We start from the raw sequence: 57,671 nt of genomic DNA, 5'->3' as shown, positions 1-57,671 counted from the left end.
TGCGGTACGGTGAATGACGTTGCCGTTAGTGGTGCAGTCCCTAAATATCTATCTTGCGGGTTTATTTTAGAGGAAGGCTTTCCATTAGCCGAGCTCGCCACCATCGTCGAATCAATGGCAGCAACGGCTGCAGCGGCTGGGGTGCAGATTGTCACGGGGGACACCAAAGTGGTGCAGCGTGGTGCTGCGGACAAAGTGTTTATCAACACAGCAGGTATCGGGGTTATCCCAAGCGAAATTCAGTGGGGAGCTCAGCAAATTCAAGCAGGTGACAAAGTGATCGTCAGTGGTACGTTAGGTGATCACGGTGCGACCATTTTAAACCTGCGCGAGCAGCTTGGTTTAGAGGCACAACTCAGTAGCGATTGCGCGGTATTGACGCCATTAATTGAGCCACTGCGTAATATTGAGGGCGTACGTGCATTACGGGATGCCACTCGGGGCGGTGTGACGGCGATTTTGCATGAGTTTGCGCAGGCAAGCGGCTGCGGAATGGCGATTAACGAGGCTGACTTACCCGTTGCCTCAGCGGTTAGGGGCGTATGTGAATTGCTCGGCCTTGAACCACTGAATTTTGCCAATGAAGGTAAACTAGTGATTGTGGTAAAACCTGAAGCGGAAAGCGCAGTGTTAGCCGCATTGCACAGCCATCCTCTAGGCCAAAATGCCGCAACCATTGGCTGTGTGACAGAGCAAAAACAAGTCAAATTAGTTGGGATCTTCGGGACATCAAGGCTATTAGATTTACCTCACAGCGAGCCTTTACCACGCATTTGCTAATCATTTGCTTTAATATCAGGAATGCTAAGCCGCATTCCTGATATAAAAAGTTAATTCAAACTTGCAATGAGTTTGTTTCTAATCGATGACGTACTTTGCGGGGTATTAAAAAGGCAGAGCTCTAGCCATGCTTCGATTTCTTGGTAAGTGGCATTTGTCAGGCAGTTTTGCCATTTTTGCCTTAAATCAACGGGTAATTTGAGAAACTGCTGGCGGTCTAAGCGGTGGCTTAACTGGGTTGAACCCGCAAGAAACAGTGTGACTTGATGAAAACGTTTTTCAGGGGCAAGCACATCAGGGGGAACACTTCTATCAGGGTTACGGTTAACACGTTGAGCTAACGCCATAATGTGTGGGTCTAGCTCAGGCTCGGTAAAATCACATAAATGCAGCTCCCCTTTAATCAGCATGGCGGCAATAATGTATTCAAGGCAAAAACGTGCTTCGATACCATTTTCTGGCACCCTGATATTGGCTGCAATATCTCCCCCCAATGGGAAAGCGATATCGATACGTTGAAGGTTATCGAGAAGAGCGGTTAATGGCTTTCCGCTACTTAACCAGCGTTCACGTAACACCTGAGTCACTGCGACAGCTGAGTGCGTACCTGCACACGTTGGATAAGGCTTAAATTCAAGCCCCGGTGACTCAATACGCCAAGGGTTTCCCCAATCTTTGATAAGCAGTTCAGGCATGGCTTGTCGCTGGCTCATTGCTTCTAAAAAAGCATCAATCACACCATGTGGGCGGGAAGAAAAACCGCTCGACGCTAATTGAAATGAGATGACCGCGGATTGTGCAGCCAGCCCCGCATGAAGTGGCTTTACCGCAGAACCAAATTGGGCACGCAATGCGGTTGATTGTGTCGCGGCAAGGCCGAGTGCGCAGGTAGTGGTTTCTAAATCGGCGGCAAATAAATAACATAGCGCCGCGGTGGCGGCGATGGCACCTAAACTTCCTGTTGAGTGAAAACCAAGTTGGTAATGCTGATTCGTGATGGCTAGCCCTAATCGACCCGCAACTTCGACACCAACACAGTAAGCATTTAAGAACCGTATGTTATCAAGCTCATTTTGCTGCGGTGTTAAAGCGAATAGTGCGGGTAAAATAACCGTTGATGGGTGGCCGCGAAAATTAGCGTGAAAATCGTCAAAGTCGAGAGCATGCCCTGCATACCCGAGTAATAGCGCGACACTGCGGGGATCGCGCTCAGGCCAAAGAGCGCTCAGTTGTTGCCACCCCGCATCATTAATATGGCCTTCCGTCACGGAGAGTGTGACGGCGAGGTAATCCTTAATGCCGTTTTTTGCGGCGAGCTGGGCTGAAGGAGGCGGAGAGGCCCCAAGGATTTTCTCCGCCAAACTCGTGGTTAGTTCGCTAATCATTGCGCCTTACCATGATATTCATTGAGTACTGTTTCCGCTAATTGAGCGAGGTAACGTGCGGTTGGGTATAAGGCTTTATCATCGACACGGAATTTTGGATGATGTAAAGCATAGGGGCCACCTGAGCCAATCATCATAAATGCGCCTGGTATTTTTTGTTGGTAGAAAGCAAAGTCTTCACCAATCGGGCTTGCTTCGACTCTGATAGCCTCAAAACCAGATTTTTCAGCTTGGATCAGGGCTAAATCGACCCATTCCCCAGTGTTAACCACCGAAGGTGGGCCAGGATGCCATATTAATTCGATTTGTGCATTAAATGTGGCGGCGATCCCAGCGATAATTTGGCGTAATCGCTGTTCAATTTGCTCTCGGGTGGCTTGTTTGAAGGTACGCACCGTGCCTTCTAAATAAGCGGTATCAGGGATCACATTCCATGTACTGCCACTGTGAACTTGTGTAATCGACACCACGGCGTTTTGATCAGAAGAAACATTTCTACTGATAATGGATTGCGTCGCATTGATAATCTGAGCAATGATAATTAGTGGGTCATTGCCTTCATGTGGCTTCGCAGCATGAGCCCCTTTCGCGGCAATTTTAATTTCGAAGCGATCAACCCCAGCGGTAAGCGCGCCTTCTTTACTGCCTATTACACCGACTGGCAAAGTAGGGTCATTATGAATACCAAATATCGCCAGAGCACCATCTAATGCCCCTGTAGCAAGTAGATCTGGTGCACCTTGGCCAGTTTCTTCTGCGGCTTGGAAGAGAACTCGCACGGTACCTTTTAAATTGGCGCTATTTTGTTGCAGCAAAATCGCGGCACCCAGTGCGGCGGAAGCATGAAAATCATGACCACAAGCGTGCATTACCCCTTTGTTTTCAGAGACAAAATCAACACCAGACTCCTCTTCAATAGGTAGCGCATCAATATCGGAACGTAACACGATTAAGGGGCCGTCTTGTTGGCCTTTAATCTCTGCGACTAACCCAGTTGCTAACGGAAGGGGTAAAATAGTAATCCCAGCTTCCGTTAACGCATCGCGAATACGCTGCGTTGTTTGGTGTTCTTGATTCGATAATTCAGGAAAACGGTGCATTTCGTGGCGAAATGCTTGAATTTTATCTGCAAGTGCTTGCTCATGGCTGCTAATGTTCATTAAGTTTCTCCCCATTAAGGCGCAGGTGCCTACGGATTTTTTTGGTTATATATTGAATTCGTCGATTGGCTCGATATTAGTCAATTGACGTAAAAAACGGCGTGTTTGTGGGTTTTCAGAGAAGCGAATAACTTGCTCTGCGGGGCCTTGTTCAACAATCTGTCCATCCGCCATAAAAATCACGCGGTCAGCCACTTCTTTGGCAAATTCCATTTCATGGGTCACTATCACCATGGTGGTTTTTTGCTGAGCAAGGGATTTAATCACCTGAAGCACCTCAAATACTCTTTCTGGGTCGAGAGCCGAGGTTGGCTCATCAAATAAAATGGCTAAAGGGTTGACGGCAAGGGCACGGGCGATACTCACTCGCTGTTGTTGCCCGCCCGATAACGTGACTGGGTATTTGTGGCTATGTTCAGCTAGGCCGACAGTATCCAACAGCGCTAAACCGATTTTATCGGCTTCGCTTTTCGCCATTTTTTTAACGGTGATTAATCCTTCCGTCACATTTTCAAGTGCTGTTTTATTTTTAAACAGGTTGTAATTTTGAAACACCATGGCGGTTTGACGGCGTAATGCATAGGCATCATTTACGCTATGTTTATGCGTATCTAAGGTGACATCGCCGATTTGTATAATGCCAGATTCAGGGTGTTCTAACAGGTTTAGGCAGCGTAATAAGGTGGACTTCCCAGAGCCAGAAGGGCCGATAATGGCGACCACTTCCCCTTCTTGGATATCGAGGGAAATATTATTTAAAACCGTATTGGTGCCAAAGCTTTTATTCAGTTGCGATACACGGATCATCATCATTCCTTACCGTTGTAATGATTGGCTTAAGCGTTTTTCTAGCACCGTTTGTAAACGGCTATAGATAAGCACGGTGAGCCAGTAAATGAGCCCAACAACAATGAATGTTTCGAAGTAACGTAATGATTCAGCGGCGATCATTTTGCCTTCTGCGAACAGTTCTGTGACACCAAGTGCAAAGGCCACAGAGGTATCTTTAATCAATGAAATAAAGGTATTACCCGTTGCAGGCAGTGTGTTCAGCATTGCTTGAGGCAAAATAATGCGACGGTAAATTTGGCGCTTTTGCATACCAATCGATAAGCCTGCTTCCATCTGCCCAAAGTCGACGGAGGTCAATCCAGCACGATAAATTTCGGCCATATAGGCAGAGTTTTTCAGGCTAAAGCCAATAATTGCCGCTGTAAACGCATCCATCCCATTAAAAATGGGAAAGGCTTGAGGTAAGCCGAAATAAATAATAAACAGCTGTACCAGCGTTGGAATTCCACGAAATAGGGAGACGTATAAATCGACGATTTTAACAACCGCCTTGATACCCGTAATCCGCAGTAGTGCAAGCGTCAACCCTAATGTCATCGCACAAACCATTGAAACAATAGCAAGAAATAGCGTGACAGGTAGGTAGCTTAAAATTTGCGGAAAGATCCGCACAATATAGTCGAAATCTAAATTCATCATTCATGCCTTACAATATTGGCCGGCCTGAGTTCCCAAAGGCCGGTCAGCGCCTAGACTAATTAGTTGGCTGCTTTAGCGGTGATATCTTCACCAAAGTATTTTTCTGACAGTGCTTTTAAACGGCCATCTTGGCGTAATACCTCTAGCTCTTTATCAAATGCCGCCTTCAGTTCTTTCCCTTTTTCATCTTTTTGGAAAGGGAAACCGACGGCTTCAATCACTAAAGGCTCCCCGACCAGTTTTAATGGCAGGTTGTTCTCTTTGATTTCGGCTAATAAGATAGGGCGCGAGTTGACGTAAGCTTGAACGCGGTTGTTAATCGCATCATTCATAGCTGCGTCACGACTTTCATAGGTGCGGATCGTGACACCATTGTCACCAAAGGCTTTTTTCAAGTTTACAAGGTGGTTAGAACCTAAAACCCCAGCGATCGTTTTCCCCTTTAAATCATCGACAGTGTTAATGTCTTCATTTGATTTATTGGTCACGAGCTGGCTGCCGTAATAACTATAAGGTGCGGTGAAGTCGTATTTTTCTTGGCGAGCAGGTGTAATTGACACTACATTCGCGACAGTATCGAGCTTTTTCGCCTCAAGTTGACCCATTAAGCCGCTAAAGTCAGAGGTGACCCAAACAATGTTATAATTGAGATCTTTCGCAATGGTTTCTGCCAGTTCAACGTCAAAACCCGTGAGCTTACCATCCTTTTTATAGGCACTGGGGAAGCTGAGCCCCGTGGCACCAATACGTAGTTCTTGGCTAGATTGTGTTTCAGACGTTTTTTCTGTTTTGTTATCACAAGCGGTCAGCAAAGTCGTTGCCGCGACGAGACCTGCGATCAGCGTAATATATTTTTTCATCGTGTTTTCTCCGGTTGATTAGAAATTGCTAACCATTGTGTATAACGTTGTTGATCAATGATTTTTCGCATAAAAATAGTGATGTGGCCTTTGCCTAAGTCCCTTTTTTCAACAGTCTGAAAGCCTAAAGATTGGTAGTAATCCACTAACCACGGGTGGCTTTGTGCCGTACCCAGTGAATAAGCTGGCGCACGCAGTTGTTGTGATAAAATGTTATCTTCAAACCAAGCCAATATTTTTTTACCCAGTTGTTGGCCTCGATGTGTTGGTGCGGTTGCAAACCAGCCAATATGAGGTAAACCAAATGGGCCGGGTTGCTTGCTCCATGGGTAACGCAAGGTGACGGAGGCAATTAAAATACCGTCTTCAAACATCCCATAAACGGCGTGGTTATTGAGGTGTTGAGTCATCGCGGCTAAATCAGCGGTCGCCGCATCAAAACGAATACCCAAATGCTTAATTTCTGCGTAAGCATGATGAAGTAATTGGTAAAACGCAGTTGCATCGGTAGCCAGTAATTGACGGTATTGGTACATAACGACCTCGTTCTTAATCCGCTAATAAACCGAGTGTTTTCGCGTGGGCAATCACTTGGTCAACCTTTTGAGGTGCTGAACCCAAATAGTTAATCGGGTCTAACCATGCATCGAGTTCTTGCTCAGAAATGAATCCAGCTAGCTGCTCATTGGCCTGTAATACGTCTTTAAATGTACGTTGCTCTTCATAGGCTTGCATCGCGCACTCATACACAATGTGGTGTGCGGTTTGTTTACCAATTTTGGTGCCTAATTCGAACATCACTTTTTCCGACAGTAATAAGCCACCTTGTAGGTCAAGGTTACGGCGCATTTGCTTTTCGTTGACGGTGACACCTTCAATAACCGCAAGGGCATTTTTCAACTGAGCGGAGAGGTAGATACAAATTTCAGGTAAGGCTATCCACTCAGCGCGCCAGCTCATGGCATCTCTTTCATGTTCAACATGCATGGATTCATAAATAAGTGACACACTCTTGAGTAGCGGGTGTGTCAAACTCGCCAAGCCTTCCAATGCTGCTGGATTACGCTTATGAGGCATGGTAGTAGAACCAATTTTCCCCGCAGAGAATGGCTCTTCAATTTCATTAATTTCAGTACGCATTAGGTTGTATAGTTCGTTCCCGATTTTCCCTAAAGTGCCGCTGATTAAGGCACAAACAGAGGCAAACTCACTGAACCTGTCGCGCGCAGATTGCCACCCGATAGTCGGGGTGCTTAGCCCTAAAATATCCAATGTGCGTTTTTCGACAGCGGGGCCTGTTTCGCCAAATGCGGCATAAGTACAAATAGCGCCGCTAATATTTCCGGTTAATACGCGTGATTTAATTTCATTTAGGCGTTGGTGATGGCGTAAAAATTCATCTAACCAAACGGCAACTTTAAAACCAAAAGTTGTTGGAAGTGCTTGCATACCATGGGTTCTGCCAACCATCGGCGTGTTTTGGTAGCGTTTGGCGCTATTGGCTAGAGCGGTAACGAGTGCTTTTGCATCACGTTCGATGATATTAAATGCGCTCTTTAGCTGTAGCATGGTGGCGGTATCCACAATATCTTGCGTGGTTGCACCATAATGAATGTACTCACCCGCCTCACCACATTGTTTTTGCAGCGCGATCAATGTTGGCATTAAGGAATGCTTCATTTGCGCGCCTTGGCTCGCAATTTCTTCAATATTTAGTTTATCTGCATCTGCGTGTTGTTCGATATATTGCGCCGCCTCTGTAGGGATCAAACCGAGTTCGCCTTCGGCTTTCGCCAGTGCCACTTCAACCGCTACTTGGCTTTTTAATCGGTTATGTTCCGACCAAACATGACGCATTTCTTCAGTGCCAAAGTTATTACCAATTAATATAAAGTCGATAAGATGTGAGGCCATTTTGTTCTGCCTTATAACTAAATTTATTTAACAAGATGATTTTTTCATAAAATATCACCGTGGTTATAAAACGATAAGAATTAAAAAATATAAGTTATATTGAAAGTGTGAATGTTAATTGAGGTAATATAATTCATTGAGGGTTGTTGAATCTTTATAAAATATAAAAATGTTTACTTATCAATTTGTTGCTTTGGGTTTATTGTTGATTGATAATTTCTTCTGGTTATGGGGGAATAGACGTTTAAAATAGAAAATACAAATTTAATCAATGATGAAAATGATATATAACTATTTTTAGTTAACTATAATTAATGGATATAAGTTGAGTTTACATGATTTTATTGTATTAAATGAGTTTTTGATTGTAATTAATTAGGTCGGTTTTTTAATTGCCTTATAATTAAAATAAATAACTCAGTTTTTTTTATTCTTTCTCTCTTTAAATTCCTATTCATAGAGTAGAGCTAACGCAATTTATGCGGCGACCATTTGAAAAGGAATAAAGGATGAGTAAACGACATACCTATTTTGAAAAAAACAATGCCAATATTTTAACAACGGCCACCGTTGCACTGAGTCTATTGGCAGCACCTTTAAGTTTTGCCGCAGCAGAAACCCCCGTCAGTGGTGGAACGCTAACCGTGGGCTTAGGCAGTGATACTCCAATTATTGATCCATCATTGACAGCGTATTCAGTTGCCGCTGTGGTGTCACGAAATGTGCTAGATTCATTAGTGGGCCAAGCAGAGGACAACCGCTTTACACCGTGGCTAGCGGACAGCTGGGAAATCAACGATAACAATAAAGAATATGTATTCCATTTACGCAAAGATGTCACGTTTAGTGATGGCACGCCGTTTAATGCAGAGGCGGTTAAGTACAATTTTGAGCGTATTTTAGACCCTAAAACAATTTCCCATTATTCAAAATCATTATTAGGTCCCATTACTTCCATTACTACCCCCGATGAGTATACGGTGGTGATTCGCTATGACGAACCATTTGCACCGTTACTACAAGGCTTAAGCTTACCGTACCTTGGCATTCAATCGCCGACATATTTGAAGAATACCCCAAATACCAGTTTCACTTTGGTGGGCTCGGGGCCATTCCTTTTAGATTCATTTGTGAAGGGGAGCGGCAGCAAGTTAACCAAGCGTGCTGACTATAATTGGGGGCCCGGTTATGCGACCCATCAAGGCCCCGCGTATTTAGATCACATTGAATTTAAATATTTGCCAGAAGCCTCGGTTCGTTTGGGTGCGCTAAACAGCGGTCAAATTCAAGCCATTGATGCGGTTCCTCCGGTGAATTTTAAGCAAGTTAAAAATAACCCCAAACTGAATGTGATCACTTATGAAAATCCTGGTGTTAACCGCGTATTGTATTTGAATACAGGTAAGGGCGTATTTTCAGATGTGAAATTACGTAAGGCATTCCAAAGTGCTATTGACCCTTCTGTCGCGGTGAATGCGGCCTTTTTTGGTTCATTGCGTGCCGCCGATAATGTGTTAGGGCCAGCAACGCTGTATTACGACCCATCTGTACGTAACTTATGGGGTTATGACCCAGAAAAAGCAGGGCGCTTATTAGATGAAGCGGGTTGGAGCCAGCGAGATAAAGAGGGCTATCGCACGAAAGATGGCCAACAGCTTCTTGTGCGCTTTACCTATGTACCCACTAACGTAGAAGCCGCAGACGTCACCTTATTCCAAGCGGTGCAGCAGCAGGCCAAAAAAGCGGGTTTTAACCTGCAATTTGACCCTGTTGATGCGGGGGTATTCAATGAGCGCACGGCGACGAGTAATTATGATATTGCATCAAACTTCTTTGTTCGCCCTGAACCCGATATTTTGCGTACCGCATTCCACTCTGCGTTTACGCCACCACAAGGTAACAACCACGCTCGTGTGAATACATTGGATAAGCAATTATCTGAGGCGGTAGGAACGAATGATGCAGAGCGGGAGCGTCTATATCATGAAATCCAACGTGAAATTATTGACCAAGCTTATGTTGTACCACTTTATATCCCAGCTTATCAGCTTGGTGTCTCTAAACAAGTTCAGGGTATTAACTGGGCGACTAATGCGAAGCCGAATTTCTATGATGCATGGATTAAACCATAAGTTCCGGTTAGTTAGCTATCGCTTATTGATGATTATTGCCGTGCTTTGGGGCGCGGCAACACTCTCTTTTGCGGTGGTTAAATTTATACCGGGTGACCCAGTTAGTGTCATAACGGGTAGCGAAGGGGTAGTTGATGAAACCGTCAGAGCGGAGATTATTCATCAATTTGGTTTAGACAAGCCCTTGTGGCAGCAATACATAAGTTATTCAGGGCATGCATTGATAGGGGATTTAGGTCAGAGTTATTTATACCGTCAACCTGTTATTTCAGTGATTGGTAATGGGTTAAAAGAGACCTTGCCTTTAGCATTGGGCGGATTAGGTTTTGCGTTATTGGTTTCGATTATTAATGCCGTTTTAACCGCAGGACGTCGGCATCAAGCGAAAGACCTGATTGTTGGTTTAGAACTCATTTTACTGAGTACCCCAGTGTATTGGATTGGTATTTTACTGCTCAGTATTTTTAGTTTTTCATTGCAGTGGTTTCCTGTCACCGGCAATCAAGGGGTGATATCACTGGTATTGCCAGTGATTACGTTGAGTCTACCGTTAATTGCTGTGTTAAGTCAGGTACTGCGTGATGGTATGGAAGAAGCATTAGCTCAGCCTTTTGCCACGACGGTTAGGATGCGGGGAGTCAGTGAACTTATGCTACGGGCTCGTCATGTCTTGCGCCATGCGGCATTGGCTATATCAACCTTAACCGGCACATTGCTAGCGTCGGTACTGGGAGGTTCTGTATTAACGGAGACGGTTTTTGGGCGAGCGGGCATTGGTCAAATTATGTTAGGCGCCATCGAAAACCGGGATATGCCGTTGGTACTTGGGCTCGTTATGTTTTCTGCTTTTTTATTTGTTGTGATTAATTTATTGATTGATGGCCTTTATTTGTTAATCGACCCTCGCTTACGTAAACAGGAGGCTATCTGATGAGTAGTGATGTATATGGAATCAATGTGGCGCGGCCGCGGGTGCTCTCCCAATTTGTCATGAAATATCGTGGCCTATTGTTACCAAGTATGGTGTTGACGATATTGTTGCTCGCGATGTTTTTCCCAGCTTGGTTTACTCATTATGCACCGGATGAGGTTGATTTAACGGCTATTTTGCAACCTCCGAGTACTGAACACTGGTTTGGCACAGACCAATTAGGCCGAGATGTTTATACACGGGTGGTTTATGGTACTTCGCTATCACTCAGTATTGGTTTAGGTGCCACATTAATTGCATGTTTAGGCGGCATCTTACTAGGCAATGCGGCTGTATTGACCCCGAGGTTTATCCGTACACCACTGGTGCGTTTACTCGATATCATGTTGGCTTTTCCAGATTTATTGCTGGCGTTATTAGTGATAGCGGTATTAGGGCGTGGGCCCGAAAATACATTGCTGGCGGTTGGGATTGCGGCAATTGCAGGCTATGCGCGCCTAGTCCGTTCGCAAGTCTTACTGGTGAAATCCTCTGGTTATGTTGAGCATGCTGTTGCACTCGGAATGCCAGCAAACCGTATTATTTTTCGACATATTATTCCCAATACACTGCGCCCGTTACTCATATTAGCCACCATTGGTGTTGGTCATGCGGTGTTAGCCGCTTCGGCATTGAGTTTCTTAGGGTTGGGAGTTACCCCGCCAACCGCAGAATGGGGGGCTTTACTTGCGGATGGCCGAAACTATTTAGACAGTGCGCCATGGATAAGTTTAATGCCAGCAACGGTGATTGCATTATCAGTGATCACCATTACATTGATGGGAAGACGCATACAGCGATTGATTGCGCGAGGTGAATTTTAATGAATCCTAACATCACGGAACAAGGCCGAGCGGTTTTGCAGGTTGAAGACTTGCATGTGCGTTTTTTATCGCAAAATGAAAATTTTCACGCAGTTTCTGGGGTCTCTTTTACATTACATGCGGGGGAAATTATTGCATTAGTTGGGGAATCGGGCTCAGGAAAATCCGTAACAGCTCGCACGTTAGTCGGCCTTACGGGGGATAACGCAGAGGTCTCTGCTAAACGCTTAGCACTGCTTCACACTGACCCTCAAGGGGCAAGCCACGAAATTGATTTACGCCATCAAAGCCAATCTAATTGGCGAAAGATACGCGGACGAGAAATTGGTTTTGTGTTACAAGATGCTCTGACGTCTTTAGATCCCTTACGCAAAATAGGTCAAGAAATTGCAGAGCCACTACTGGCTCATCGATTAGCGTCACGTAGCGAAATCCCCCAAAAAGTTAACGCCTTACTCGAGATGGTTGGAATACCTGACCCCCTTAATCGGTCACAAATGTACCCCCATGAATTATCGGGTGGGTTGCGTCAAAGGGCGCTAATCGCATCTGCATTGGCGGGACAACCGCGGGTATTAATTGCGGATGAACCGACGACTGCGTTGGATGCCACTATTCAAAAGCAAATATTGGAAGAGTTTAAATCATTAGCGCAGTTAGGGATTGGCATTTTATTAATCACTCACGATTTATCGGTCGTCGCCGATATCGCCGACCGAGTGATAGTGATGCAGCATGGGCGGCCGCGAGAAAGTGGGGATGTTCACCAGGTGCTTAAATCTCCCCAGGACCCTTACACAATAAAATTATTGTCATCTGTGCCTACCCGGCATTCACGAGGAACTTGGCTGACAGGGCGTGATCCTCTAGCAAATTGGTCAGAACCCGCGACCTCATCATCAGTGGGGGCAGAACCTGATACGGTGTTATCCGTTGAGCAGGTCTCTCGTGCTTTTCGATTACCAAATGGGCAAAAATTACAGGCGGTTGATAATATTTCCTTGACCCTTAAAAGGGGGGAAACACTCGGTATTGTTGGCGAATCAGGTTCAGGCAAAACGACATTAGGCAAACTGATTTTAGCATTGCAAACACCGAATAATGGCCGTATTGAGTTACTTAACCAGCCGTGGAGTACGCTAAAAGAGCGTCAGCGTAGAGCGCTTCGTCCGCGAATTCAAACGATTGTGCAAGACCCATTAAGTTCTTTTGATCCGCAACATACGGTGGAGCAAGTGCTGTTGCAGCCGCTTGAACTGCATTCGACACTCACCGCTGTGCAGAAACAACAGCGAATAAATGAACTGTTATCTTTAGTTTCGCTCGATAGTCAGCTATTGAAACGTAGGCCCGCCTCATTGTCTGGCGGGCAACGGCAACGTATCTCAATTGCCCAAGCATTGGCCTGTGAACCCGATATCCTCGTTTGTGATGAGCCTGTCTCGGCCCTTGATGTGACGACGCAAGCTCAAGTGTTGGACTTGTTGTCTTCGTTACAGCAAAAGCTGGGGTTGGCGATGGTGTTTATCTCCCATGACTTGGGGGTGGTACAGCATATTAGCCACCGGATTGTGATACTGAAGTCAGGAAAAATTGTGGAAATGGGCAGCGTTGATGCGATTTTTACGCAACCAAAGCACCCTTATACTCAATTGCTGTTATCGTCAGTATATTGACTTGTTTTGCTCAAAAGGAAGGTGTCAGCGTGCGTGGTTATTTATGTGTTTTTTCGTGCACTCAGTTTAACAGTTGTATGCCTAGTCTATATTGCTAACTCGAATTAGTTTATACTTAAATTTATTTATAAATGATTATAGCGAACTTATGGCAAAAACTGTTGAGCAAATTGCGAACGATTTAAACCTATCAGTGACGACGGTTCGGTTAGTTTTAAGTCAAAAAGCGGAGCAATACCGTATTAGCAAAGCGACCCAAGAACGGATTCAGTCTTATGTTGAAACCCATGGACTGGTGGTTAATTACGCGGCTCGCAGTTTGAAACTAAACAAAACTGACACGCTTGCTCTTGTTGTTCCTCGGTTATCGAATTTATTTTTCTCAACTTTAGCTGAAAAACTTGAAACCTGTTGTCAAAAAGCAGGATATCAGCTGATTATTGCTTGTTCTTATAGTGACCCTAAACACGAAAAAGAAGTCGTTCGGAGCTTGTTAGAACGCAATGTTGATGGGTTATTTATTGTCCCTTCTTCTTTAGAAACTCAGCTACATCATCGAAAATTAGCCCGTAAGCGGCCTATTATATTTTTAGACCGAGACTTCGGCGAAATGGACGTTCCTTTGGTGCTAAGTGACAACTATAGCGGTAGTAAAACATTAGTTCAGTCCATTAAAAAGGCCGTCAACGTTGAGCCTTTATTTTTTATTGCGGGTGATACCCAACAACCGTCAATTCAGAGCCGTTTACAAGGTTATTTAAATGAAATGCCAGAGCGGCAGAGCTGGGTTTTAACTGCGCGCCATAATCGTAAAGAAGATGGGCAACATTTAATGCATGAATTCTTAAAGAAAAATAAGCAACCACCCTCCGCTTTCATTACTTCGTCATTGCCTATCTTAGAAGGGACATTGAGCGCACTCCGTCAGGTTTATGGGTTTATTCCTCAGGAAATTCCGATAGGTACTTTTGATGAAAGCGACATGCTCGGTTTTTTACCAAATGCGGTTTGGTCCATGGGGCAGAATGAAGATGCATGGGCACAACATGCCTTTCATCTAATGCAAAATAAGCTTCAAGGTGATAAGAGCAATGTGAAAATAACAGTGCCAATGACGTTAATTTATCGGCCTTTATCGGTCGCTAGGAATATCTAAGGGAGACTGAGCCCCGAGAATAAGGGCTCATTGATTCACTAGATTAAGGCACGTGCTGCGTGGATATATTCTTGTAAACGGGAATTCAAGCTATCGAGTGCTTGTTTTTGTTGTACATTCAGTGGGATAAACGGTTCTCTTACAGGGCCTAAATAGTCGAGCTCTAGTCCTGCCAAGTATTTTGTTGATTGAAAAATACCGTTATTGACCATGGTTTCAACGACATCGTTGATTTGATGCTGCAGTTTTTGTGCAGTGAAAAAATCCCCTTTAGCAAAACAGTGGCGAACCGCGAGAAAAAGTTCAGGCTGAATATTCACGGTTGTCCCCACTGTTGCCGTGGTCCCTGCCGCCAAACTGGAAAGAAAAATTTCATCAAAACCATTAAAGAAAACTTTTTCAGGGTGCTTATCCACCATACGTTCTAAGGCGTAAAGGTTGTGAGAGGTATGCTTCACCCCCAATGTTTGTTCATTGCTAAATAACGTCTTTGCCATTTCAAGGTCTAGCTCGACCCCTGTAAACTGAGGAATGTTATACAAAATAACTGGCAGCGATGTTTCATCTAAAATACGTTGGTAATACCGAATGATCGCTTCATTACTGTATTTATAATAGTAAGGAGGGACTAAAGAAACGGCACTCGCCCCCACACTTTGCGCGTGTTTTGCTAATTCGACGGCATCTTGAGTTCTCGGGGCTCCAATGTGGCTAATGACAGGCACTTTTCCCTTACTACTAGTGATAATGGTTTCAAGGACTTGTTTTCGTTCATCTAAATGTAACAGTGGACCTTCACCAGATGACCCGCAGCAATAAAACCCTTCAACACCACGGGCGATTTGGTGCTCCACAAGCATGGCTAATGCTGTCGTATTTATATCTTCGTTGTCATGCATTGGGGTCACAATGGCAGACATAATCCCGCGAAATTTAGCCCATTTGTCTTGCTGTTGATTTACCATGCTGTCCAGCCTCCATCAATAACAAGGTTTGCGCCAGTCATATAGCAAGATGCGTTAGAAAGCATAAAGACAATAGCACCATTAAATTCATCGGGATTAGCCATGCGACCAATTGGAATGCGGTCAGTGTAATTTTTTTGGAATCGTGGATCTTGATCCTGCCGAGCAACGCCAGAAAGCGTTAATGTATTCACTCGAATACCTTCTTTCCCCCAATAAGTTGCACAATAACGGGTAAAATTATAGATACCTGATTTTGCGGCTGCATAGGCAACAGGCTTAATAAAAGGAATACCCGTATCCTCCTTTTTATAGCTATAGATATCTTGAACAGGTGACACAACACCATAAATCGAACCAATATTGACGATGGACCCAGTTTTTTGTGCCTTTCTCATGCGTTTTCCGACTTGCTGGGTCATCAAAAAGGTTCCGACGAGATTTACATCAACTACTTCACGGAAAACCTCTTCTGGAAAATCTTCAAATGGGCCTGATACTTCAGGTGGCGCGCTTGGTTGGGTATCGATACCTGCATTATTCACTAAACCATCAGGTGTTCCCCATGAAGATTCAATGCGATCTAATACGCCATTAATACTTGATTTATCTGTAATATTAACTTCATAGCATGCGATGCGAGGAGAGTCTTTCAATGAGCCTAATACCTGAGTCAGACGCACTTGTGTAACGTGGGTTGCTAATACAGCAACCTTGGCTCCACGCTCATGCAGGGCTTTGACGTACTGTACGCCAAGTTGCCCTAATCCACCGGTGACAATAATTATTTTATCTTGTAGTGAGAAAAGAGGGTCAGTCATAACATGTTCCTTATTTTTTTATTTATTGATGGATAAAATATCGACGGGCATCCCCAGCAATCAACACATGAATATTTTGCGTCATCGCTTGTGCTGCAAAGGCTTGGACTACGCTACCTAAAACGTCCTCATCAACATAGGCAATCGACAGGTGGTTACTTTGATGCCCCGCCATTAATGAATCACGGGAAACACCATCAAGTACAGCATTTAATAATGGCCATTCATAGTTTGTTGCTAAGCGGCGGCGTTCAAATTCGGCATCTGGAAGTTCAACGGCGGTACCAGTCCCAATATGCATAACCACTTGGAGCCCTTCATAGTGGGCACGAGCCCAGATAAAGCGGCCTTTTTTCCCTTGCCCTGCGATTGTGGAACCGCCAAAAGGGAAGAACATTGGCGGCTGACGATAACCTGTTGCCCCAGCAATACCGCCTTTTAGGTGTGCAAATGGAACTGCGCCTGAAATTTCAAAATCCCAATAGAAAGTGCCTTCATACTCGCTTCCCCAACGAATGTCATGTAATGTTGTTTCACTAGCAATATTTAATGATTGCAATAGCTTAGCCATAATGACTTGCGGAATAGCGCTACCCATATCCACTTCATTAATACAGGTGATAGGCAAGTTTGGAGCAATGATTTCACCGTTTTCATCGGGAATAGGGAAGCGTGCAGAGTTACCGATAGCGCCTTCTGCAAAGTCAGAAGCAGCACAACTATCTTTCAAGCCTTGTTGGTATTGCACCCCAACAGCGCTTAAACCAAATCTTTTTGTGAACCGAGCCATCGCAATCATCATGGCACACTGTTCTAATACTTGATCACGGGTTAATTCGTTGCTGTGGTTTGTGCCAAATTTAAATGTCATTCCTTGGGATTGATACCATGCCAAACATGCTTCTCGTAGGGATTGTGGTACTTTTTGCATTTCTACTAGCAAGGCGGATTGAGATAAGGATTCAATCGGCATTCCAATATCAATCATTGATTTTTGTGGGAAAACACCATTAATCATCCCCATGCAAAAACTATCAAATAAACCAATAATAGCTTTATCACGCAACATGGCTTGGCCCATTTCACGGCCGATTTTGCCCTCAGGGGTTCCCATAACGGCATCAGTTGCTTTTAGCGGGTATAAATAATCCAATTTATGATTGAGAAAACCATCATCAAGCCACGTCTGTAATCCTTTCATAAAGAATTCATCAGTGAATGTTTCAGACCACAACCGTGAATAATGGCAGCCTAAACTTGTTAAACAACCCGCCATACACAGCATACCAACTAGCCCTGGCCATGTGCCATCAAAGTTGGCTAACAATAAAATTGGGCCGCGATGATGGACTAATGAAGGGGCAATATGGTGTGAATATTGCCATGCCGTTAATAACACAATAACGGGGGCATCAGGTGCTATTTGCGCAAAAATATCACTTCCTTCTCGCTGGTTACTGATGAACCCATGTCCTCTTTCTTTATCCACGGGGTGCGCCCGTTTGACTTGGTAGCCAAGGGTGTTTAGCGCATCGGCTAAGCGCTGTTCATACAGAGACTGCGTGGGCCAACAGGTCACATTCGCAGGTTCGCGTAAGTCAGCATTTGTCACCAATAATACTTCATTGGGTTGAGTTGTTATTAATTTTGGACGGTTAGGGGGAGTAAAAGTCAACATAGGAAGCTCTCCTGATGATAAATGCTGAGTGTGTCAAGTGTGCTAATTCGAGTTAGCAAAATATTATTATTGGTTGTGTAACACAATTTGTTTAAACTAAATATGTGATGAACATCATGGTTGGTTTTTTAACTAATTGTAATTAAAGTGTTTATTTTTATATCTATTATTTTTCGAAGAGCTTGGTTTTATTTTGACATCTTTAGAATGTTAATGATTTGTTTAATTTTCTTCTATTGTGTTCGTTTGAGTTGTTGGACTGAGTTTGCTCACCTTCAATTTTTTGTATGAAATCAGTGAAAATATAATGCTATATTAATGAATAAAATATTTTTGATTTATAAATCAAAGCAGTATAAGAGATTAAAAGATCGTCATCACAAAATTATAAATAATAACTTTGAGCAATCATATCCTTTGCTATTATCAGCTAACTCGAGTTAGCAAACAACAAAATATTTACATAATATAACGAATGCAAGCACACCGATAATCACCGTGTAGAGGATTTGAAAATGACACTACTAACACCCACGACAAGTACAGCTCAGGTACATGAAGAAAGTGAACAAGAAAAAAAGCAGCAACGTAAGCTTGTTACCGTTCTTGGCTCAGGACTAGCAGGAACAACCATTGAGTTTTATGACTTTTTTATTTATGGCACAGCAGCGGCATTAGTTTTTCCAACACTATTTTTCCCAAATTTATCGCCGTTAATGGCATTGATCGTTTCGTTTTTAACGTTGTCTATCACGTTTGTGAGTCGTCCTATTGGTGCCATCGTTTTTGGTCACTATGGAGACAAAATAGGCCGTAAAAAATCGTTGGTGATTTCGTTGATGATTATGGGAATATCCACTTTTTGCATTGGATTAATCCCTTCTTATGAATCGATAGGAAATGCGGCTCCGTTACTCTTAATCTTTCTACGTCTTTGCCAAGGTTTTGCCATCGGAGGTGAGTGGGGAGGTGCGACAACACTAATTACGGAATATGCGCCACGTCATCGTCGAGGTTTTTTTGGTACCTTTGTTCAATTAGGGAATGTATTAGGGTTGTTTATTGCAACGGGAGTTTTTGCTTTAGTTGTCATGTTGCCAGAGGATGATTTAATGTCCTGGGGTTGGAGAATGCCTTTCTTAGTGAGTATTTTGTTATTATTTATTGGGTTATATATCCGAGCAAATATTGAAGAAACCCCAGTGTTTAAAGAAAACCAACGCCAACAAGAAACAACCCAAACAAAAGAACAAAAATACCCAGTATTAACAGTATTAAAGCATTACCGTAAATCTGTATTTCTAGCCATGGGCATGCGCATGGGGGAAATTGTGTTAGGGTGGCTAACTGTGGCATTTTTCATGTCGTATGTGACTCGTGAGTTAGATTTCACTCGTGAAACAGCATTAAACGGTTTATTGCTAGCGAGTTTTTGTGGCATTTTTACCTTCCCATTCTTTGGTTGGTTATCGGATAAAATCGGGCGTCGGCCTGTTTATTTAGCGGGTGCCACAATTACTTTTATCTTTGCTTTTCCTTTATTTTGGATGATTGATAGCGGCTCCGTTAAAATGTTTATGTTCGCCACCTCATTCTGTTATTCGGTCGGATTAGGAATGATGTTTAGTGTACAACCCGCATTTTTCTCTGAGTTGTTTGATACAAAAGTCAGGTATACCGGTGTGTCTTTAGGTTTCCAACTCGCAAATGTTGTGGGTGGACTTACTCCAATGATTGCAACGCTTTTACTGGTATGGTCGGGGGGGAATTCATGGCCTATCTCTGCATTTTTAGCGTGCATGGCTTTAGTGACAATAGCTTGCGTCTGTGCTACGAAAGAAACCTATAGTGATGATTTAACAGAAAAAGTTAAAAATTAATATCAGCAATAAGTTGATTTCCCATAAAATAAACGTGCAGTGGTCAATAAAATTTGGCCACTGTTTTCGAGTTTTTCCAAAATAGTCGTTCAGATTTATTGGGCGTGAATCCATTACTCTATTGATGAGGCCTGACTCGGTTGTAATATGCGATCATATATCCGGTTATTAGCTTCTGAGCTTCATTGACATCCTCCCCAGCCTGAACGACAGGGCTTTACGGTGTGTTTGGTAAACCTCTCACCGGTACCCATTCTGTTTTACTGAATCAGGTATAGCATGAAGTGAATATGGATAAAAACCACAGAAAATCAGGCTAGATAAGCCTATTCTCTGTGGCGAAAGCGATTAACGCCTTAACATGCCTTTATCGATAATAAACTCGATAATGGTTTCTAAGCCGACTTGTTTCTTTAAATTCGTGAAAACATACGGTTTCACTGGGCGCATTCTGGCGGTATCGGCTTCCATCACTTCCAATGACGCGCCAACATAGGGAGCGAGGTCAATCTTATTGATCACTAATAAGTCGGAATGGGTGATCCCTGGGCCGCCTTTACGTGGGATTTTTTCGCCTTCTGCGACGTCGATAACATAAATGGTTAAGTCCGCCAGCTCTGGGCTGAATGTGGCGCTCAGATTATCGCCGCCACTTTCCACAAATACAATATCCAGATTTTTGTGGCGCATTGCCAGCTCTTCAACGGCCGCAAGGTTCATGGAGGCATCTTCACGGATCGCGGTGTGCGGGCAGCCGCCTGTTTCCACACCAATAATGCGGTCGGCGTCTAATGCTTCGGCACGGGTAAGGATCTTGGCATCTTCTTGGGTATAGATATCATTAGTCACGACGGCAATTTGGTAAGTATCGCGCATCGCTTTACATAAAACTTCTAATAGGGCGGTTTTCCCTGAACCAACAGGGCCACCGACACCAATTCGCAGGGGTTGGTTATATTCTTGCATTGTGTGTTTTCTCATGAACGAAAAAGTCGAGTGTATTGGGTTTCATGCCGACTGCTGGCAATGATTTGTGCAGGGGTAAAACTGCCGATATCATCAACCGTCCATGTGGCAGATTGCGCCACAATTTCAGGGATACGTTCGGCAAGGGTAAACAAAATATGTTGCCCCGCGCTTTGACCCAGTGGAATTAATTTCACGCCAGACATCACGGTGTTTTCCAGCCAGCCCCACGTGTAGGCGGTGCACAGCTTTTCAACGTCAATGTTCCAATGCGTGGCGGCAAGGGCAAAGGCCATTAATTGTGTTTTTTTCACGCACGCTAATGCCGTGGCATCAAGCTCAATCGCCAGTTGGGGGAGCAAGCGGGCAAAGGCAATGCCTCGCTGGCGCTCTTCTTGGCGAAGCTCTTTGGTTTCACGGCTGGCAATAATAAAGTCACACCAATAAGTCACTTGCTGCCAATCAGAGCGTGAAAGATTGGCGTGAATTTGCCGCAGAACAGGGAGTTCCAATGTCGCGATTGCGTGAGTCATTTGTGCTGTTAGCCAACTGGCGAGGGTGTCTGGCGTTGTCACCCAGCCTTTTTCAATCGCCCATTCTAGCCCTTGGGAATAGGTAAATGACCCCACAGGTAAGGACGGGCTGACTAATTGGTATAAACGCAAATCCGCTAGCATCGATACACTCCCTGAATCTGATTAGTGGTGGTGATGGTGATCATCGTGGTCATGATGATGGTGATGATGACCACCCGATGAACCGCCATAAGCCCCTGGTTCTGGTTGGTATTTTTCCAGACCCACACTGACCGTTGCACCTAATCCACGCGCCATATCGTCTAAAACATGGTCGTGAAAATAACGGCACCAGCCTGCTTCAATTTGCAGAGGAACATGGCGGTTACCTAAGTGGTAACAAACCCGTGCCAGTAACAGAGGGTCATCGCTGTAAACGGTAGAAACTTGCTCTTTTGCCGCGATAATGGCGACCTGTTCACCGTCTTCTGTCGCTAAAATATCCCCTTCTTTTAAAATGGTGCCACGGGGTAAAAATAACCCCGCATCTTGCCCATCACTTAAGGTGACTTTTAAGCGGCTTTTGGTGCGTTCATCCATGGTTAAGCATAGGGACAATTCAGTGTTTGTCTGTTGTTCTGGTGGAACGACTTTAATAAATTTTTTCATTTTCTGGCTCTTAATCAGGGGTCAGAATAAAAAGTAACGTTGTGCCATTGGCAACTCAGTGGCTGGCTCACACACCAGCGGTACGCCATCGGCTTTAACAATATAGGTTTGAGGGTCTAGCTCAATATGCGGCACATAGCTGTTGTGCACCATGGAGGCCTTGCTGATATTGCGGCAACCCTCAACACGGCCGATTAAGCTTTGTAAGCCAAGCTTTTCGGGGACGCCCGCCTCAATCCCCGCTTTTGACATAAAAATCATCGAGGTTTGGTACTTCGCTTTACCGAGAGCGCCATACATTGGGCGGTAATGCACAGGTTGCGGCGTTGGAATGGCGGCGTTGATATCCCCCATTGGCGCATACGCCACAAGGCCACCTTTCATGATAAGCGCAGGTTTGACGCCAAAAAATGCGGGGTCCCATAGGATGATATCGGCTAATTTGCCTTTCTCTATCGACCCGACTTCATGAGCAATACCATGGGCTAACGCAGGGTTGATCGTGTATTTCGCCACGTAGCGCTTAATACGGTTGTTATCGCTGTCTGGGGTATCGCCTTCCATCGTGCCGCGTTGCAATTTCATTTTGTGGGCACATTGCCACGTGCGCATAATCACTTCACCTACGCGCCCCATGGCTTGGGAGTCCGAGGACATCACGGAAATCGCGCCCATATCATGCAAAATATCTTCTGCGGCAATGGTTTCACGGCGAATACGTGACTCAGCAAAGGCCACATCTTCAGGAATTGACGGGTCAAGGTGATGGCACACCATCAACATATCCAGATGTTCGTCCACTGTATTGATGGTGTACGGCATGGTTGGGTTGGTCGAGGCGGGCAAAATATTTGGCTCCCCAACGGATTTGATCACGTCAGGGGCATGACCGCCCCCTGCGCCTTCTGTATGGAACACGTGGATCACGCGCCCACCGATGGCTTTTACTGTTTCTTCGTAGAAGCCGCCTTCGTTTAAGGTGTCGGAGTGAATTGCCACTTGCACGTCCATTTCATCGGCGACATTCAAGCAGTTGTGGATTGCCATCGGGGTTGCGCCCCAGTCTTCGTGAATTTTCAGGCCAATTGCGCCTGCGGTCACTTGCTCACGAATGGCTTCGGGTTGACTTACGCAGCCTTTACCAAATAGCCCCACGTTAATTGGCAGCTCATCTACGGCCTCTAACATGCGGTACATATTCCAAATGCCCGGTGTGACCGTTGTGGCGTTAGTGCCTGCGACAGGGCCTGTTCCACCACCAATAAAGGTGGTGACACCAGAAACTAAGCCTTCTTCGGCTTGCTGCGGGCAAATAAAATGAATGTGGGTATCGACGCCGCCTGCGGTGACAATTTTGCCTTCACCCGCGACCACTTCTGTACCAGGACCAACCACGATATCCACATTCGGCTGTACATCAGGGTTACCCGCTTTACCAATACCTGCAATACGGCCATTTTTGATGCCGATATCGGCTTTAACGATGCCCCAATGGTCTAAAATAATGGCGTTGGTGATCAGCACATCGACACATTTATCGCTAGTGACTTGGCTTTGCCCCATACCATCACGAATGACTTTACCGCCACCAAATTTGACTTCTTCCCCATAGGTGGTGAAGTCTTTTTCTATTTCTAAAAACAGTTCTGTATCTGCTAAGCGTACACGGTCGCCTTGGGTTGGCCCAAACATATCCGCATACGCTTGCCGTGAGATGGTTTTCATGGTTATTTCTCACTCTCTAATTTACCCATGACTTTGCCATGGAAGCCGTAAATTTCTCGTTTACCGCTAAATGCCACCAATTCCACCGTGCGGCTTTGGCCAGGTTCAAAACGCACCGCCATACCCGCAGGGATGTTTAAACGAAAACCGAGCGTGCCGTCTCGTTCAAATTTCAAAAAATCATTCACTTCATAAAAGTGGTAATGAGAGCCGACTTGAATCGGTCTATCACCATGATTTGCCACTTGAATGGTTTTGGTTTCACGACCCGCATTCAGTTCGATGTCGCCTAAAGCCTGATTCACTTTAATTTCACCGGGGATCATATTGCCACCTATACAATTGGGTCGTGAATGGACACAAGTTTTGTGCCGTCAGGGAATGTGCATTCCACTTGAATGTCTTTGATCATTTCAGGCACGCCTTCCATGACTTGCTCCGCACTGAGCACCGTTCTGCCTTCGCTCATTAGTTGGGCGACCGTTTTTCCGTCACGTGCGCCTTCCATAATGGCGCAGCTTATTAGGGCAACGGCTTCTGGGTAATTCAGTTTTAACCCACGGGCTAAGCGCCTTTCAGCGACAAGGCCTGCGGTAAAAAGCAATAACTTATCTTTTTCTCTTGGGGTGAGTTCCATTTTTGCTCCTAAAACGAAAAATTTATGTTGCCCAAATACGGGGAGGTTCAGGGCAATAACCTAGCCAATACTGCCGCGTGGTTTGCCAAATATGGGCAAAACAGGCCATCATCGGCTCAGTTTGCGTGCCTAATAATCGTAAAACTAAAATGCCATCCACATCCGTTAGCCCATACTCAATGGGGCTATCCGTTGGGGATAAAAAATCACCTAAATGTTGTTGGATTTTTTCTTTTAATTCATCACTGGCAGGGTAAATGTACATCGACCCCATCATGGGAAACTCACGCATGACAGCAGACTGTTTTTGTGTGCCATCGATAAACAGGGATTCAGTCAGCGTGAGGGTGTCATCAATGTAAAAATTAAAGCGCCCACGCACATCGCCATTTTCAAACCATTCCCCCAAAACAGGGCGGCCTAAACATTGGATTTCCCAGCCGATAAATTTTGATGATGCAGCGACGTGTATATGGGTTTCGAGCCTAACCTGTGCATCAGGGAAAAAAATATTTTCCTGCGGTAGCCACTCTAAAAAGCCCTCAGCGGCAACCGTTAAATTCTGTACTTGTCGGGCAATACCGCCTGCGCTGCGATAAAATTTGGTCGCACCTGGGGTGGTCAGCAGTGAATGGGCATACGGCTGCACGTCAATATTAATCAGGAGTTTATCTCCACCCACCACACCACCAGGGGGATGAAGTAAATAGGTGTGGGCAACCCTTGGTTCGGGGTAAAATGGCCTTTGCACCATTAAAGGGCCGATATGTTGTTTATCGGTCAGGCGTGTTGTACCCCGTTTGAGTTCATAGCGTAAAAAAATCTCAGCTAACCAACCTGATCCTGAAAACTCAGACATACTTTCTCCTGCAAATCAGGTAATGAACAATACGCGAACATGTTTAGTTATACCCCTCACCGAATGGTTTGGGCTTTAGGGGCTGTTTATCTTTGATGGTCAATTTTTATTCGAATTAAAGCCATTTTAGGCAAGAGTCTCTCAACGTCGCATCAAATGAGTGAAACGTGCTTTAATCGAACCCGTAGGGCAGTATTTATGCACAATACTTAACTCAAATAATAAGTCAGCTTGATTGACACACTTTTATCTATTTTTTGAATTGTTTTTTTTGACCTTTTTTAGCTGTAAAAATCAGCAGCAAAGATAAACAGCCCCTAAGTGGTATAAGCCAATGCAAGTAGGGTAGGATGTGAATGAACACGAAAAATAATTATCTATAATGATGCGTTATAGGCTCGTATTCATCTGACGCGCGATTTTACACCTTCTATCGAAAATTGCCTTTCAATTAAATAGCAATTTATTTAGAAAAATGCACAATGCATAAAATAACAGTAAAAAATGAGCGGATCTCTATATTGCGATTTTTACTTAACAGGACTATATTCTGAGCCGCATTCTAGCAAGGTAGCGGAAGCCATTAACTAGCGTAATTATTTGCTATTTATCTGAATGGCTGTATTTCTGTCTGCCCATCAAGCTGCTTTTTCTAGCAGATGATTTCTGACTTTGACCAAAGTTTATTGAGATTATGGAATATAAATATTTTCTTTCATCAAGCCAAATGGTGTTAAAAGCGTTTTATATTGAAAGCGCGATGATAGCCATGCTGCAAGGAGCGAAAGGGAATGTGGTGATTAATGGTCAATCTATTGATGTTCAGTCTAATTTGACGCTCATTATTCCAAAATACAGCCAAGTCTCCTGCAATATGGAGTGCGCATCTAATCAATCGATTGAGCTGCACACACTGTCGATTGCGGACTCAGAGTTAGAATCGGTCTTTTTATTATTAAAGACCTTAATGAAGTCAGGCGCGCCGCTAACGAGCCACGTTCCCACGTTTCAGGTATTAACCCCTGAAACGGTCAGTGATAATTTCAGTTTGCTCAAGCAATGTTTACCATTAAAACAACAAAGCCAATCTCAAGAAGCGTTGTTAATGAAGCAAAGCCTGTACTTTATTTTACTGGCGATATACCAAGCGGGCGTCGATATTCTCAACATTTTCCGCTTTAATTATGATGAGCCGAAAAACCAAGCCATTACCCATTTAATTACCCAAGAACCGCAGAAAAAATGGCACTTAGAGGATGTTGCTAAGGTCTTATTTACCACACCATCGACGTTGCGTAGGCACCTTAATCGAGAAGGGGTATCATTCCGCCAATTATTATTGGATGTGCGAATGGGAATGGCATTAAATTATTTAACCTTCTCAAATTATTCGGTATTTCAAATTAGCCATCGATGTGGGTTTGGTAGCAATGCCTATTTTTGTGATGTATTTAAGAAAAAATACGCCATGACGCCATCGCAATTTCGGTTGCAATCAAGGCAGTCTAATGACCGGTCTTTTATAACTGATTTATCGTTAAACTCCACGCCTATTGAATTTGATAAAGACGTGGAAGCGTAAATTTTACTTTTTGATTTATTAAGGTAAATCAAAAAGGGGCTGAGTTTTTACGAATTATTCATTAAATTCGAAGTTCTATTGATATAGAACGTAGAAAGCGTGGTTTAAAATTTAATATAACTAAACATTGTTACTCTACGCACAGTGAATATCTCACCAATAGCGGCAATTAATGGTTACCAATATCATTAACTGCCTGATGATGTTTCATTTTTATTTAGTGATAAAAATAAAACCAAACTATCGAGGGATGTATGATTAAAAATATCGTTGCGGCTATGTGTTTAATGGGGCTGACGCTGCCATCACAGGCCGCAGAACCAGCTCATTCACAAACATTACGTTTAGCGATTGGCGCAGAACCGACTGAAGGTTTTGACCCAATGCTCGGGTGGAGCCACGGCAGCTACCTTCTGTTACACAGCCCATTACTCAAACAAAAAGCCGACCTTTCATGGCACAGCTATATGCTGGAAAACTACCAACACAATGCCGATGGGAAAGAGTGGACATTAACGCTAAAAAAAGGATTGAAATTTTCAGATGGTTCGCCATTAACTGCAAAAGATGTAGTATTTACCTACAATAATGCCGCTGCGAGCGGCGGCAAAGTGGATATGGGTAACTTTGCAAAAGCTGAGGAAATTGACCCATTAACCGTCAAAATCACCTTATCTTCTCCACAAAGTACTTTTATCAATGTATTAGGCTCCCTTGGGATTGTTTGTGCTGATAAATACGATGCAAAAACCTATGCGCATAACCCAATTGGCGCAGGACCATACCGTTTAGTGGCGTTCCAGCCAGGGCAGCAATTAATTGTTGAGCAAAACCCGTACTACGCTGGGCCAAAAAATGATTTCAATAAAATGGTTTTCGTCTTCCTTGATGAAGATGCGGCCTTTGCTGCGGCACAAAGTAACCAGCTGGAAATTGTCCGTATTCCCGCAGCGGTGGCTGCCAATGCTAATAACGTCAAAAACATGAAGTTAGTGGAGCGCTATAGTGTGGAAAACCGTGGTATTTCCTTCCCAATTCCACCAGCAGGTGGAAAAGATGCACAGGGTAACCCTGTGGGGAATGATATTACCTCTGATGTTGCGGTGCGTAAGGCGATTAACTACGCTTTTGACCGTAAATTATTAGCCGCATCTGTCCTCGAAGGTTTTGCTGTTCCCGCTTATACAGGTGTGGCAGGACTACCGTGGAATAGCCCTGATTCCGCCTTTAAAGATGGCGACACCGAAAAAGCCAAATCTATTTTAGAAGAGGCGGGCTGGAAGCTGAATAAAGATGGCCTGCGTGAAAAAGACGGCAAAGTGGCAAAACTGACACTCTGGTATGCCAGCGGTGATACCACACGCCGTGATTTAGCCCAGGCTATCCGCTCAAGCTTAAAACCTATCGGCATCGAAATGGATTTAAAATCGGGAAGTTGGGAAACCGTTGAGCGCAATATGCACGCCAACCCAACCTTGTTCGGTTGGGGCAGCTTAGACCCAATGGAAATTGTCCATAACTACAGTAGTAAAGCCGCAGGCGTTGGTTTCTATAATCCAGGTTATTATAAAAATGCAGCGGTTGATGAGTTAATTGAAGAAGCACTGCGCCAACCAGACCAAAATGCGGCTATCCCGTTATGGCAAAAAGTGGATTGGAATGGCACAACGGGCGTGGGCATTAAAGGGGATGCCGCATGGGCTTGGTTGATGAACTTACAACATATTTATTTGCTGAATAATTGTGTGGATTTAGGCACCAGTGCGCCTGAAATTCACGGCTCTTGGTCAGTGTTAAATAACGTTGATGAATGGGCATGGACTTGCCAGTAATGCGAACGACTCTTGGGCTTTTATTGCGTTTTATCTGTTTGTTGACTGTGACAGCGGCAGGGATCTTTATCCTGTTAAGCTATTCGCCTATCGACCCAATAAAAGCCTATATCGGTAATGATTTATTGCATGTCCCCCCCGAGCAATACGCCTTAATTGCGGCTCGCTGGGGGCTTGACCAGCCGCTATGGGTGCAATTTTGGCGCTGGTTTTCACAAATGTTACAAGGGGATATGGGCTATTCCATGTTGTACAACACCCCCGTTGTGCAAGTGATAGCGGATCGCCTTGTTCCCTCGTTAGCACTGCTTATCTGTGCTTGGCTTTTTTCGGGTATTGTTGGATTTGTGTTGGGCTTAGTCGCAGGGCGTTATCTCAACAGCTGGCCAGATAAGCTGATTTCAACCCTTAGTTACCTATTAGCATCTATCCCTGTATTTTGGGTCGGATTATTACTGCTTTCGCTGTTTGCGGTGTCATTGCAGTGGGCGCCGATTTGCTGTGCATGGCCGATTGGTTTAGATGAAGAAACGGCGACATTTTCCCAAAAACTTCATCACCTTGTTTTACCTGTGATTGCGTTAGGGATGTTGGGCGTAGGGAATATTGCCTTACACACCCGAGCAAAAGTAATGGAAGTAATGAACAGCGAGTTTATTCATTACGCCCAAGCGCAAGGGGATAAAGGTTGGTCAATGATAGGTTTTCATGTACTTAAACATGCTATCACCCCAGCCATTTGTTTGCAGTTCGCGTCTGTGGGCGAATTGCTCAGTGGGGCGCTTCTTGCTGAGAAAGTGTTTGCGTACCCAGGGCTGGGGCAAGCGACCATCGATGCGGGTTTACGAGGCGATATCCCCTTATTGATGGGGATTGTGATGTTGTGTGCCACTCTGATTTTTTTCAGTAATACGGTTGCCGATGTCTTATTGAAAAAAGTGAATAAGGGAGTGATGAGAGACGCATGACCTACAACCCAAATCGAGCGCTATTTAAATTAATTATCTCACTAACGTTATTGGTTATTTTAGCGAGCTATGCCGTGTGGTTGTCATCTGCCGACATTGAAATGAACCTATTGGATAGGCGGCTTGCCCCTTCTTGGGCTCATTTATTTGGTACGGATAATTTAGGCCGAGACCTCTTCGAAAGAACATTCCAAGGCGTCGCGACTAGCTTACAAATTGGTTTGATTGCGGCTGTATCCAGTGGGTTTATCGCTTTAGTGATGGCCGGGTTGTCTTCCGTGAGCAAAGTGATGGATTACGCGGTACGCGGCGTCATTGATGCACTATTAGCATTGCCACATCTTTTGTTACTCGTACTAATTTGCTTTACTTTGGGCGGCGGAAAAATGGGGGTAATCTGGGCGGTCGCGCTCACTCACTGGCCTAAGCTTACCCTGATTTTGCGTTCCGAGTTACTGCGAGTGAAGCAGGCGGATTACATCATGCTATCCCAGCGTATTGGCAATAGTGCCGTTTACCGTTGGCGTTACCATTATTTACCCATGATTTTACCGCAGTGGATGGTCGGTACGTTGTTGATGTTCCCACACGCGGTACTTCACAGTGCGGCACTGAGTTTCCTTGGCTTTGGGCTATCGCCACATGAACCTTCATTGGGTATTTTATTGTCAGATGCACTACGTTATCTCAGTACAGGGGCGTGGTGGCTGGTGGTGTTTCCCGGTGTCGCTTTGATGGGGTTAGTGTTGTTATTTGACCAATTTGCAAAAGCCGCGGCGCAGCTATGGCTAAAGGGGGCAACATGTTGAGCTTAGATAAGCTGACTATTGATGTCGCAAAATTTCGTTGGTTAGGGCGTAAACAATGGTCACCATTACTGCAAGACATTTCACTCGATATTCAGCCAGGGGAAATGGTCGCTTTGATTGGTGGAAGCGGAGAAGGAAAAAGCCTTTTATTACAAAGTGTTCTAGGCTTATTGCCAGATAATATGCGCAGCCAAGGAAATATCAGTCTGAATGGCAATGCATTGACGGAAGAAAACAAGGCACAGCATCGCGGCAACTCGTTATGTTATATACCTCAAGGGGTTAGTGCTCTAAATCCCTTGATCCAAATTGGTCCTCAGCTTGAAAGGGCTGCAGTACTCAGCGGCCAACACATTAAAATGCACGATGTGGCGCGCCATCTTCAGCAATATAACTTGCAAGAAAATTTGGTGAATAGCTACCCAAGCCAGTTATCTGGAGGAATGGCAAAGCGAGTACTGGCAAGCAGTGCAACATTGTCCCGTGCACAATATATCCTCGCGGATGAGATTTCGTCTTGGTTGGATGATGAACATGCGCTGCAACTGCTTGAAAATATGAAATCCTTGTGCCGTGATGGGCGAGGTATTTTATGGGTTACTCATGATTTATCCATGGCGGTGCGTTTTGCTGACCGTGTTGCATTACTGCGTAATGGGGCGCTAGAGGATGTGTTAAGTAGCCAAACCTTAAAACAAGGCGGTGGTGGAAAATGGCTGCAATCCTTGTGGAATGCACTACCAGAACATCAATTTATGGCAATGAAATGAAGGATATCGAACCTATTTTAGCAGTTAAAAACCTGAATATTGATCAAGGTGGGAAAGCCCTTTGGCGGGACTTTAGTTTTTCCCTTGCGCCGAATGAACGCCTCGGTATCTCTGCACCCAGCGGTTTTGGTAAAACAACGCTTGGTCGCGTTTTAGCACAGTGGCAAGCACCTTCTAATGGTTCGATTCTATTCACGGGAAAGCCACTTTCTAAGCAAGGTTATTGCCCCATTCAACTTGTTCCCCAGCACCCTGAAAAAAGTTTTAATCCCTACCGGACGGTAGGGGCGAGTTTACGAGATGCTTGGCAACCTGACTCAGACTGGCTTGAACGCTTTTCTATCAAACCACAATGGTTGGAGAGACGGCCTACTGAGTTATCTGGAGGGGAGCTGGCGCGGATTGCATTGTTACGGGCTCTTGACCCACGAACACAAATTTTAATTGCGGATGAAATTACTGCGCAGTTAGATGCGCACTTACAAAAAGAGATTTGGCAGTTTCTAATTCAGCTTTCAGAAGCACGCCCCTTAGGAATGATTATTTTTAGTCATAACAAAGCGTTACTTGAAAAAGTTTGTACATCTGTCTTAACCCTTGAAGGGGGAAATGCCGCCACGTGATAGACGGCGGCTTGAATATATGTAAACTACGCGCTTTCGGGTAAGTCTGACTTGCGGATGATGCTATCAACGATACCAAACAAGTAATCTACATTGGGTCGACAACCAATGCCGTGTGATACACCTTCAGTATAATTTGATGCAGCAATAACGGTACGCATTTGCCACGGAGATAATATTGCCCCTTGTTTTTTCGCGTAATCTTGAATTAACGCTAATGCACCTGAGCATAATGGTGTAGCGCTGGATGTACCCGAATAATTATTTGAATAATTGCGGTTGTTCCCTGGTAATTTTTGTAATGAGCCATAACCTGTTGTGGTGACACTCCAGTCTCCCCAAGAATTCACAAAGGCAACTTCTGGGTTATAGTTCGAGAAATAAGCTCGTGTTCCGTTTTGGTGGTTACAAGCACCCACTAAAATACTGCCACTATCACCGAAATCCTGCATCACGCCAGGTTCACTTAAATCCAATCCGCCATTGCCCGCCGCAAGGATAACAGTTGCACCTTTATCTACGATAATTTTCATACGTTCCCACCAGCTACGTATTGCAGTGGCAGGGAGCAGTTTTCCTCCAACACTAAACTGTATATCTAGGCTGACAATATCACCAGGCTGCACATGATTGACGATTAAATCTAGGTCACCTGTGTCATAGAAGTAAAATTGGCAGTGATGGGCAATACCTGTAACACCAAATTTATTGAGCGTTGCTACGATACAGCCTGTTGATGCAGTGCCATGATTACAGTCTTCACTTTCTGGGCGGCTATTCACCACAACGATATCTGAGTCGATTAAATCCTCATGGTTTCGGTAGACACCAAAGTCTAAGTGACGTACGACTGCGGATGAACCATTAATATTTTTTGCCCATGCATCGCGGATGTTCATCCCTTTGGGCGCATCAAGGTAAGTTTGTCTTGGCGTAAAATCAGGGGTAATAAAATCGTCACTTTCGCTTTTAATATCGTCAAGTTGCTCAGGGTTTACGGGCAGTTCTGGGGCCAGATACCCTGTGGTATCTGGAGTGACGGAACAATACTCGACATAATCTAAACTCTCTATTTGTTCCGCTAGCTCAACTAAGATTTCAAATTTACCGTCTCCATGGAACGTAAAATAATCATATTCATTTAATGTGTCATAAATTAATGACCTTTTTAATTCTAAAGTCGGGAGCTTTGAGTAAAAAGTTAAATCTTGTTTTATTTTATCATAATTTTTCTTTTTTGCTTTTATATCTAAATAATAATTAGAAATACCAGCTATTTTTTGATTGATTGTTTTTTCTTTAGTGGTGGTTTTAATTTTGTTTTTTCTTTCACCTTCGCTGATATGAAAATAAATTTCCTTTGATTGGATGTTTGCTGTTTTTTCAGCCTCCAGGCTAATCTCTACACGATAGTGACCTGATTTATCGATAGAAAATAAATGACTTTCACCTGTGGTTTCGGTTTTTTCTATAATTTCATCATTTAAAAGCAAATGAATTGATAATAATTTATTTGCTTTATTATTGAATTCAACAAAAATCCCATTGGTATAAATATCAATGAATTTGAAAATTTTAATATTCATAGTTTCTCTTTTAATTAAATTAGTATATGGAATGAATTATTTTGAAAATAAAAATGCATTTAAATACGAGTGATTATTTAAAATAAAAAAGGTATTTATGACAACGTTAATAATTAGCTTGAATTTAATATAAATTAATATTTATGTTTTTAATAAGGCTGAATTTATTTTCAGTTTTGACAAATGTTATAGGGAAACGGTTTTCTTCCACTTATTTTTTATCTTCAAATAAAAATGATAAACATTGTTAATACTAAGGTGAATATATGTCTTATCAATTAAATTACCTCACTGCATTGTGCGATGTAGTCCCACAACGGGAAATCGCTATTTCATTTACCTGACATTATCCACCGCTGTGATGTCCAGCACAGGGCCGATGACCTTATTATCCCCAAAAGGGTTGATTTATGATGAAGGTCTATTGGGGGCAATGAAAATTATTCGTAATGCATTAAAAAAAGAAAATCGCCCGCAATTTTTACGTATGTTCCGCCATTTTCGACAAAACCGTGGAAAGCTAAATTACATTGCCGTGGTCAGTGTGAAATGAAATAAGGAATGCGCACTCATATGCGCAAGGATGCGCTGAAAACGTTACCTAACACAAATAACCTTTTAATTCATTACTGTAATAATAATAATTCTTATATTGAACGTGATTATCAGTTACTATTGCGAATAGTTTTTCCGCAATATAGTTAGCGGTGATTTAATCATGTGTCGTTATTGGTTCTGGCGCTGATAACGATGGTATCAATAATTATATTTAAAGGTTTTAACTCAATGAAAATAAAACATCTTTTTATTCTCTCCCCTTGCTTGCTACCTTTTATATCCCCCTCGGTATTGGCCGCTGATAACAAAGAAGAGAAAATTACAGTCTCTGCAACCCGTGGCTACAAATCAGTTTCAGAAATGGCACAAACCACTTGGGTCATTGATAACGCCGAAATTGAGCAGCAAGCAGAGGGTGGGAAAGAGTTAAAGGATATTTTATCGCAGTTAATTCCAGGAATGAGCGTGAGCGGCCAAGGCCGTACAAACTACGGGATGAATATGCGTGGTCGCTCAATGATAGTGATGGTGGACGGGGTACGCCTTAACTCCTCACGTAGTGACAGTCGCCAGTTAGATTCGATTGATCCTTTTAATATCAATCATATTGAAGTCATTTCTGGTGCGACTGCGATGTACGGTGGCGGCAGTAGCGGTGGTTTAATTAATATCGTGACAAAAAAAGGCCAAGAAGAAAAACAAGTTTCCCTGCAATTAGGTGGGAAAACAGGTTTTAATAACGGGAAAGATCATGATGAAAATGTCGCGGCAGCAGTGAGCGGTGGTAATGAAAATGCGTATGGTCGTATTTCTGTCGCCTATCAACGCTATGGTGGCTGGTATGATGGTAAAGGCGACGCGATTAATATTGATAATACCCAAACAGGGTTACAGTTTTCCGATCGTCTCGATGTGATGGCATCAGGCTCCGTAAAAATAAATGAAACACAACAGATTCAAGCGACCTATCAGCACTATAAAAGCGAGTCTGATGGTAAGCATGGCCTATATTTAGGCAAAGATTTTTCTGCAGTGAAGGGGGATGGTAAAGCCTATAACAGTGGTAAATTAAGTTCAGACCGCTTACCAGGCACTGAGCGTAACTTGCTTAATTTACAGTATTCAAATGCAGATATGTTTGGGCAAGATTTTGTTGCTCAGGTCTACTACCGTGATGAATCACAAAAATTTTACCCGTTCCCAACGTTAACAGGAAAAGAGGTTTCGAGTATCAGTTCCTCTGATCAACAAACCAATTTCTATGGCACTAAGCTGACATTTAATAGTCAACCCCTTGATGAATTGACGCTAACTTATGGTGTCGATGCGGAGCACGAGCAATTTCGTGCAAACCAAATGTTTTTTGATTTGGAGCGTGCAAAAGAATCAGGGGGAATGGATCTCACCAAAGCGTTCCAAATTGGCCGCTACCCAAGCTATACCACCACAAACATGGCGACATTTTTACAAAGCAGCTATGACATCACGCCGATGTTTACCTTAAGCGGTGGCGTGCGTTACCAATATACTGAAAACAAAGTGGATGATTTTGTTGGTTATGCACAGCAAGAAGCTATTGCGAATGGCAATGGTAAATCCGCAGATGCCGTACCTGGTGGGAAAACCGATTATAACAACTTATTGTTTAATGCAGGTGTGTTAGTTAATCTGACCGAAGAGCAACAAACCTGGTTTAATTTCTCCCAAGGCTTTGAAATCCCTGATATTGCGAAATATTACGGAACCGGTGATTATGCGAAGACCCCAGATGCCAATGGACACTATCACCTAAATAAAAGCGTTAACATCAATGATACCAAAGTTAAAGGGGTTAAAGTGAATTCCTTTGAGTTAGGTTGGCGTTACACCGGTGAAAACCTGCGCACGCAAGTTGCAACCTATTATTCTTTATCTGATAGAAGTTACGGCATTAATAAAGATGACATGACCATCTATATGAAAACCGATAAACGCCGTATCTATGGGGTAGAAGGTGCCGTTGATTACTTCTTTGACGACTCAGACTGGAGTATTGGTAGTAACTTCAACCTGCAAAAATCAGAAACCAAAGTGAACGGTAGCTGGGAAAAATGGAGTGTTGACTTCGCAAGCCCGTCTAAAGTTAACGCTTACGTGGGTTGGGAACCGAATGATTGGTCATTGCGCTTACAAAGCCAGCAAACATTTAACTTAACGGATGCCGCAGGTAAAAAACTGGATGGCTATAATACCGTTGATTTATTAGGTAGTTATATGCTTCCAGTGGGGAAAGTGAGCTTTGCGGTTGAAAACTTACTGGATAAAAACTACTCCACGATTTGGGGGCAGCGTGCACAAGGGCTGTATAGTCCGAAATACGGTGCCGCTAACCTTTATGACTATAAAGGTCGTGGCAGAACCTTTGCACTTAACTACAGTGTGACGTTCTAATTTGACATTTTAGTCAATGATAAAGCCACTTCACAGTGGCTTTATTCATACCAACCTCTTTAAATTTAAGGTAAAAGATTTCCTATGAAATTATTTCTCACAGGATTATTGTGCTTGCTAAGCTTCTGGGCACAGGCTAAAACGCCAACGGTGATCACAGACTTACAAGGTCGTGAAATTACGGTTAATCTTCCCGTCGAAAAATTATTTTTGGTGGATAGCCGTGATATTTTGTCGGTAGATATCGCTGCGGGTAAGGCCGGAATCTCGCGTATTGTTGGTTGGAGTGATTCTCTGACTCAGTACGCCCCAGACTTAAAAGACGCGTATTTTAGTGTGCTGCCTGAACTAGAAAAAATTCCAACCTTAAAAAAGACGCGTGAAGCAGGGCTTCAAGTTGAAAAGCTGATCGAGCTTATGCCAGATGTCATTATTATGCATAAGGCCAATTATGGTGCGATGCGTGATAGCCAAATTTTACCGCAACTTGAAGCGGCGGGGATCAAGGTTGTTTTTATCGATTTTCGCATGGATATTGAGAAAAACACCCCGAAAAGCATTCTATTATTGGGTGAATTGTTAGGGACGAAAGAAAGAGCCTCACAGTTTGCTCAACTCTATCAAGCTAAATTAGCGGCCATTGAAACTCAATTATCACCGCCTTTTCCTTCTATTTTAATTGAAGCCAATGCAGGGTTATTTGGGGACAGTTGCTGCCAATTGTATGGTCGTTCAGGTTACGGGGAACTGGCATCTTTAGCGGGGGGGAATAACCTTGTTGCAGATAATTTCCCTGCGAAAGGGGCAGAAAGCTCAATTGAGAATATTATTACTTTAAACCCTGAATTTTATTTGCTCACAGGTGCTGATTGGCACAACTTCAATCGCCGTTCGCTTGCAGTCAGCCTAGGATATAATGCAAATAAAGCTAACGCTCAGAAACAGCTCTCGGCATTGATGGATAGGCAAGGGATTTCGTCTTTAACCGCAGTAAAGGAAAAGCGTGTTATGGCGATTTACCATAATTTTTACAACAACCCGATGAATATATTTGCCATCGAAGCGATGGCGAAATTTATGCACCCAGAGCTATTTAGCACATTAAACCCAGAACAAAACTTAATTGACTTTCAACAGCAGTTTACAGAAATCCGAGAAACTGGGGTTTTTTGGATCAGTTTGTAGAAAACGGTTAGTCGCTAACTTTTTGTTGGTGTAAAAAGCTAACAAAAAGTTAGGTTGCTGATGTATCGCTGTAGCCGCCTTAATTCAACTGTGAATCCGTTCAAATCCCTTGTCATATCAGCTCTCCTCGATCCTTTTATAAAGTGCTATTATTGTTGTGTTAGCCATTTCAGCAAAAAAATAGTTAGCTAGAATCAAGATATAGATCACAAATTACTCAAATCTCGATTGAGTCTCCATAATGATCTAACTAATATTTAGTTAGGCTTAAAATAAGTTTGGTAGAAAATGAAAATAATCCAAGACAACTTTGAAATGTTATTGGCTGTGATGAAAGGTATTGCAGGCCAATTTGGTGAGAATTGTGAGGTGGTATTGCATGACCATAGTAAAGGTCTTGAAAGCAGTATCGTTGCGATTATCAATGGGCATGTCACTAAGCGAAAAGTGGGCGACCCAAGTAGTAATTTAGGGCTTGAAGTGTTACGTGGAACAGATGTGGATGGTGATAAGTACAATTATTTCACCCAAACAAAAGACGGGAAAATGTTACGTTCAACATCCATCTATTTACGTGACGAAAATGGCAAAGTGTCTGGGGCTCTTTGTATTAACCAAGATATATCAGAGTTTATTGCTGCGGAAAAAGCCATTCAGGGGATCACCCAGAGAAACAGTGTTGAGCAAGATCCAATCAAAGAAGTGTTTGTGACAGACGTAAATGAAATTTTGGATCATCTAATTCAGGAATGCATGCAAGTTATAAAAGTACCTGTTATCAACATGACGAAAAAAGAAAAAATGGATGCCATTAAATTCTTTGATGATAGAGGTGCTTTTTTAATTAAAAAAGCAGGCGAGAAAATTTGTGAGTTTTTAAATATTTCCAAATATACCCTTTATACCTATTTGGGCGAATTAAAAGGGGAAGACAATAATGAAGAATAAGAGAGGTTTTTATGCCAATTACGCCTTATGTTGCGTTGGATTTACAGCAACTTGAAAAAAATGTCAGGGGCATGACAGGCAAGTTAACACAGCAGGGAATCGAACATTGGCCACATATCAAAACACACAAATCAGTAGAGTTGGCTAAGTTTGAAATACAATGTGGCGCTAAAGGGATAACTTGTGCCACATTGCATGAAGCAACCATCATGGCAAAAGGTGGGATAGAAAATATTCTTTTAGCTTACCCCATGGTTGGAGAAGAAAAATGCCAACAGTTTGTTGAGTTAGCAAAGTACGTTAATTTAAGGACTATTGTTGATAGTGTAAAAGGTGCGAAGCAATTATCATCCGCGGCGACTCAAGGAAATGAAATTGTCGAAGTTTATATTGCGGTAGATTATGGTGCACATCGTGAAGGTATCCAACTTGAAGATTTAGAGCCATTTGCATTAGAAATACAAAAATTATCCAATTTAAAAATAATAGGTGTGTTTACTTATGCGGGTACTATTTACCAATATCGCACAGAACCTGAAATTCGCAAAGCCGCAAAAGCGGAGGCTGAGCTTCTGTTATTATGTCAAAAAAGGCTAGAAGCGATTGGTATTGATATTCAACGTACATCTGGTGGTTCAACGCTCTCATCTTTTTATGCGGATGAATTAAAAGGGATTACAGAATCGAGAGCGGGTAATTTTATTTTCGGTGATATGAATGCGATTTATGGGGGGATTTATACACCGAAAGATTGTGCATTAACCATCCGAACAACAATAGTTAGTATTCCTGTTCCTGGTTATGCAACAGTTGATGCAGGAACGAAAACATTAACTTCAGATCAATCTGCAGAAGCTGGGTTTGGTTACATTGTAGAAGACCCAAATATTAAATTAGTTAAACTCAATGAAGAGCATGGTTATCTTCGTTATGATCCAGATACAGTAAAATTAAATATCGGAGATATATTAAATATTATTCCAAACCATAGCTGTGTTATTCCAAACTTAACAAATAAAATATACGCATTAAATAATAATGAAATAGACCATATTATTACACCAGACGCACGATATTAATTATCGGAGAATAAAATGTATAAATTAAATAGTCAGCAACAAAATGAGTTGCTTGAGCTTCTTTGCGCCTTAATTAAGCATAAGTCTGAAAATCCACCAGGAGAAGAACAGCAGGTTGCTGAATTTATATATCATTATTTTAAGCAAGAAAATATTGATGTTGAGATGCAAGAAGTTGCTCCTGGTAGGCCAAATGTTATTGCCCATTTGAAGGGAACAGGAAAAGGGAAACATCTTTTATTTAACGGACATATTGATGTGGTTCCTTGTGGCTGTGGTTGGAGTACTGAACCTTTTGAACCCGTAATTAAAGATGGCAAAGTATTCGGTCGTGGTGCCGCTGATATGAAATCAGGGGTTGCCGCTATGATGTATGCTGCGACTTTATTAAAGCGCAACCAAGATGTATTTTCAGGGGATTTAACGTTAGTTTTTAATGTTGACGAAGAAAGAATTAATCTGGGTATGTTGCACTATATTAAAGATGGAGTTAGTGCTGATTACGCCATCATTGGCGAGCCAACCTCACTTGATGTTTGTATTGCGCATAAAGGAGTCAGTCGTTATAACCTGAGCACAAAAGGAACTGCGGGGCATGCAGCAAAAACACGGTATCCAGATAGTGCAATTTCTAAAATGGCAAAGATACTACCAGCATTAGAACAACATCGTGCTTCTGTTGAAGAAATAGAGCATCAATTGTTAGGTAAGGCTTCCATGATTATTACCACGATCAATGGGGGAACAGCACCAAATATTGTACCTCAACATTGTGATATTGAAATTGATAGGCGTTTAGTTCCAGGAGAAGATAAACATAAGGTTGAGCAAAAAATTCACCAAGCAATTGCGGAATATAACCAAGGTGAAGAAGTTGAATATCATTTAGATAATTACTTGTTTATTCCTGCATCAGATATTCCTGTTGACCATGAACTCACTCAGGTAGCCTTAGAAACAGTCAGTCGTTTTGCAGAAAAAACAGTACAGCCACAGATATTTGAAGCAACATGTGAAGCACCTTTTTTCTCTGTGACGAGCAAAATTCCAACACTAATTATGGGGCCTGGGGGCTTAGCTCAAGCACATGTTAAGGATGAGTTTGTTGAAATAAGCGAATTGTACCTTGCAGCAGAAATTTATTATGACATGGCAAATATATTGCTAAATAAATAGGAATAATTAATGAATATTGAAAAGAAACTAGAAGAAAAAGGAATTACATTAGCCACACCAGGGGCTCCTAAGTTTTCATATGTCTCAATTAAGCAATATGGCGATTTACTTTATACATCAGGGCATGACTGTCAAAAAGACGGTGTATTAATTCATACAGGAACATTAGGAAAAGAATTAACTGTCGAACAAGGTCAGGAAGCAGCTAAACAGTGCATTATTAACATATTTTCATCATTAAAAGCCTATTTAGGTGATTTAGATAAAATTGACGAGTGTATAAAATTATTAGGTTTTGTACAGAGTACCAATGATTTTAAAAACCAACCTCAAGTCATGAATGGGGCTTCAGATTTTTTAATTGAAATACTTGGAGATAATGGAAAACATGCGCGTTCAGCAATAGGTACAAATACATTACCTTTTGATACGCCAGTGGAAATAGAACTGATATTAAAATTAAAGTCGTAAATAATAGATAAAAAATAAAGATTATTAATAAAATAAATCTGCGGAGTAAATATTATTCCGCAGGGTCCTGTTACGTCTTAAAGGTACTTAATTATGTCACTACATGCGAGTAAAAGACTAAAGCGCTGGCAATTTATTGCGCTCACATTCTTGCTGATAGCAGGTATCATTAACTTTTTAGATAGAGCATCTCTTTCTATTGCAAACTCTACAATAAGTAAAGAATTAGGATTTAGTGCAACACAAATGGGGCTGCTATTGTCAGTCTTCTCGTTTGGTTATGCATTATGCCAGTTGCCAATAGGCATGGTCATGGAACGTTTTGGTGTTAAAAAAATCTATGGTTTTGGCTTATTTTTATGGTCGTTAGCTCAGACTGTTACAGGCTTATTATCATCATTTACTCACTTAATCATTGCGCGTGTTTTCTTAGGTATTGGTGAAGCACCTCATCTACCAACAGGCGTTAAAGTTGTTAATGACTGGTATAATATTCGTGAGCGTGGTTTACCAATGGGGATTGTTAATATGTCCTCTACACTCGCACAAGCATTAGCTCCACCATTATTAATTGCGTTAATGCTAGCGTTTGGGTGGCGTACCATGTTTATTATTATTGGTATCAGCGGTATCATTCTTTCAATCCTATGGTTCATTTTCTATCGTAACCGTGAGCAATTAGATTTAACTGAAGAAGAATTAAGTTATTTAAATGATGGTGCTCCGCCTTCATCATCCAATAAAGTTTCTTTTAAAGAATGGGCATCTTTATTTAAACAACGCTCATTATGGGGAATGATTATCGGTTTTAATGGTGTGGGTTACATGGTTTGGTTATATTTAACTTGGTTGCCTGCATATTTAGAGAGTTCACGTGGTTTAAGCCTAGAAAAAACAGGTTGGGTTGCTGCTATACCGTTTTTATTTGGTGCATTAGGTATGTTAGTGAATGGTGTTGTTGCAGACTATGTTGTTAAACGTGGCGCAGATAAAATGAAAAGCCGTAAATGGATGATTTGTTTAGGGCTATTATCTGCAGCAATATTTACATTACCCGCAGCATATACAGACAGCACTTTCTCAGCAGTTGCATGCATTAGTATGGCGCTATTTTCTATTCACTTTGCTGGGACATCTGCGTGGGGACTCATTTTAGTTTCGGTTCCTTCACGTCTAATTACTTCTGTTAGTGGGATTCAGAATTTCGGTGGCTTTATTGGTGGTTCATTTGCACCGATTGTCACAGGTATTATTGTTGACCAAACACACTCATTTACGCTGGCATTAGTTGTATGTGCAACAGTGGCATTTTTAGCATCGTTGGTTTATTTCTTCTTTGTGAATGAACCTATTAAAGATCCAGCTGAGATGCAGTTACAGAATGCTTAAGTTTTAAGGGGTAGTTATAAATTGAAAAACCACCAATATCGGTGGTTTTTTTACGATTCAATTCGAATGTTGGATACCAAATAATCAATAAAAGTCCGTGTCTTAGCGGGTAAAACAGAAGTGCTCGGGTAAAGTAGTTGAATGTTTTGCTTGGGTAAATGGTATTCAGGAAGAACGTGGACTAAACGTTTAGCGTTTAAATCCTCATTCACCAGCCAAGCAGGGCAAATAGCGATGCCTAAAGAGGCTAATACCATTTGGTGGATAACTGCAGCAGAGTTGGACTCATATTGACTTGTTATTGAGGGAATACTGAAGTTTTCTCCACAGTTATTTTGCATAACATATTGGGTATCTTGCCAATTTAACAGCGAATGATTCACCCAAGGTACGAGTGCAAGGTCAGAAACCTGATTAATTTGGTATTTTTGAACAAATTCAGGGCTAGCAACCAAATAAATATTGTAGTCACCTAATTTTTTCATTTTGAGTGATGAGCTTTTTAAATTACCAAGTCGAATAGAGACATCAAGTTTTTCTGTAATTAAATCATCTAGAGATGAATTGACGGAATATTGTAATTTTAACCTAGGATAAAGGCGGCAAAATTCAGGAAGCAAGGGAAGAATAAAGCGTTGACCAAATTCACTTGTTGATGAAAAGCGTAATAAGCCTGAAATATTAGTACCTAAATTCTGGCTCTTTTCAAAGGCCTCATTAATTTGACTTTGAATATGTTTAAAGTCTTCGTAAAAATGTTTCCCAACCTCGGTTAGGGCTATATTGCGGGTATTTCGCGTTAGTAAACTCACATTTAACTCAGTTTCTAATTGCTTTATGTCAACACTGACCATTGAGCGACTTAGCCCTAAAATATCCGCAGCCTTGGTGAAAGAACCTGAATCTACGACCTGAAGAAAACTGATAATTTTTTTTAAATTCCTTTGCATAATGGTATTTATTGTTCTGTTTTATTAAACAATGATTTTACTTCTCTTGTATCGACAAAGAAAGGAGTAATCCTTACTCTTTGCCGCTATAGGGGGGGGTATGTCTTATCGTTATAAAATTGCGACCGTGTTTTTACTCGGTTTCTTTATTGATTGTATTAATATTTTTATGTCAGCAATTGCATTGCCTGATATCGCATCATCATTTTCGGCTAGCCAATCACAGGTGGCATGGGTTGCGAATGCGTATATTTTAGGACTAGTGCTAGTGATGCCGATCAGCTTGTGGCTAGCGGGGCGGTTTGGTAATCAAAAACTACTGTGTTATTCAATGTTACTTTTCACACTTGCAGTGTGGCTAAGTGGTTCAAGCCAGTCTATTTATAGTTTGATTTTTTGGCGTTTTGTCCAAGGAATGGCTGGTGGGTTATTAATTCCTGTAGGGCAAGCGCTCGTTTTTGCGTTATTTCCCAATAACGATCGCCAACGTATATCGACATTAATTATGACAGTGGCACTTATTGCTCCTGCTTTTTCGCCAGCGATTGGTGGCGTAATTATTGATTCGTTATCTTGGCATTGGATTTTTTATTCTAATATCCCATTTTCTTTATTAACGGCAGTGCTTGCTTGGGGTTGGATAAAAAATGATGGGCAAGCATCACGAGAAAAACCAGATATTTTCGGCCTGATAATGGTCAGTATCAGTTTACTTTGTTTGTTATTGTCTTTTTCGCTGTATAACGATTATCACAGTGTTGCATTGGCTCTTACCAGTTTTTTTACCTCAGTTGTGGTATTTATTTTTTACCTTAGCTATGCCAAAAAATGCCGCGAACCTATTTTAAATTTTCAGTTATTAAAAAATAGTAACTTGCGTAATGCCTTTATTGTTTATTACGCAGTGCCTGGTATTTTTACTGGGGTAAATTTGCTCAATATTTTTAACTTACAAATTAATTTGGGCTTTAATGCAGGGCAAACAGGATTATTTATGATTTTGTATGCGGCAGGAGCTGTTGTTTCGATGGTTTCTGGCGGGCGCCTTTATTTTCGTATAGGGAAAAAATGTTTATTTGTTCTCGGTATTGTATTGCATAGCTTGGGAATATTTTTGCTTTATTGGGTATCCAGTTCAGCACAATTAAGTTTGTTGGTGATGGCGTATTTATTGATGGGTATGGGGGGCGGATTAAGTGCAAATATAGCCCAAATCAGTTCACTGATGGATTTCAAAGATAAAGATTTATTGCAAGGAAGTGTGCTGTGGAATATTAATCGCCAAGTCGCTTTCAGCGTAGGTGCTGTCGTTTTAATTTCAATATTTAGTCTAATGCCATCTTCGGATCAGCTATCTAACTACCAATATACTTTTTTAATTGCTTCTATTCTTGGGCTATTTTCATTAATTTCAGTCAGTAAGGAAAAATAAATGCGTGATTCAATGCAAAAGGCACTGCAAAGCGTTGTCGATATACATGTGTTAATTGAAGATGTTTTCACGGGGCGCAATAGTGATAAAAGTATTGCTCCATTATTAGCTAGTTTTACTGAAAACTTTAAAATGGTCACCATCGGTGGGTACCGAATTGGCTTAACTGAGGTGGCAGGGCTATTTAGCGAAAATGTCGGTACAAAACCCTCATTTCTGACAGTACCATTTGAGGTTATTCCGTTATTTGAAGCTGGCGAAAGGTGTTGGATTCAATATCAGGAACGACAAGAAAATGAAGGGCTCACAACATTAAGGACATCGACAGTCTGTATTCGAGTTGTCGATAACCAATGTTATTGGGAATATCTGCATGAAACCCCTGTTTTAAATAGCTAGTTTTTCCCTTTATTAATAAACAACGGCTGATTAGGCCGTTTTTTATGTTTAGTAGAAAATAATTTACTCGTGATTTTATAGGTAATGATATCCATTCTCATTTCAATTGACCGTCGGTCGGTCATATTCTATGATGTAGTCATAACGAAGATGAGGTAGATGAAATGAGACGATTATTTTTGATCGTTGCCGTGTGTTTAGGCACATTTATGGCAACATTGGATATCAGCATCGTGAATGTGGCACTCCCTGCAATTGGTGAAGATCTTGGGGCGAGTCTGTCGATGTTACAGTGGATTATTGATGCATATGCGCTATGTCTATCTGCATTGATCCTTTCTGTTGGCCCTATCAGTGACCGCTATGGACGCAAAAAAGTGTGGTTAATAGGAATTGTGATCTTTACTTTAGGCTCTGCAATTTGTGCATTTTCAGTATCTTCTCAGATGCTAATTATTGGCCGAGTTATCCAAGGGATAGCAGCTGCAGCATTGATCCCTGGTGCGCTTTCAATTATCACTCAAGCCTTTAGCAACGATATTGAACGGATTAAAATTATTGGAATTTGGTCAGCAGTTAGCGCGCTTTCATTAATTATTGGCCCAATATTAGGGGGGTTTTTGGTTGATACCTTTAATTGGATGACGATTTTTTTAATCAACATTCCAATTGGTTTACTGACCCTATTGTTAGGGTGGATTGGGATCAATGAAAGTGCCGATCCCGAGAAAGCCGCTTTTGATCCTTTAGGGCAACTATTGAGTATTGTGGCGTTAGGTAGTGTTACTTTTGCTTTAATTGAAGCGGGGGATAAAGGCTGGGGAAATTATTTCACGCAAAGTGGATTAGCTATTTTTACAGTAGCGGCTTTAGCCTTTATTTGGGTAGAGAAACGGGTGGAGAAACCATTACTCCCTTTTTTCCTTTTTAAAACAAACCCTTTTTTCTTTCAATATAATATGGCCTCTTTTGCTCTGGGTTTTGCCACCTACAGCAATGTGTTTTTTATCGCGCTATTCTTACAAAAAGGCCAGGGATGGGGTGCTTTTGAAGCGGGACTCCGTATGGCGCCAGAATTTATTGCGATGGCGATATTTTCATTTTCATTTGGTAAATTATCCCGTTTTTTAAGTGTACGTAATTTAATGGTTGTTGGATTTATTTTAATCGCGAGTGCATCATTGTTATTTACGCAGGTAAATTCTGAAACGGATTATCTGCCCATTGCATTGATATTATTCGTTTTAGGTGCAGGAATGGGGATGTCGACGCCTGCAATTGGTGCTTTAGTGATGGCGAGTGTTGAAAAAGCGTATTCAGGCATTGCATCAGCGATAATGAATGCATTAAGACAGACAGGGATGACATTAGGGATAGCGCTATTAGGCACATTAATGACTCACCGTGCGGTGAGCCAATTACTCCATGATGATAGGTTAAATAGCGCGATGTCTTCTCAAGAAATCGAACGTTTGATTCATAGTTCTTCTGGTTCGATGCCATCGTTGCTGGTTGAACAACTGACGCGTTCTGCTTTTGTTTCAGGATTCAATGTGGCAATGTTTGGTGGTGCAATCGTGATTATGGCAACGTTATGCTTAATGATGAAAAATAAAGTGATGAAATAAAATTGCACTGAAAAAAAACACCTGCCTTGGCAGGTGTTTCAGACTGCTGACAAACCGATTAGGTTTGACTGCAGGTTGGATAGGTTTTGAAAATAAACTAGGAAAATCAATTTATTGATTTTCGCCTGATAACACAAAGCAGGAAAAACCACGCTTTTATCCTGCTTTGTCAACAACCAAAAACACCTGCCTTGGCAGGTGTTTTTGTCTATTCGAATAACGTGTTCTTATTCATCAAGGAAGCTGCGCAGAACTTCTGAACGGCTTGGGTGACGCAGTTTACGCAGTGCTTTCGCTTCAATCTGACGAATACGTTCACGGGTAACATCAAACTGTTTACCTACTTCTTCAAGAGTATGGTCAGTATTCATGTCGATACCAAAACGCATGCGCAGAACTTTCGCTTCACGTGCTGTTAAGCCAGCTAACACTTCGTGAGTTGCAGAGCGTAAGCTTTCTGATGTTGCTGAGTCTAAAGGCAGCTCTAAAGTCGTATCTTCAATGAAATCGCCTAAATGTGAATCTTCATCATCACCGATAGGGGTTTCCATTGAGATTGGCTCTTTTGCAATCTTCAGAACTTTACGTATTTTATCTTCTGGCATTAGCATGCGTTCAGCCAGTTCTTCTGGCGATGGCTCACGGCCCATTTCTTGCAGCATTTGACGAGAGATACGGTTCAGTTTATTGATGGTTTCAATCATGTGAACCGGAATACGAATTGTACGTGCTTGGTCAGCGATTGAACGCGTGATAGCCTGACGGATCCACCAAGTTGCATAAGTTGAGAACTTATAACCACGGCGGTATTCAAACTTATCAACGGCTTTCATCAGACCGATATTACCTTCTTGGATCAGGTCAAGGAATTGCAAGCCACGGTTGGTGTATTTCTTCGCGATAGAAATAACCAGACGCAAGTTCGCTTCAACCATTTCTTTTTTCGCACGGCGAGCTTTCGCTTCACCGATAGACATACGACGGTTGATATCTTTAACTTGTTCGATTGTCAGGCCAGTTTCTTCTTCAATTTGACGTAATCTTTGTAGGCAACGCAGAATTTCTTCTTCAACTTCAAGCAGTTTTTCAGACCACGGCTTGTTCATCGCTTTTGCTGCTGTTAACCAAGTCTCGCTGGTTTCATTACCGCTGAATAAGGTGATGAAGTTTTTCTTCGGCATTTTGCACTGTTCAACACACAGTTTCATGATAGTACGTTCTTGTAAACGAACGCGATCCATCATTTCACGCATGTTATTGACCAGATAGTCAAATTGCTTCGGTACTAAACGGAACTCTTTGAACACTTCGGAAAGTTGCTCAATCGCAGCGGCGGTTTTTGCATCGCTGCGTCCATATTGTTTGATATGTTGACGTGTGCTTTCATACTGTTCACGAAGATCAGAGAATTTCTGGCGCGCTAATTCAGGATCGATGCTGTTATCGTCATCGCTATCACTGTCATCGCCGTCTTCATCTTCTTCATCTTCATCGTCGTCTTTATCCAACTCTTCTTGTGGTAATTCAGAGCCGACGTGGGTGGCAGTAGGGGCAAGATCTTCTTCCGCATTAGGGTCAACAAAGCCAGTAATCAAGTCAGATAGACGGCTTTCACCTGCTTCAACACGGTCGTATTGCTCGAGAAGATAAGTGATAGCCTCAGGGTATTCAGCAACAGAGCACTGAACCTGATTAATCCCATCTTCGATACGTTTTGCGATGTCGATTTCACCTTCACGGGTGAGAAGTTCGACAGTCCCCATTTCACGCATATACATGCGAACAGGGTCAGTAGTACGGCCAATTTCACTCTCAACACTGGATAAAACTTGTGCAGCGGCCTCTGCTGCATCTTCATCCGTATCGGAAGTATTCTCAGCCAAAATCAAATCATCGGCATCAGGTGCTTCTTCCATGACCTGGATGCCCATGTCATTAATCATCTGAATGATATCTTCAATCTGATCTGAATCGACGATATCTTCCGGCAGATGGTCGTTGACCTCAGCATAGGTTAAGTAACCTTGCTCTTTACCCTTGGTGACGAGTAGCTTAAGCTGCGACTGCGGGTTTTGCTCCATAAGACGGTATCCACACTTCTGAGTATTTAGATTGGTGTCGGTCGGCGAAACATTCGGCCAACAAGAACATACAAAGGGAAATATTTATTATTTGCTACGCCCTTTATTTTCGCAGCATTTTACAGGCATCTGCCTTGTGTTTAGCGGCACTTAAGCCGTTTTATATACTAATTCTATTTTGGGTTTATATTATGTTTTTACTCGCGACAGCGTAATTAAATGCACCTCTTCGCGCTCTTGCGGGGTCAGACTTTGTGTGCGAGCTTTCGCCATTAAATAGTCGAAACGTTCGCTGAGTGCGCTATTAAATAGATGATTTAATGCATCTATAAAGGTATTTTCCGCTATCTCCTCTATTTCTATATCGTTCCATGTTGCTAGTTTTTCAAGCTGTTTCGAAAAATTATTATCTCGATAACGCTCTAGCAACTGCCCAGTCGTCATTCCGGGGGTGGAACGGCATACATCGACCAATTCCTGAAATAGAGAAAGCCCCGGCATTTGGATATGGGCAATTCCCTCTAATGAGGGAACAAGCTCCGAAAAGTTCGGATTTTGCACTAACAGTGCGATAAGAATTCGCATTGTTGTCGGTTTTAATTTTGGCGCCTGATAATTAACTTGCTCGGTGTTCTCTCTATCAATAATAGCAAGAACCTGAGAAATATCTGGTATACCAATAAAATTTCCTAGCTCTTGCGCCATATAAAGGCGCAAAGTCTCACCCGGTATCTGTTTAATCAAAGGGATAGCAAGCTTACTAAATTTTGCTTTCCCTTCTTGGGTGGTTAAATCAACTTGTGGTACGAGTGAATCAAATAAAAAGCCTGATAACGTTTGTGCTGTTTGCATGCGCTGCTCAAAGGCTTCTTTACCTTCTTTGCGTACCAATGAATCAGGGTCTTCACCATCAGGTAAAAACATAAAGCGTAGTTGGCGGCCATCCGTCAGATAAGGCAGGGCGGTTTCTAATGCGCGCCATGCCGCTTCGCGGCCAGCTCGGTCACCATCATAACAACAGATAACAGTATCTGTTGAACGATAAAGTAACTGAATGTGTTCTGAGGTGGTTGAGGTTCCCAGTGATGCTACCGCATAGCGGATGTCATACTGAGCCAATGCCACTACATCCATATAACCTTCGACAACTAATAACTTCGCTAATTCACTGCTATTTTGTGTTGCTTCATAAAGGCCGAACAACTGACGACCTTTATGGAAAATATCTGTTTCTGGCGAGTTCAAATATTTGGGTAATGCATCCCCTAATACTCGCCCACCAAAGGCGATAACTCGACCTCGTCTATCCCGAATGGGAAACATCACGCGCTCTCTAAAGCGGTCATAGACACGGCCATTATCATTGGTCACTAACATGCCTGCATCATCAAGCTGTTTGCGACTGTCGGGGTTTACTGCGAATTTCTTGAGCAAATTATCCCAGCCTGGGGGGGCGAAACCAATGGAAAAATGCTCAATAATTTCTGCGCTCAAACCACGTTGGCTTAAATAATCTTTGGCTTTATTTGCCGAGGGATGATTTAAGGCAGCGCAGTAAAATTGGTTAATTTTTTCCATCAACTGATACAAATTTTGCCGTTGATGTAATTCTATTTGGCTTGTACCTGTTCCTTTTTCATACGGAACGTCAAGGCCATGTAATGCAGAAAGTTCTTCAATTGCTTCGACAAAATCGAGTTTGTCGTAATTCATCAAAAAATCGATAGCGTTACCGTGAGCACCACAACCAAAACAATAATAAAACTGCCTTTCACCGTTAACGGTAAAAGAAGGCGTTTTTTCATTATGAAACGGACAGCAAGCGTGATGGTTTTTACCCTGTTTTTTTAACGGGACTTTTGCATCGACTAAATCAATGATGTCAGTTCTTGCTAACAAGTCATTGATAAATGAACGCGGAATTCGTCCAGCCATAAGCCTCTTTTTCGCCTGTTGATGAACGATAATAAGCCGCGCTTCCTTTAGGAAAGCACGGCCTTTAACTGCTTAGCTATGACTACTACAAGAAAAAAATAACGATAAGAGTGACTTAATTCTTGTATTAGCTATCGTCTGTCATGAATGCGGTTAACACCGCAATCAATTAGTACAGACGAGTACGGCGTGCGTTTTCGCGAGCCAGTTTCTTAGCGTGACGCTTAACAGCTGATGCTTTAGCGCGTTTACGTTCAGTCGTTGGTTTTTCATAGAATTCACGACGACGAACTTCAGCTAAAACACCTGCTTTTTCACAGGAACGTTTGAAACGACGCAGTGCAACGTCGAATGGCTCGTTTTCACGTACTTTAATTACCGGCATGTGCCTCTCACCTCGATAGAAATCGGTTTGTTGCTGGTATGGATTCACCAGCCTTCATTTAAAATGGTGCGGAATTTTACTTCAATGAGTACGGGTTTGTAAAGTGCCGTATAAAATTGAATCACACAAGATCACCTGATTTGTAGCTCGTTCGATGAAAAAGCAAACAAAACCAGACAATAATGAGAATTAGCCACACGAAATTTTTATTACAGGGGGTTGATTATAGACTATACAACAAGGAAAGTCAGCCTTTTGGCAACATAAATTACGCGATATACTCGCAATTCTTCAAATTGCAGGGGTGTTGACTGCGCTCAGCTACCCGAGTCACGTACTTTTGTACGCTCATCGGGATATCTTCCCTTGTCGCCTACCTGCAACTCGAATTATTTGGAGTATAGGTTGAAAATAGTGATAGACTTGTGACTATGAAATAAACAAGGGTAGTGGAATGCGTGTTTTAGGTATCGAAACTTCTTGCGATGAAACGGGTATCGCAATTTATGACGACGAACTTGGCTTACTTGCCAACCAATTATATAGCCAAATTAAAGTCCATGCAGATTATGGCGGAGTGGTGCCTGAACTGGCATCTCGTGATCATATTCGTAAAACGGTGCCATTGATTCAAGCGGCGCTGAAAGAAGCTAATTTAACTCGTGAAGACATCGATGCAGTTGCTTACACCGCAGGCCCTGGTCTGGTGGGGGCTTTGATGGTTGGAGCAACCGTTGGGCGCTCTCTGGCATTTGCTTGGAATGTACCCGCTATTGCTGTTCATCATATGGAAGGGCACTTATTGGCACCGATGTTGGAAGAAAAGAGCCCCGAATTTCCATTTGTCGCATTACTGGTTTCTGGTGGTCATACACAATTAATTAGTGTGACAGGCATTGGCGAATACGAACTATTAGGCGAATCCATTGATGATGCGGCAGGGGAAGCCTTCGATAAAACGGCAAAACTGTTAGGGTTAGACTACCCTGGTGGCCCTGTTTTATCCCGTATGGCGCAGCAAGGCACTGCAGGGCGCTTTGTTTTTCCAAGGCCTATGACGGACAGACCTGGTTTAGACTTCAGCTTTTCAGGCCTAAAAACCTTCGCAGCGAATACCATTCGTGAAAATGCAGATGACGACCAAACTCGCGCGGATATCGCGCGTGCGTTTGAAGATGCCGTGGTTGACACGCTTGCCATCAAATGTAAGCGTGCGCTTGAGCAAACGGGCTTTAAGCGTCTCGTTATGGCTGGTGGGGTTAGTGCTAACCGTGCTCTTCGTGCCAAAATGGAAGAAGTGCTGAAGCAACGTAGTGGGGAAGTATTTTACGCGCGCCCTGAATTTTGTACCGATAATGGCGCGATGATTGCGCTTGCTGGGCTTATTCGTCTTAAGGGTGGTACAACGACAGGTTTAGGCGTGACAGTGCGCCCACGTTGGCCGCTGGCTGAATTACCGCCGTTAGAAAAATAGAGTACAGCATATCAAAATGAAGGGCTGTGATGAAACAGCCCTTTTTATAGAGTCAAAAATTAATGTAGAACAATCACTGCCTCTTCAAGGCGTATCGAACGGTCTTTTACCATATTAGATGTCTCTGTGCTTTGTTCAACCAGTAGTGTGCTTTGCTGTGTAATCGTTTCTAATTCGCTCACCGCTTGGGTGATATCAGAAATACCCGCCGCTTGTTCAGATGTTGCTTGGCTAATATGCGTGATTAGCTGGGTCACATTTTGCACTTGGTCTACAATATTTCTCATTGTGTTCCCTGCAGTGTGCACCTGATTTTTTCCAGAATTCACTTTTTTCTCGCAGTCATTAATTAATTCACGGATATCATTGACGGCGCTAGCACTGCGGCTGGCTAAACTGCGAACTTCATTAGCTACCACCGCAAACCCTTTGCCTTGCTCTCCTGCACGTGCGGCTTCTACGGCAGCATTTAATGCTAATATGTTGGTTTGAAAGGCGATGTCTTTAATAACATCAGTGATGGAATTAATTTTACTGGTGCTATGAACAATCTCATCCATGGTGCCAACGACGGCCTCCATCATCGCGCCTCCACTCACTGCCGTTTCACTGGTTGCATTTGACAGCTGGTCAACCTGAATGGTGTTGTCTGCATTCATTTTCACAGAAACAGCCATTTGGTTCATTGTTGCGACGGTTTGTTGCATATAACCCACCGTGCGCAGTGTGTGTGTATCTAGCTCATTGCAGTCAGCAACTAAGGATTGGCTACCTTTGCGGACGTTATCTACCTGTTCTGACACATCTTTTATTAACCAACGACAGACCAAGCCAAGTTGTCCAACAGAGCGTAATAGCTGGCCAATTTCATCTGTGCGTTGCATATGATTGACGCTGTGACGGTTACCGCGAGCGATACCGAGTGCTTGAGTCATAATGTTTTCAAGGGGAGTGGCAAGAATTCGTTCAAGGATAATATTTCCAATTAATAGGGTGGCAAAGGTACACAAGCTTGCAATGAGTAATGGGAGGTTTTGCAATCCAGCTAAGCTCGCTATCGCCATCCAAAACGCAAATAATATGCTTATGGTGAGTCGAATTCGCCACCGCGTTGAGAGGGTAGATAGGTGAAAAGGCCATTTTTTGGAAAGCACAATGCCCTTAAAGATTTTTTTTGGGCTTCTATTTTCATTCATTGCTGCATAAAGGGGTTCCACAGCAGCGATTTCTTGGCGAGTAGCACGAGTTCGAATCGACATATAACCCGTAATAACGCCTTTGCGCTCCATGGGAATGATATTGGCTCTAACCCAATAATGGTCACCGTTTTTTCGTCTGTTTTTGACAATCCCCGTCCACGGTTCACCTTGTTTGAGTGTTGCCCACATATCCGCAAAAGCCTGTTTAGGCATATCAGGATGTCGGATAATATTATGGGGTTGTGTTAATAATTCATCTAATTCATAACCACTAACTTGAACAAAGAAATCATTAGCGTGAACAATGTTTCCTTGCAGGTCGCTAGTTGTCATTAGAGTAATATCTTCATCTAAGATATGTTCATTTTGAGTGATATAAGGAGTTCTGCTCATGATAAATACCATTATTATTGTTTAGTTTTCCTTTTATATAGTCGACAGCTTTTAAATATTCATTAGTAATAAATTTGCAATAAATTAACTTTTTTTTAAAAGTGTGCGCTGGTTAAAGTGAAAATGTAACAACAGCACAAATTGCTACTAGTACAGTTTTAGGAAGGGATTTTACGCTGCTGTTATTTTTGTGGTGCTTTTTAGGAAACTTTGAGCAAGTATTAGGTATAAAAAAAGAGCTGATTTCAGCTCTTTTAAAGGAAGTAGGAATGAATATTTAGTCGTCGAGTTCTTGCTCTTTGGTTTCTTGAGCAATCTCTTTGTTCGTTTTTTGCTTTTTGTTTTTCAATTTCTGCCAAATACGACTTTCTTGCCCGCGCCATAAACGTTGAATATTACCGTGGTGACGAACTAATACTAAGCACGATAACATGGCGACAGGAAAGGTAAATTCAGGCTTAAACCACCAAACGTAAAAGGGGGCTAAGAGAGCACTAACAATTGCCCCAAGAGATGAATAACCACTGAGTAGGACAGTGAGTAACCATGTTCCTGCAACTAATCCTGAAAGATCCCAGCCAATAGCCGCGATAGAACCGAATGCAGTTGCTACCCCTTTTCCCCCTTTGAAATGAAAGAAAACAGGATAAATATGCCCAAGGCAGGCTGCAATTGCGACAAAGCCAAGATAGAATGGTTGTACATTGAGGTAATAAGCCAGCCAAACGGGGATCATCCCTTTTAAAACGTCGCAAAGTAGTACTGCGGCGGCGGCTGCTTTACCTCCAACGCGTAAGACGTTAGTTGCACCAGGGTTACCAGAGCCGTGTTGACGGGGATCGGGTAGTCTCGCTATACGGCAGATCAGTATTGCACTGGAAACTGATCCACAAAGATAAGCGAAGATTATCATGCCAAGCGCGGTTGCACTCATAGCTAACTCCAAAACGATTGAGGCCATATATTCACTTCAGTCTTGGATAATACGCATATTTTTGCTGAAGTGGTATTAATTCAGTACATAAACGAGAAAATGACGTGATGGATATCGTATTTATTGAACAATTATCAGTCATCACCACGATTGGTGTATATGACTGGGAACAAACTATTGAGCAGAAATTAGTGCTCGATATCGAAATGGGATGGGATAACAAGCGCGCGTCTTTGAGCGATAATGTTGAACATTGCTTAGATTATGCACAGGTTAGCCAAACCCTCATCAACCATTTAGAAACAAATAAATTTGGTTTAGTTGAACGCGTTGCTGAAGAAGTCGCCCAACTTTTAATGACAAAATTCAATAGTCCATGGGTACGCATTAAAGTCGCTAAACCAGGCGCAGTTGCACGCGCTCACCAAGTCGGTGTTGTAATCGAAAGAGGCACTAAAACTGCTTAAAAGATGGCTGGCGGTGTTTTATCGCCAGCATCATCCATATCTATAGGTTCATATCAATAATTTGTTGCTGTTGTTGCCAGCAAGCAATGCGCTCAATACGCTGACGTGTCAATTCTTGGCGAATTTCAGACCCTTTAAACCCTTGATCAACAATGGGTTTTACCGCGACAGACTGCGCGATAGCAAATGCTTGGCGCAGAAACTCGCCTTGCGGATAGGCGTGTTGTTCAAGACCAAGTCGACCTCTGGCATCGGCTTCGCTGATTAAACTGAGCTGTATAATGCGTTCTGGTTTTCGCCAGCTATCTAAACCATCAAAAACAGCGACTAAATCACTAGCCGATAACCGATTGATTACGTGAATTTTATCATGATATCGTGCCGCTAAACAGGCTAAATCTCGCGCATCTATTGGGACTCGAAGGCGAGTACAAAGCTGCTCAATAAGTGGGATACCTGCCTCCCCATGATTAGGATGGCTGGGCCACACATCAGGTGGAGTAAGGGCTTTGCCCAGATCATGGCATAATGCTGCAAAACGAATATTCACATCATTAGACAGCGTAGCAATCACTTTCATCACCATTAAAGTGTGAACCCCTGTATCGATTTCAGGGTGCCACTTTTCAGGGGCTGGAATGCCAAATAAATTATCAATTTCGGGGAACAGCACTACGAGTGCACCACATTGGCGTAAAACCTCGAAATAAACTTGCGGTGCGGTTGATTTAAGAGCCTTTTCGGTTTCAACCCAAACGCGCTCTGCTGTTAGGTGTGATAACTCTCCCGTCATCGCCATTGACTGCATTAACGCCAGTGTCTCAGGGGCGATAGTGAAGCCTTGTTCATAAAAACGTGCGGCAAAGCGTGCGACTCGTAAAACACGTAATGGGTCTTCTGCAAACGCGTCTGAAACGTGGCGTAGAACCCGTTTTTCGAGGTCATTTACGCCATTGAACGGGTCGATAATCTCCCCTGAATCACTTTGTGCGATGGCATTAATGGTGAGATCACGACGTAATAAGTCATCTTCGATAGTGACATCAGGGGCGCTATAGCAGTTAAACCCGGTATAGCCCACGCCGATTTTGCGTTCTGTGCGGGCTAATGCGTATTCTTCATGCGTTTCTGGGTGCAAAAAGACAGGGAAGTCTTTTCCAACTTGTTGAAAACCTTCTGTAAGCATCGCCTCAGGCGTTGTGCCAACGACCACAAAATCCCTATCAGAAATAGGCCGCCCTAGGAGTTGGTCACGGACGGCACCACCGACCAGATACACTTTCATCGAATAACCTTATTATGCCCAGCCATCATTACGTTTTTTACGGCGTGGAATGAGGTGTGGTAAAATTAAACCTAAAATTAAGCCAGCACCCGCTACACCACCACCATACATAAACCATTGTAAAATCAATTCACGGCGGCGATCGTCAAGGTTCACCTCGGCAATCTCGAGTTTTTTACCTGATTTGATTAATTCATTCTTTAATTTTTCATTTTCTGCTTTCAGTTGGCGAACAATATTGTCGTTGTCTGCCACTTTTTGCTGCATATCGGCAGTGCGTGTGTTCCACGTACCATCAATATTATCGAGCTGCTGGCGGAGCTTTTGATTTTCGGCTTCCAGCTCTGGAATACGGGTTTTCATGCTTTGTTTATTGCTAAGCTGGTCAACAGGTAGCCAAACTGTCCTGCCTTTATCATCACGTACCTGAGCAAATTTATTGTCAGTGGAAATCAGTTCAACTTCGTCCCCTGCATTGAGCGTTCCTACGATACGATATTTTGTGCCAGGGCCGCTATGAACATATGTTGATAAGTCATCTGAAACATAACGCTTTTCTGCTGCTTGTGTGTTTAAGGAAAGGCCTAGCCCCATGATTGAAATTAATAATAATGGAATTTTTCGCATGGTATTTACAGTC

General features: G+C 42.7%; 52 protein-coding genes and 1 pseudogene (1 of these 53 only partly in view). 26 read left to right on the top strand and 27 right to left on the bottom strand.

The window, feature by feature from the left end:
• On the top strand, positions 1–780 hold the 3' portion of the coding sequence (hypE, locus tag ACE2AL_RS16345; protein ID WP_349415575.1) for a hydrogenase expression/formation protein HypE. It extends 246 nt beyond the left edge of the window; 780 of the gene's 1,026 nt are visible here — the last part of the coding sequence; its start codon lies off the left edge, out of view; its stop codon occupies positions 778–780.
• 50 nt (positions 781–830) lie between these two features.
• Here hypE and ACE2AL_RS16340 read toward each other — a convergent pair whose 3' ends face one another.
• The 7 genes from ACE2AL_RS16340 to purB form a co-directional block, all read right to left on the bottom strand.
• Complete coding sequence (locus ACE2AL_RS16340) at positions 831–2,165, bottom strand: MmgE/PrpD family protein (protein WP_272574046.1); 1,335 nt, start codon at positions 2,163–2,165, stop codon at positions 831–833.
• On the bottom strand, positions 2,162–3,325 hold the full coding sequence (locus tag ACE2AL_RS16335; RefSeq protein WP_206083643.1) for an amidohydrolase: 1,164 nt from the start codon (positions 3,323–3,325) through the stop codon (positions 2,162–2,164). The genes ACE2AL_RS16340 and ACE2AL_RS16335 overlap by 4 nt, the downstream gene beginning before the upstream one ends.
• Before the next feature lie 45 nt (positions 3,326–3,370).
• On the bottom strand, positions 3,371–4,132 hold the full coding sequence (locus ACE2AL_RS16330; RefSeq protein WP_206083644.1) for an amino acid ABC transporter ATP-binding protein: 762 nt from the start codon (positions 4,130–4,132) through the stop codon (positions 3,371–3,373).
• A 9-nt stretch (positions 4,133–4,141) separates the two neighbouring features.
• Positions 4,142–4,813 (bottom strand): amino acid ABC transporter permease, encoded by a 672-nt coding sequence (locus ACE2AL_RS16325; protein ID WP_206083645.1) that lies wholly within the window; start codon positions 4,811–4,813, stop codon positions 4,142–4,144.
• A gap of 62 nt (positions 4,814–4,875) precedes the next feature.
• Positions 4,876–5,676: an amino acid ABC transporter substrate-binding protein gene (locus tag ACE2AL_RS16320; protein WP_206083646.1), complete on the bottom strand. Its 801-nt coding sequence runs from the start codon at positions 5,674–5,676 to the stop codon at positions 4,876–4,878.
• Positions 5,673–6,212, bottom strand: coding sequence for a GNAT family N-acetyltransferase (locus ACE2AL_RS16315; RefSeq protein ID WP_206083647.1), 540 nt, complete (start codon positions 6,210–6,212; stop codon positions 5,673–5,675). Before ACE2AL_RS16315 ends, ACE2AL_RS16320 begins: the two co-directional genes overlap by 4 nt.
• A gap of 13 nt (positions 6,213–6,225) precedes the next feature.
• Positions 6,226–7,590, bottom strand: a complete 1,365-nt coding sequence (gene purB, locus ACE2AL_RS16310; RefSeq protein WP_206083648.1) for an adenylosuccinate lyase — start codon at positions 7,588–7,590, stop codon at positions 6,226–6,228.
• A gap of 509 nt (positions 7,591–8,099) precedes the next feature.
• Here purB and ACE2AL_RS16305 point away from each other — a divergent pair.
• The 5 genes from ACE2AL_RS16305 (at position 8,100) to ACE2AL_RS16285 (ending at position 14,348) form a co-directional block, all read left to right on the top strand.
• The gene (locus ACE2AL_RS16305; RefSeq protein WP_206083649.1) at positions 8,100–9,722 is read left to right on the top strand and encodes an ABC transporter substrate-binding protein; all 1,623 of its coding nucleotides are present in this window, start codon (positions 8,100–8,102) and stop codon (positions 9,720–9,722) included.
• Positions 9,700–10,653 (top strand): ABC transporter permease, encoded by a 954-nt coding sequence (locus ACE2AL_RS16300; protein ID WP_375083686.1) that lies wholly within the window; start codon positions 9,700–9,702, stop codon positions 10,651–10,653. Before ACE2AL_RS16305 ends, ACE2AL_RS16300 begins: the two co-directional genes overlap by 23 nt.
• Before the next feature lie 59 nt (positions 10,654–10,712).
• Positions 10,713–11,516, top strand: coding sequence for an ABC transporter permease (locus tag ACE2AL_RS16295; protein ID WP_241016817.1), 804 nt, complete (start codon positions 10,713–10,715; stop codon positions 11,514–11,516).
• On the top strand, positions 11,516–13,192 hold the full coding sequence (locus tag ACE2AL_RS16290) for an ABC transporter ATP-binding protein (RefSeq protein ID WP_272574050.1): 1,677 nt from the start codon (positions 11,516–11,518) through the stop codon (positions 13,190–13,192). The genes ACE2AL_RS16295 and ACE2AL_RS16290 overlap by 1 nt, the downstream gene beginning before the upstream one ends.
• 148 nt (positions 13,193–13,340) lie before the next feature.
• Entirely contained in the window at positions 13,341–14,348 is a 1,008-nt protein-coding gene (locus tag ACE2AL_RS16285; RefSeq protein WP_375083685.1) for a substrate-binding domain-containing protein, read from the top strand.
• Between the two features lie 38 nt (positions 14,349–14,386).
• On the opposite strand, the gene ACE2AL_RS16280 is transcribed toward ACE2AL_RS16285, so the two are convergent.
• From ACE2AL_RS16280 to ACE2AL_RS16270, 3 genes are read right to left on the bottom strand one after another with little or no spacing between them, the layout of a single operon-like run.
• On the bottom strand, positions 14,387–15,313 hold the full coding sequence (locus ACE2AL_RS16280; protein ID WP_272539282.1) for a dihydrodipicolinate synthase family protein: 927 nt from the start codon (positions 15,311–15,313) through the stop codon (positions 14,387–14,389).
• Complete coding sequence (locus tag ACE2AL_RS16275; RefSeq protein ID WP_206083654.1) at positions 15,307–16,134, bottom strand: SDR family oxidoreductase; 828 nt, start codon at positions 16,132–16,134, stop codon at positions 15,307–15,309. The genes ACE2AL_RS16280 and ACE2AL_RS16275 overlap by 7 nt, the downstream gene beginning before the upstream one ends.
• A 22-nt stretch (positions 16,135–16,156) precedes the next feature.
• Positions 16,157–17,812, bottom strand: a complete 1,656-nt coding sequence (locus ACE2AL_RS16270) for a signal transduction protein (protein ID WP_272574052.1) — start codon at positions 17,810–17,812, stop codon at positions 16,157–16,159.
• A gap of 515 nt (positions 17,813–18,327) precedes the next feature.
• Between ACE2AL_RS16270 and ACE2AL_RS16265 the strand changes: the two genes are divergently transcribed.
• Complete coding sequence (locus ACE2AL_RS16265; RefSeq protein WP_206083656.1) at positions 18,328–19,692, top strand: MFS transporter; 1,365 nt, start codon at positions 18,328–18,330, stop codon at positions 19,690–19,692.
• A 43-nt stretch (positions 19,693–19,735) separates the two neighbouring features.
• On the opposite strand, the pseudogene ACE2AL_RS16260 reads toward ACE2AL_RS16265, so the two are convergent.
• The 8 genes and pseudogenes from ACE2AL_RS16260 to ACE2AL_RS16225 form a co-directional block, all read right to left on the bottom strand.
• Positions 19,736–19,876 (bottom strand): annotated as a pseudogene (locus tag ACE2AL_RS16260) (IS3 family transposase); the annotation flags it as partial.
• A 164-nt stretch (positions 19,877–20,040) separates the two neighbouring features.
• The gene (ureG, locus tag ACE2AL_RS16255; RefSeq protein WP_125890373.1) at positions 20,041–20,658 is read right to left on the bottom strand and encodes an urease accessory protein UreG; all 618 of its coding nucleotides are present in this window, start codon (positions 20,656–20,658) and stop codon (positions 20,041–20,043) included.
• A gap of 11 nt (positions 20,659–20,669) precedes the next feature.
• The gene (locus ACE2AL_RS16250) at positions 20,670–21,335 is read right to left on the bottom strand and encodes an urease accessory protein UreF (RefSeq protein ID WP_349415583.1); all 666 of its coding nucleotides are present in this window, start codon (positions 21,333–21,335) and stop codon (positions 20,670–20,672) included.
• Positions 21,336–21,356: 21 nt separating this feature from the next.
• Positions 21,357–21,842: an urease accessory protein UreE gene (gene ureE, locus ACE2AL_RS16245; RefSeq protein WP_349422067.1), complete on the bottom strand. Its 486-nt coding sequence runs from the start codon at positions 21,840–21,842 to the stop codon at positions 21,357–21,359.
• Between the two features lie 21 nt (positions 21,843–21,863).
• A complete protein-coding gene (gene ureC / locus ACE2AL_RS16240) occupies positions 21,864–23,567 on the bottom strand; it encodes an urease subunit alpha (RefSeq protein WP_349415584.1) in 1,704 nt (567 codons plus the stop codon).
• 2 nt (positions 23,568–23,569) lie between these two features.
• Entirely contained in the window at positions 23,570–23,893 is a 324-nt protein-coding gene (locus tag ACE2AL_RS16235; RefSeq protein ID WP_219244484.1) for an urease subunit beta, read from the bottom strand.
• Between the two features lie 8 nt (positions 23,894–23,901).
• Complete coding sequence (locus tag ACE2AL_RS16230; RefSeq protein ID WP_206083661.1) at positions 23,902–24,204, bottom strand: urease subunit gamma; 303 nt, start codon at positions 24,202–24,204, stop codon at positions 23,902–23,904.
• A 22-nt stretch (positions 24,205–24,226) separates the two neighbouring features.
• The gene (locus ACE2AL_RS16225) at positions 24,227–25,063 is read right to left on the bottom strand and encodes an urease accessory protein UreD (RefSeq protein WP_206083662.1); all 837 of its coding nucleotides are present in this window, start codon (positions 25,061–25,063) and stop codon (positions 24,227–24,229) included.
• Positions 25,064–25,757: 694 nt separating this feature from the next.
• Between ACE2AL_RS16225 and ACE2AL_RS16220 the strand changes: the two genes are divergently transcribed.
• From ACE2AL_RS16220 to ACE2AL_RS16195, 6 genes are all read left to right on the top strand, one after another.
• A complete protein-coding gene (locus ACE2AL_RS16220; RefSeq protein ID WP_272539287.1) occupies positions 25,758–26,645 on the top strand; it encodes an AraC family transcriptional regulator in 888 nt (295 codons plus the stop codon).
• Positions 26,646–26,899: 254 nt separating this feature from the next.
• Complete coding sequence (locus ACE2AL_RS16215; RefSeq protein ID WP_272574055.1) at positions 26,900–28,477, top strand: ABC transporter substrate-binding protein; 1,578 nt, start codon at positions 26,900–26,902, stop codon at positions 28,475–28,477.
• The gene (locus tag ACE2AL_RS16210; protein WP_375083684.1) at positions 28,462–29,445 is read left to right on the top strand and encodes an ABC transporter permease; all 984 of its coding nucleotides are present in this window, start codon (positions 28,462–28,464) and stop codon (positions 29,443–29,445) included. Before ACE2AL_RS16215 ends, ACE2AL_RS16210 begins: the two co-directional genes overlap by 16 nt.
• Complete coding sequence (locus ACE2AL_RS16205) at positions 29,442–30,254, top strand: ABC transporter permease (RefSeq protein ID WP_206083666.1); 813 nt, start codon at positions 29,442–29,444, stop codon at positions 30,252–30,254. Before ACE2AL_RS16210 ends, ACE2AL_RS16205 begins: the two co-directional genes overlap by 4 nt.
• Positions 30,248–31,024 carry an ATP-binding cassette domain-containing protein gene (locus tag ACE2AL_RS16200; protein ID WP_206083667.1) on the top strand — a complete coding sequence of 259 codons (777 nt, stop codon included), beginning with the start codon at positions 30,248–30,250 and terminating at the stop codon, positions 31,022–31,024. Before ACE2AL_RS16205 ends, ACE2AL_RS16200 begins: the two co-directional genes overlap by 7 nt.
• Positions 31,025–31,038: 14 nt before the next feature.
• Positions 31,039–31,647: an ATP-binding cassette domain-containing protein gene (locus ACE2AL_RS16195; protein WP_206083806.1), complete on the top strand. Its 609-nt coding sequence runs from the start codon at positions 31,039–31,041 to the stop codon at positions 31,645–31,647.
• A 26-nt stretch (positions 31,648–31,673) separates the two neighbouring features.
• Here the strand turns inward: ACE2AL_RS16195 and ACE2AL_RS16190 are convergent, their stop codons facing one another.
• A complete protein-coding gene (locus ACE2AL_RS16190) occupies positions 31,674–33,233 on the bottom strand; it encodes a S8 family serine peptidase (protein WP_375083683.1) in 1,560 nt (519 codons plus the stop codon).
• A gap of 379 nt (positions 33,234–33,612) precedes the next feature.
• On the opposite strand from ACE2AL_RS16190, the gene ACE2AL_RS16185 reads away from it, so the two are divergent.
• The 8 genes from ACE2AL_RS16185 (at position 33,613) to ACE2AL_RS16150 (ending at position 42,469) form a co-directional block, all read left to right on the top strand.
• Positions 33,613–33,786 (top strand): hypothetical protein, encoded by a 174-nt coding sequence (locus ACE2AL_RS16185; RefSeq protein WP_375083682.1) that lies wholly within the window; start codon positions 33,613–33,615, stop codon positions 33,784–33,786.
• Between the two features lie 233 nt (positions 33,787–34,019).
• Positions 34,020–36,221, top strand: coding sequence for a TonB-dependent siderophore receptor (locus ACE2AL_RS16180; protein ID WP_375083681.1), 2,202 nt, complete (start codon positions 34,020–34,022; stop codon positions 36,219–36,221).
• An 84-nt stretch (positions 36,222–36,305) separates the two neighbouring features.
• On the top strand, positions 36,306–37,406 hold the full coding sequence (locus ACE2AL_RS16175; RefSeq protein WP_375083680.1) for an ABC transporter substrate-binding protein: 1,101 nt from the start codon (positions 36,306–36,308) through the stop codon (positions 37,404–37,406).
• A 288-nt stretch (positions 37,407–37,694) separates the two neighbouring features.
• Positions 37,695–38,354 (top strand): transcriptional regulator, encoded by a 660-nt coding sequence (locus tag ACE2AL_RS16170; protein ID WP_206083670.1) that lies wholly within the window; start codon positions 37,695–37,697, stop codon positions 38,352–38,354.
• Between the two features lie 11 nt (positions 38,355–38,365).
• The gene (locus ACE2AL_RS16165) at positions 38,366–39,433 is read left to right on the top strand and encodes an alanine racemase (RefSeq protein ID WP_375083679.1); all 1,068 of its coding nucleotides are present in this window, start codon (positions 38,366–38,368) and stop codon (positions 39,431–39,433) included.
• 15 nt (positions 39,434–39,448) lie between these two features.
• Positions 39,449–40,609, top strand: coding sequence for a M20 family metallopeptidase (locus ACE2AL_RS16160; RefSeq protein ID WP_206083672.1), 1,161 nt, complete (start codon positions 39,449–39,451; stop codon positions 40,607–40,609).
• 9 nt (positions 40,610–40,618) lie between these two features.
• On the top strand, positions 40,619–41,080 hold the full coding sequence (locus ACE2AL_RS16155; RefSeq protein ID WP_206083673.1) for a RidA family protein: 462 nt from the start codon (positions 40,619–40,621) through the stop codon (positions 41,078–41,080).
• Positions 41,081–41,173: 93 nt separating this feature from the next.
• The gene (locus ACE2AL_RS16150; RefSeq protein WP_206083674.1) at positions 41,174–42,469 is read left to right on the top strand and encodes an MFS transporter; all 1,296 of its coding nucleotides are present in this window, start codon (positions 41,174–41,176) and stop codon (positions 42,467–42,469) included.
• Between the two features lie 50 nt (positions 42,470–42,519).
• Here ACE2AL_RS16150 and ACE2AL_RS16145 read toward each other — a convergent pair whose 3' ends face one another.
• Positions 42,520–43,419 (bottom strand): LysR family transcriptional regulator, encoded by a 900-nt coding sequence (locus ACE2AL_RS16145; protein WP_375083678.1) that lies wholly within the window; start codon positions 43,417–43,419, stop codon positions 42,520–42,522.
• Between the two features lie 100 nt (positions 43,420–43,519).
• Between ACE2AL_RS16145 and ACE2AL_RS16140 the strand changes: the two genes are divergently transcribed.
• From ACE2AL_RS16140 to ACE2AL_RS16130, 3 genes are all read left to right on the top strand, one after another.
• On the top strand, positions 43,520–44,851 hold the full coding sequence (locus tag ACE2AL_RS16140) for an MFS transporter (protein WP_272539293.1): 1,332 nt from the start codon (positions 43,520–43,522) through the stop codon (positions 44,849–44,851).
• Positions 44,852–45,250: a hypothetical protein gene (locus ACE2AL_RS16135; protein WP_375083677.1), complete on the top strand. Its 399-nt coding sequence runs from the start codon at positions 44,852–44,854 to the stop codon at positions 45,248–45,250.
• A gap of 164 nt (positions 45,251–45,414) precedes the next feature.
• Entirely contained in the window at positions 45,415–46,878 is a 1,464-nt protein-coding gene (locus tag ACE2AL_RS16130) for an MFS transporter (RefSeq protein ID WP_353168077.1), read from the top strand.
• Positions 46,879–47,105: 227 nt separating this feature from the next.
• On the opposite strand, the gene rpoD is transcribed toward ACE2AL_RS16130, so the two are convergent.
• The 3 genes from rpoD to rpsU all read right to left on the bottom strand — a co-directional run bounded on the left by rpoD (position 47,106) and on the right by rpsU (position 51,279).
• Positions 47,106–48,959, bottom strand: a complete 1,854-nt coding sequence (gene rpoD, locus ACE2AL_RS16125) for an RNA polymerase sigma factor RpoD (RefSeq protein ID WP_206083679.1) — start codon at positions 48,957–48,959, stop codon at positions 47,106–47,108.
• 189 nt (positions 48,960–49,148) lie between these two features.
• Positions 49,149–50,894, bottom strand: a complete 1,746-nt coding sequence (gene dnaG / locus ACE2AL_RS16120; RefSeq protein ID WP_206083680.1) for a DNA primase — start codon at positions 50,892–50,894, stop codon at positions 49,149–49,151.
• A 169-nt stretch (positions 50,895–51,063) separates the two neighbouring features.
• Positions 51,064–51,279 (bottom strand): 30S ribosomal protein S21, encoded by a 216-nt coding sequence (gene rpsU, locus ACE2AL_RS16115; protein ID WP_001144069.1) that lies wholly within the window; start codon positions 51,277–51,279, stop codon positions 51,064–51,066.
• Positions 51,280–51,733: 454 nt separating this feature from the next.
• On the opposite strand from rpsU, the gene tsaD reads away from it, so the two are divergent.
• The gene (gene tsaD / locus ACE2AL_RS16110) at positions 51,734–52,753 is read left to right on the top strand and encodes a tRNA (adenosine(37)-N6)-threonylcarbamoyltransferase complex transferase subunit TsaD (protein WP_206083681.1); all 1,020 of its coding nucleotides are present in this window, start codon (positions 51,734–51,736) and stop codon (positions 52,751–52,753) included.
• A gap of 59 nt (positions 52,754–52,812) precedes the next feature.
• Here tsaD and ACE2AL_RS16105 read toward each other — a convergent pair whose 3' ends face one another.
• Together ACE2AL_RS16105 and plsY are read right to left on the bottom strand one after the other, a co-directional pair.
• Positions 52,813–54,345, bottom strand: coding sequence for a methyl-accepting chemotaxis protein (locus tag ACE2AL_RS16105; protein WP_353168082.1), 1,533 nt, complete (start codon positions 54,343–54,345; stop codon positions 52,813–52,815).
• 277 nt (positions 54,346–54,622) lie between these two features.
• Positions 54,623–55,279 (bottom strand): glycerol-3-phosphate 1-O-acyltransferase PlsY, encoded by a 657-nt coding sequence (gene plsY, locus ACE2AL_RS16100; protein WP_206083683.1) that lies wholly within the window; start codon positions 55,277–55,279, stop codon positions 54,623–54,625.
• 107 nt (positions 55,280–55,386) lie between these two features.
• Between plsY and folB the strand changes: the two genes are divergently transcribed.
• Positions 55,387–55,746 (top strand): bifunctional dihydroneopterin aldolase/7,8-dihydroneopterin epimerase, encoded by a 360-nt coding sequence (gene folB, locus ACE2AL_RS16095; protein ID WP_206083684.1) that lies wholly within the window; start codon positions 55,387–55,389, stop codon positions 55,744–55,746.
• A 40-nt stretch (positions 55,747–55,786) separates the two neighbouring features.
• Here the strand turns inward: folB and ACE2AL_RS16090 are convergent, their stop codons facing one another.
• A complete protein-coding gene (locus ACE2AL_RS16090; protein WP_353168087.1) occupies positions 55,787–57,031 on the bottom strand; it encodes a multifunctional CCA addition/repair protein in 1,245 nt (414 codons plus the stop codon).
• A gap of 12 nt (positions 57,032–57,043) precedes the next feature.
• A complete protein-coding gene (locus ACE2AL_RS16085) occupies positions 57,044–57,658 on the bottom strand; it encodes a TIGR04211 family SH3 domain-containing protein (protein WP_206083686.1) in 615 nt (204 codons plus the stop codon).
• Positions 57,659–57,671: the final 13 nt, after the last annotated feature.

The organism is Providencia xihuensis (assembly GCF_041953405.1).
Classification (GTDB): Bacteria; Pseudomonadota; Gammaproteobacteria; order Enterobacterales; family Enterobacteriaceae; genus Providencia; species Providencia vermicola.
This window is presented reverse-complemented; position numbering and strand designations above follow the sequence as displayed.

Excerpts from the sequence above, each read along its gene's own strand:
- ACE2AL_RS16225 (WP_206083662.1), bottom strand. The coding sequence starts at position 25,063 with ATGTCTGAGTTTTCAGGATCAGGTTGGTTAGCTGAGATTTTTTTACGC.
- tsaD (WP_206083681.1), top strand. The coding sequence starts at position 51,734 with ATGCGTGTTTTAGGTATCGAAACTTCTTGCGATGAAACGGGTATCGCA.
- ACE2AL_RS16190 (WP_375083683.1), bottom strand. The coding sequence starts at position 33,233 with ATGAATATTAAAATTTTCAAATTCATTGATATTTATACCAATGGGATT.
- ACE2AL_RS16140 (WP_272539293.1), top strand. The coding sequence starts at position 43,520 with ATGTCTTATCGTTATAAAATTGCGACCGTGTTTTTACTCGGTTTCTTT.
- ACE2AL_RS16215 (WP_272574055.1), top strand. The coding sequence starts at position 26,900 with ATGATTAAAAATATCGTTGCGGCTATGTGTTTAATGGGGCTGACGCTG.
- ureE (WP_349422067.1), bottom strand. The coding sequence starts at position 21,842 with ATGAAAAAATTTATTAAAGTCGTTCCACCAGAACAACAGACAAACACT.
- ACE2AL_RS16275 (WP_206083654.1), bottom strand. The coding sequence starts at position 16,134 with ATGACTGACCCTCTTTTCTCACTACAAGATAAAATAATTATTGTCACC.
- ACE2AL_RS16105 (WP_353168082.1), bottom strand. The coding sequence starts at position 54,345 with ATGAGCAGAACTCCTTATATCACTCAAAATGAACATATCTTAGATGAA.
- ACE2AL_RS16200 (WP_206083667.1), top strand. The coding sequence starts at position 30,248 with ATGTTGAGCTTAGATAAGCTGACTATTGATGTCGCAAAATTTCGTTGG.
- ACE2AL_RS16210 (WP_375083684.1), top strand. The coding sequence starts at position 28,462 with ATGGACTTGCCAGTAATGCGAACGACTCTTGGGCTTTTATTGCGTTTT.
- ACE2AL_RS16230 (WP_206083661.1), bottom strand. The coding sequence starts at position 24,204 with ATGGAACTCACCCCAAGAGAAAAAGATAAGTTATTGCTTTTTACCGCA.
- ACE2AL_RS16130 (WP_353168077.1), top strand. The coding sequence starts at position 45,415 with ATGAGACGATTATTTTTGATCGTTGCCGTGTGTTTAGGCACATTTATG.
- ACE2AL_RS16205 (WP_206083666.1), top strand. The coding sequence starts at position 29,442 with ATGACCTACAACCCAAATCGAGCGCTATTTAAATTAATTATCTCACTA.
- ACE2AL_RS16300 (WP_375083686.1), top strand. The coding sequence starts at position 9,700 with ATGATGCATGGATTAAACCATAAGTTCCGGTTAGTTAGCTATCGCTTA.
- ACE2AL_RS16280 (WP_272539282.1), bottom strand. The coding sequence starts at position 15,313 with ATGGTAAATCAACAGCAAGACAAATGGGCTAAATTTCGCGGGATTATG.
- ACE2AL_RS16340 (WP_272574046.1), bottom strand. The coding sequence starts at position 2,165 with ATGATTAGCGAACTAACCACGAGTTTGGCGGAGAAAATCCTTGGGGCC.
- ACE2AL_RS16305 (WP_206083649.1), top strand. The coding sequence starts at position 8,100 with ATGAGTAAACGACATACCTATTTTGAAAAAAACAATGCCAATATTTTA.
- ACE2AL_RS16290 (WP_272574050.1), top strand. The coding sequence starts at position 11,516 with ATGAATCCTAACATCACGGAACAAGGCCGAGCGGTTTTGCAGGTTGAA.
- ACE2AL_RS16320 (WP_206083646.1), bottom strand. The coding sequence starts at position 5,676 with ATGAAAAAATATATTACGCTGATCGCAGGTCTCGTCGCGGCAACGACT.
- ACE2AL_RS16250 (WP_349415583.1), bottom strand. The coding sequence starts at position 21,335 with ATGCTAGCGGATTTGCGTTTATACCAATTAGTCAGCCCGTCCTTACCT.
- ACE2AL_RS16325 (WP_206083645.1), bottom strand. The coding sequence starts at position 4,813 with ATGAATTTAGATTTCGACTATATTGTGCGGATCTTTCCGCAAATTTTA.
- ACE2AL_RS16285 (WP_375083685.1), top strand. The coding sequence starts at position 13,341 with ATGGCAAAAACTGTTGAGCAAATTGCGAACGATTTAAACCTATCAGTG.
- folB (WP_206083684.1), top strand. The coding sequence starts at position 55,387 with ATGGATATCGTATTTATTGAACAATTATCAGTCATCACCACGATTGGT.
- ACE2AL_RS16150 (WP_206083674.1), top strand. The coding sequence starts at position 41,174 with ATGTCACTACATGCGAGTAAAAGACTAAAGCGCTGGCAATTTATTGCG.
- rpsU (WP_001144069.1), bottom strand. The coding sequence starts at position 51,279 with ATGCCGGTAATTAAAGTACGTGAAAACGAGCCATTCGACGTTGCACTG.
- ACE2AL_RS16220 (WP_272539287.1), top strand. The coding sequence starts at position 25,758 with ATGGAATATAAATATTTTCTTTCATCAAGCCAAATGGTGTTAAAAGCG.
- ACE2AL_RS16295 (WP_241016817.1), top strand. The coding sequence starts at position 10,713 with ATGAAATATCGTGGCCTATTGTTACCAAGTATGGTGTTGACGATATTG.
- ACE2AL_RS16085 (WP_206083686.1), bottom strand. The coding sequence starts at position 57,658 with ATGCGAAAAATTCCATTATTATTAATTTCAATCATGGGGCTAGGCCTT.
- ACE2AL_RS16185 (WP_375083682.1), top strand. The coding sequence starts at position 33,613 with ATGACCTTATTATCCCCAAAAGGGTTGATTTATGATGAAGGTCTATTG.
- ACE2AL_RS16145 (WP_375083678.1), bottom strand. The coding sequence starts at position 43,419 with ATGCAAAGGAATTTAAAAAAAATTATCAGTTTTCTTCAGGTCGTAGAT.
- dnaG (WP_206083680.1), bottom strand. The coding sequence starts at position 50,894 with ATGGCTGGACGAATTCCGCGTTCATTTATCAATGACTTGTTAGCAAGA.
- ACE2AL_RS16265 (WP_206083656.1), top strand. The coding sequence starts at position 18,328 with ATGACACTACTAACACCCACGACAAGTACAGCTCAGGTACATGAAGAA.
- ACE2AL_RS16155 (WP_206083673.1), top strand. The coding sequence starts at position 40,619 with ATGAATATTGAAAAGAAACTAGAAGAAAAAGGAATTACATTAGCCACA.
- ACE2AL_RS16270 (WP_272574052.1), bottom strand. The coding sequence starts at position 17,812 with ATGTTGACTTTTACTCCCCCTAACCGTCCAAAATTAATAACAACTCAA.
- ACE2AL_RS16135 (WP_375083677.1), top strand. The coding sequence starts at position 44,852 with ATGCGTGATTCAATGCAAAAGGCACTGCAAAGCGTTGTCGATATACAT.
- rpoD (WP_206083679.1), bottom strand. The coding sequence starts at position 48,959 with ATGGAGCAAAACCCGCAGTCGCAGCTTAAGCTACTCGTCACCAAGGGT.
- ACE2AL_RS16160 (WP_206083672.1), top strand. The coding sequence starts at position 39,449 with ATGTATAAATTAAATAGTCAGCAACAAAATGAGTTGCTTGAGCTTCTT.
- ACE2AL_RS16180 (WP_375083681.1), top strand. The coding sequence starts at position 34,020 with ATGAAAATAAAACATCTTTTTATTCTCTCCCCTTGCTTGCTACCTTTT.
- purB (WP_206083648.1), bottom strand. The coding sequence starts at position 7,590 with ATGGCCTCACATCTTATCGACTTTATATTAATTGGTAATAACTTTGGC.
- ACE2AL_RS16090 (WP_353168087.1), bottom strand. The coding sequence starts at position 57,031 with ATGAAAGTGTATCTGGTCGGTGGTGCCGTCCGTGACCAACTCCTAGGG.
- ureC (WP_349415584.1), bottom strand. The coding sequence starts at position 23,567 with ATGAAAACCATCTCACGGCAAGCGTATGCGGATATGTTTGGGCCAACC.
- ACE2AL_RS16330 (WP_206083644.1), bottom strand. The coding sequence starts at position 4,132 with ATGATCCGTGTATCGCAACTGAATAAAAGCTTTGGCACCAATACGGTT.
- plsY (WP_206083683.1), bottom strand. The coding sequence starts at position 55,279 with ATGAGTGCAACCGCGCTTGGCATGATAATCTTCGCTTATCTTTGTGGA.
- ACE2AL_RS16165 (WP_375083679.1), top strand. The coding sequence starts at position 38,366 with ATGCCAATTACGCCTTATGTTGCGTTGGATTTACAGCAACTTGAAAAA.
- ureG (WP_125890373.1), bottom strand. The coding sequence starts at position 20,658 with ATGCAAGAATATAACCAACCCCTGCGAATTGGTGTCGGTGGCCCTGTT.
- ACE2AL_RS16335 (WP_206083643.1), bottom strand. The coding sequence starts at position 3,325 with ATGAACATTAGCAGCCATGAGCAAGCACTTGCAGATAAAATTCAAGCA.
- ACE2AL_RS16170 (WP_206083670.1), top strand. The coding sequence starts at position 37,695 with ATGAAAATAATCCAAGACAACTTTGAAATGTTATTGGCTGTGATGAAA.
- ACE2AL_RS16315 (WP_206083647.1), bottom strand. The coding sequence starts at position 6,212 with ATGTACCAATACCGTCAATTACTGGCTACCGATGCAACTGCGTTTTAC.
- ACE2AL_RS16175 (WP_375083680.1), top strand. The coding sequence starts at position 36,306 with ATGAAATTATTTCTCACAGGATTATTGTGCTTGCTAAGCTTCTGGGCA.
- ACE2AL_RS16235 (WP_219244484.1), bottom strand. The coding sequence starts at position 23,893 with ATGATCCCCGGTGAAATTAAAGTGAATCAGGCTTTAGGCGACATCGAA.